This window comes from Rufibacter sp. JT3400010 (assembly GCF_054956755.1).
The window spans coordinates 1-42,913 of sequence record NZ_JBUDXA010000034.1; the positions used below are offsets into that span (position 1 = coordinate 1).

At 50.0% G+C, this 42,913-nt stretch carries 36 protein-coding genes; 15 read left to right on the forward strand and 21 right to left on the reverse strand.

What is annotated here, in order from left to right; translation table 11 throughout:
- The 3 genes from ACY0JR_RS20475 to yihA form a co-directional block, all read right to left on the reverse strand.
- Window positions 1-423: DUF5606 family protein (locus tag ACY0JR_RS20475; protein WP_462636031.1), on the reverse strand; the 423-nt coding region annotated here is incomplete at its 3' end.
- A gap of 27 nt (window positions 424-450) precedes the next feature.
- The gene (locus tag ACY0JR_RS20480) at window positions 451-825 is read right to left on the reverse strand and encodes an energy transducer TonB (protein ID WP_462636032.1); all 375 of its coding nucleotides are present in this window, start codon (window positions 823-825) and stop codon (window positions 451-453) included.
- Window positions 826-856: 31 nt separating this feature from the next.
- The gene (gene yihA, locus ACY0JR_RS20485; RefSeq protein WP_462636033.1) at window positions 857-1,471 is read right to left on the reverse strand and encodes a ribosome biogenesis GTP-binding protein YihA/YsxC; all 615 of its coding nucleotides are present in this window, start codon (window positions 1,469-1,471) and stop codon (window positions 857-859) included.
- A gap of 447 nt (window positions 1,472-1,918) precedes the next feature.
- Between yihA and ACY0JR_RS20490 the strand changes: the two genes are divergently transcribed.
- From ACY0JR_RS20490 to ACY0JR_RS20510, 5 genes are all read left to right on the forward strand, one after another.
- Window positions 1,919-3,802: an OmpA family protein gene (locus ACY0JR_RS20490; RefSeq protein ID WP_462636034.1), complete on the forward strand. Its 1,884-nt coding sequence runs from the start codon at window positions 1,919-1,921 to the stop codon at window positions 3,800-3,802.
- A gap of 158 nt (window positions 3,803-3,960) precedes the next feature.
- Entirely contained in the window at window positions 3,961-4,683 is a 723-nt protein-coding gene (gene ubiE / locus ACY0JR_RS20495; protein ID WP_462636035.1) for a bifunctional demethylmenaquinone methyltransferase/2-methoxy-6-polyprenyl-1,4-benzoquinol methylase UbiE, read from the forward strand.
- Window positions 4,632-5,390, forward strand: a complete 759-nt coding sequence (porT, locus tag ACY0JR_RS20500) for a type IX secretion/gliding motility protein PorT/SprT (RefSeq protein ID WP_462636036.1) — start codon at window positions 4,632-4,634, stop codon at window positions 5,388-5,390. The genes ubiE and porT overlap by 52 nt, the downstream gene beginning before the upstream one ends.
- Window positions 5,391-5,397: 7 nt before the next feature.
- On the forward strand, window positions 5,398-6,150 hold the full coding sequence (locus tag ACY0JR_RS20505) for an SDR family NAD(P)-dependent oxidoreductase (protein ID WP_462636037.1): 753 nt from the start codon (window positions 5,398-5,400) through the stop codon (window positions 6,148-6,150).
- 141 nt (window positions 6,151-6,291) lie between these two features.
- Window positions 6,292-6,684 carry a VOC family protein gene (locus ACY0JR_RS20510; protein WP_462636038.1) on the forward strand — a complete coding sequence of 131 codons (393 nt, stop codon included), beginning with the start codon at window positions 6,292-6,294 and terminating at the stop codon, window positions 6,682-6,684.
- Window positions 6,685-7,061: 377 nt separating this feature from the next.
- Here the strand turns inward: ACY0JR_RS20510 and ACY0JR_RS20515 are convergent, their stop codons facing one another.
- The gene (locus ACY0JR_RS20515) at window positions 7,062-7,721 is read right to left on the reverse strand and encodes an alpha/beta hydrolase (protein WP_462636039.1); all 660 of its coding nucleotides are present in this window, start codon (window positions 7,719-7,721) and stop codon (window positions 7,062-7,064) included.
- A 2-nt stretch (window positions 7,722-7,723) separates the two neighbouring features.
- The gene (gene cdd, locus ACY0JR_RS20520; protein ID WP_462636040.1) at window positions 7,724-8,209 is read right to left on the reverse strand and encodes a cytidine deaminase; all 486 of its coding nucleotides are present in this window, start codon (window positions 8,207-8,209) and stop codon (window positions 7,724-7,726) included.
- A gap of 123 nt (window positions 8,210-8,332) precedes the next feature.
- Here cdd and ACY0JR_RS20525 point away from each other — a divergent pair, with 123 nt between their 5' ends.
- On the forward strand, window positions 8,333-9,664 hold the full coding sequence (locus ACY0JR_RS20525; protein WP_462636041.1) for a saccharopine dehydrogenase family protein: 1,332 nt from the start codon (window positions 8,333-8,335) through the stop codon (window positions 9,662-9,664).
- A gap of 43 nt (window positions 9,665-9,707) precedes the next feature.
- Here the strand turns inward: ACY0JR_RS20525 and ACY0JR_RS20530 are convergent, their stop codons facing one another.
- Together ACY0JR_RS20530 and rnhA are read right to left on the reverse strand one after the other, a co-directional pair.
- Window positions 9,708-10,421 carry a tRNA1(Val) (adenine(37)-N6)-methyltransferase gene (locus tag ACY0JR_RS20530; RefSeq protein WP_462636042.1) on the reverse strand — a complete coding sequence of 238 codons (714 nt, stop codon included), beginning with the start codon at window positions 10,419-10,421 and terminating at the stop codon, window positions 9,708-9,710.
- A 189-nt stretch (window positions 10,422-10,610) separates the two neighbouring features.
- Complete coding sequence (gene rnhA, locus ACY0JR_RS20535) at window positions 10,611-11,072, reverse strand: ribonuclease HI (RefSeq protein ID WP_462636043.1); 462 nt, start codon at window positions 11,070-11,072, stop codon at window positions 10,611-10,613.
- Between the two features lie 320 nt (window positions 11,073-11,392).
- Here rnhA and ACY0JR_RS20540 point away from each other — a divergent pair, with 320 nt between their 5' ends.
- The gene (locus tag ACY0JR_RS20540) at window positions 11,393-14,206 is read left to right on the forward strand and encodes a S8 family serine peptidase (RefSeq protein WP_462636044.1); all 2,814 of its coding nucleotides are present in this window, start codon (window positions 11,393-11,395) and stop codon (window positions 14,204-14,206) included.
- Window positions 14,207-14,570: 364 nt separating this feature from the next.
- On the opposite strand, the gene ACY0JR_RS20545 is transcribed toward ACY0JR_RS20540, so the two are convergent.
- The 3 genes from ACY0JR_RS20545 to ACY0JR_RS20555 form a co-directional block, all read right to left on the reverse strand.
- Window positions 14,571-15,143, reverse strand: coding sequence for a MarC family protein (locus ACY0JR_RS20545; RefSeq protein WP_462636045.1), 573 nt, complete (start codon window positions 15,141-15,143; stop codon window positions 14,571-14,573).
- Window positions 15,144-15,182: 39 nt separating this feature from the next.
- Window positions 15,183-16,244: an aminotransferase class V-fold PLP-dependent enzyme gene (locus ACY0JR_RS20550; protein ID WP_462636046.1), complete on the reverse strand. Its 1,062-nt coding sequence runs from the start codon at window positions 16,242-16,244 to the stop codon at window positions 15,183-15,185.
- Between the two features lie 157 nt (window positions 16,245-16,401).
- The gene (locus ACY0JR_RS20555) at window positions 16,402-16,860 is read right to left on the reverse strand and encodes a type II 3-dehydroquinate dehydratase (protein ID WP_462636047.1); all 459 of its coding nucleotides are present in this window, start codon (window positions 16,858-16,860) and stop codon (window positions 16,402-16,404) included.
- 149 nt (window positions 16,861-17,009) lie between these two features.
- Between ACY0JR_RS20555 and xerD the strand changes: the two genes are divergently transcribed.
- Together xerD and ACY0JR_RS20565 are read left to right on the forward strand one after the other, a co-directional pair.
- Complete coding sequence (gene xerD, locus ACY0JR_RS20560) at window positions 17,010-17,909, forward strand: site-specific tyrosine recombinase XerD (protein ID WP_462636048.1); 900 nt, start codon at window positions 17,010-17,012, stop codon at window positions 17,907-17,909.
- Between the two features lie 443 nt (window positions 17,910-18,352).
- On the forward strand, window positions 18,353-20,881 hold the full coding sequence (locus tag ACY0JR_RS20565) for a DUF3857 domain-containing protein (RefSeq protein ID WP_462636049.1): 2,529 nt from the start codon (window positions 18,353-18,355) through the stop codon (window positions 20,879-20,881).
- 273 nt (window positions 20,882-21,154) lie between these two features.
- Here ACY0JR_RS20565 and meaB read toward each other — a convergent pair whose 3' ends face one another.
- The 9 genes from meaB to ACY0JR_RS20610 all read right to left on the reverse strand — a co-directional run bounded on the left by meaB (window position 21,155) and on the right by ACY0JR_RS20610 (window position 34,090).
- Window positions 21,155-22,135 (reverse strand): methylmalonyl Co-A mutase-associated GTPase MeaB, encoded by a 981-nt coding sequence (gene meaB / locus ACY0JR_RS20570; protein WP_462636050.1) that lies wholly within the window; start codon window positions 22,133-22,135, stop codon window positions 21,155-21,157.
- A gap of 306 nt (window positions 22,136-22,441) precedes the next feature.
- A complete protein-coding gene (locus ACY0JR_RS20575) occupies window positions 22,442-23,614 on the reverse strand; it encodes a YncE family protein (RefSeq protein ID WP_462636051.1) in 1,173 nt (390 codons plus the stop codon).
- An 89-nt stretch (window positions 23,615-23,703) separates the two neighbouring features.
- Window positions 23,704-23,886: a hypothetical protein gene (locus ACY0JR_RS20580; RefSeq protein WP_462636052.1), complete on the reverse strand. Its 183-nt coding sequence runs from the start codon at window positions 23,884-23,886 to the stop codon at window positions 23,704-23,706.
- A gap of 348 nt (window positions 23,887-24,234) precedes the next feature.
- On the reverse strand, window positions 24,235-26,811 hold the full coding sequence (locus tag ACY0JR_RS20585; RefSeq protein WP_462636053.1) for a zinc-dependent metalloprotease: 2,577 nt from the start codon (window positions 26,809-26,811) through the stop codon (window positions 24,235-24,237).
- Window positions 26,812-27,004: 193 nt separating this feature from the next.
- Window positions 27,005-27,901, reverse strand: coding sequence for a hypothetical protein (locus ACY0JR_RS20590; RefSeq protein ID WP_462636054.1), 897 nt, complete (start codon window positions 27,899-27,901; stop codon window positions 27,005-27,007).
- 209 nt (window positions 27,902-28,110) lie between these two features.
- A complete protein-coding gene (locus ACY0JR_RS20595; RefSeq protein WP_462636055.1) occupies window positions 28,111-28,455 on the reverse strand; it encodes a histidine kinase in 345 nt (114 codons plus the stop codon).
- Window positions 28,456-28,461: 6 nt separating this feature from the next.
- Window positions 28,462-29,760 carry a PAS domain-containing protein gene (locus ACY0JR_RS20600; protein ID WP_462636056.1) on the reverse strand — a complete coding sequence of 433 codons (1,299 nt, stop codon included), beginning with the start codon at window positions 29,758-29,760 and terminating at the stop codon, window positions 28,462-28,464.
- Between the two features lie 21 nt (window positions 29,761-29,781).
- Window positions 29,782-31,914 (reverse strand): methylmalonyl-CoA mutase, encoded by a 2,133-nt coding sequence (gene scpA, locus ACY0JR_RS20605; protein WP_462636057.1) that lies wholly within the window; start codon window positions 31,912-31,914, stop codon window positions 29,782-29,784.
- Window positions 31,915-32,254: 340 nt separating this feature from the next.
- Window positions 32,255-34,090 carry a methylmalonyl-CoA mutase family protein gene (locus ACY0JR_RS20610; protein ID WP_462636058.1) on the reverse strand — a complete coding sequence of 612 codons (1,836 nt, stop codon included), beginning with the start codon at window positions 34,088-34,090 and terminating at the stop codon, window positions 32,255-32,257.
- A 349-nt stretch (window positions 34,091-34,439) separates the two neighbouring features.
- Between ACY0JR_RS20610 and ACY0JR_RS20615 the strand changes: the two genes are divergently transcribed.
- Window positions 34,440-35,189, forward strand: a complete 750-nt coding sequence (locus tag ACY0JR_RS20615; protein ID WP_462636059.1) for a DUF72 domain-containing protein — start codon at window positions 34,440-34,442, stop codon at window positions 35,187-35,189.
- A gap of 331 nt (window positions 35,190-35,520) precedes the next feature.
- Here the strand turns inward: ACY0JR_RS20615 and ctlX are convergent, their stop codons facing one another.
- Window positions 35,521-36,474, reverse strand: a complete 954-nt coding sequence (gene ctlX / locus ACY0JR_RS20620; RefSeq protein WP_462636060.1) for a citrulline utilization hydrolase CtlX — start codon at window positions 36,472-36,474, stop codon at window positions 35,521-35,523.
- A gap of 1,065 nt (window positions 36,475-37,539) precedes the next feature.
- Between ctlX and ACY0JR_RS20625 the strand changes: the two genes are divergently transcribed.
- The 4 genes from ACY0JR_RS20625 to ACY0JR_RS20640 all read left to right on the forward strand — a co-directional run bounded on the left by ACY0JR_RS20625 (window position 37,540) and on the right by ACY0JR_RS20640 (window position 41,378).
- Window positions 37,540-38,310, forward strand: coding sequence for a 5'-nucleotidase C-terminal domain-containing protein (locus ACY0JR_RS20625; protein WP_462636061.1), 771 nt, complete (start codon window positions 37,540-37,542; stop codon window positions 38,308-38,310).
- Between the two features lie 139 nt (window positions 38,311-38,449).
- On the forward strand, window positions 38,450-39,385 hold the full coding sequence (locus tag ACY0JR_RS20630; protein WP_462636062.1) for a bifunctional metallophosphatase/5'-nucleotidase: 936 nt from the start codon (window positions 38,450-38,452) through the stop codon (window positions 39,383-39,385).
- Window positions 39,386-39,481: 96 nt separating this feature from the next.
- Window positions 39,482-40,906, forward strand: coding sequence for a chromosomal replication initiator protein DnaA (gene dnaA / locus ACY0JR_RS20635; RefSeq protein ID WP_462636063.1), 1,425 nt, complete (start codon window positions 39,482-39,484; stop codon window positions 40,904-40,906).
- 22 nt (window positions 40,907-40,928) lie between these two features.
- On the forward strand, window positions 40,929-41,378 hold the full coding sequence (locus tag ACY0JR_RS20640; protein ID WP_462636064.1) for an RrF2 family transcriptional regulator: 450 nt from the start codon (window positions 40,929-40,931) through the stop codon (window positions 41,376-41,378).
- On the opposite strand, the gene ACY0JR_RS20645 is transcribed toward ACY0JR_RS20640, so the two are convergent.
- Window positions 41,369-41,653, reverse strand: a complete 285-nt coding sequence (locus ACY0JR_RS20645; protein WP_462636065.1) for a hypothetical protein — start codon at window positions 41,651-41,653, stop codon at window positions 41,369-41,371. The genes ACY0JR_RS20640 and ACY0JR_RS20645 overlap by 10 nt on opposite strands.
- A 614-nt stretch (window positions 41,654-42,267) precedes the next feature.
- On the opposite strand from ACY0JR_RS20645, the gene ACY0JR_RS20650 reads away from it, so the two are divergent.
- Entirely contained in the window at window positions 42,268-42,906 is a 639-nt protein-coding gene (locus tag ACY0JR_RS20650; protein WP_462636066.1) for a peroxiredoxin, read from the forward strand.
- The last annotated feature ends 7 nt before the right edge of the window (window positions 42,907-42,913 follow it).

The following is a 42,913-nucleotide window of genomic DNA, read 5'->3' on the forward strand; positions in this document are numbered from 1 at the left end:
TTCCTGAGTTTCCTCAGTGGCAGAACCTTCTGTGTAAGGCACAAACTGGTTTACAATGGTGTACCACTGGGCCAGTTTCTTCATGTCTGAGGCATACACCCGCTCCTGATCATAGTCAGGCAGCACAGATTCCAGGAAGGAAGCCAGTTCTGTAGTGCTGGATTTGGTGGTGACCGGTATGTCAGCGCCGTACTGCTTTCTGATTCGGTCAAAGATCTCTGCCAAGGGAACTGTATGTTCCTCGTCATTGGTGTACATAGAGATTTCCTGCAAAATAGAAACCTTGTTCCGGGCCTGCGCAACACTGCGTACTGGTTTTTCGGAAAGGCTTTCTACAATAATTCCATTGCGGGTGGGCGCTACAATTCTGTAGAGGCCTGGCATACCAGAAATAGAAGCGATCTCTTTCAGGTCAAATGGCATAGAGCTAAGTTAGGTTATGATGAATGATTAAAGTTTGAAGTTGACGGGTACGCTGTATTGTTGGCTATACCCCGGGGCTTTGAATTTGAGCAGTTGCACCACGCGCAGGGCTTCCTGGCCGGTACCGCCGCCTACCTCTTTGAGAATTCTGGCGCTGCTGATAGCGCCGTCTTCCTTAAGGGTAAACCCGATGATGCAGGTGCCCATGACCCGGTTGCGTTTGGCCAGGGCCGGATATTGGATACTGCGTTGCAAATGGGCAACCAGTGAATCCTGTCCGCCGGGGTAGTGCTCAGCTACCGGTAATTTCCCGGTTTGGGCGGCTGGCTTGCTGGTCTGCGCCACGGCACCCGCCGCGAAGAACGCGAAAAGAGCGGCAATAAAAAGGTGTTTTACTTTCATTTGTACTAAGTTAAAAACTTTAAAAGACGCGTTAGCCCTTACGATCTTCCAGATACCGTTGGTTTACGTCACTTATGAATTGAAGGATCTCCTCGCGGCCTTCTTTAGAGGAAGAAGAACTCTTCATATACATAGGCAACTCTTCCCAAGTTTCGCGCAGCACCTTCATAAAGGCCGCAATGTTCATATCAGTTTTCGTGCCAGACTGCTTGTCTGTTTTGGTGAAGATAAGCACGAACGGAACCCCCATGGTTCCCAGCAGTTCCATGAATTCCAGGTCTGGTTTCTGCGGGGGCAGGCGGGAATCAATCAGCACGAAAACGCAGGCCAGGTTGGGCCGGTTCTTCATGTAATAGATAATCATCTTGCGCCAATCTTCCCGCGAGGTCTTGCTGACCTTCGCCCAGCCGTACCCCGGTAAATCTACCAGATACCAAGTGTCATTGATCAGGAAATGGTTAATCAGCTGGGTCTTACCCGGAAAGGAAGAAGTCTTCGCCAGTTTCAGCCGGTTGGTCAGCATGTTGATGAGCGAAGACTTGCCAACGTTAGAACGACCAATAAACGCATATTCCGGCAAGTCCGTCTGCGGGCACAGGTCCGCGCGGGTATTGCTGGTCACAAACTTTGCATCTTTAATGATCATGTTACTTCCTCCGTTTGGTATTGCCCACAAAGGTACCAAATAAACCGCTAACCCTTTCAATAACTAGCGGCAGGCCCTACTTAGGGCGTAATCTGGCGTAAATAGTAACCATTTAACCTAAATCACAGTATCGTAGGGCGTAGAAGGGTTGTAGATGTGATTATCAGTTACGATAGTTTTTCTATATTGCAGCACTTTATCAATAATTGAATTGAAACATTCTAAAAATAGAAATTAACTATCTTAAGAATTTTAGATATTATTGTGATGCTCTTAGAAGCCCCTAATTAGCGGAAAAGAAGCATTCTACACCCCGGGCCCACAGGTTCATTCATTTGTTTTGCGCCACTTAAATAGCTACTATCCCTAAACTTTTACCTTTACACTATGAATCACTTAGACAAGCGGTTGTTTAGAACTTCATTATTTTTTCTGACACTGTTTCTCATGGCTTCCACGGTCATGGCTCAGAGTACCCGTAAGCTTATCCGGAGCGGAGATAAAATGTTCAATCAGGCCAACTTCCGGGCGGCATTACCTTTCTATGAGCAGGCGCTGGAGCGTGATCCTAACAATGCAAAGGCGTTGTACCGGGCGGGTATCAGCTTAATTGCCTTTGACAAGGAGAAAGCCAGCGAGTATGTCTACAAAGCGTACAGAATGAAGCCCAACGTAGGAGATGATATTTTCTACTGGTTAGGCCGCGTTGACTTAGTAAACTACGAGTTTGACAACGCCATCAAAAATGCGCAAGCGTACCAGGCTTCTCTGGGCAAACGCGACACAGACGGAAAAGAGCAGGCGGCCCTGTTAATCCAGCACGCCCGTAACGCCAAAAAAGAGGTAGCTAACCCTAAGGATTTCTTCGTGAAAAACCTGGGGCCAACCATTAACACACCTTATTCTGAGCACAGCCCCGTTATTTCTTCTGACAACAACTACCTGTTGTTTACTTCCCGTAGCGCTGCCGTTACCGGCGGTAAAGAAGCCGAAGACGGTGAGTACTTTGAAGATATCTTTGAGAGCCGTCGTTTAGGGGTAGATTCATGGGAAACGCCTAAGTCTTTGAGCGGTCGTTTGAACGGTACTGGCCACGATGCCTCTATTCAGTTATTTGACAACGATAAAAAATTGTTGATGTACCGGCAAGACGAAGGTGGTGATATCTTTATGACCAGCCGCGACGGTGGTGACTGGGGCCAGCCGCAGAAACTGAACAAGAACATCAACTCCAAAGGCTTTGAAAGTGATGCTTTCATTACCAGAGATGGTTCTACCTTGTATTTCTCAACTACCCAGTTCTCACAGAACGGTGACCTGGATATTTACTATTCACAGCGTCAGCCAAACGGGGAGTGGGGTGCGCCAAAGAACTTCGGGAACGGAGTGAATACTCCTTTTGATGAAGACAGCCCTTACTTCACGCCAGATGGTTTAACCATGTACTTCAGCTCACGCGGTCATAACACTATGGGTGGCTACGATATCTTCACCATGAAATTTGACACCGTGGCGCGTCGCTGGAGCAGACCAGAGAACATGGGTTACCCGGTAAACACGCCAGATGATGACACGTACTACCGCTTAAGCCCAGACGGCACGTACGCTTACCTTTCTTCCTACCGCATGGGTGGTTACGGTGAGAAAGACATCTACACCATCAACTACATCCGGAACGCTACCGTGCGTGGCCACGTGTACAGCCTGCGTGACTCAACCATCATCCCGGGTGTTGAACTGGTATTCACCGGTACTACTGCCAGCAACGCTCCTTTGGAATACCGCGACGTAACCAAGCCAGATTCTGGAAACTACCAGGTATCTGTACTTTCTGCCCGCCCTTACCAAGTGACGTTGACTAGAGATGGCCAGACCTTAGCTACTGAGCGCTACGAAGTGCCTTTGTCTTTAAGTGACACTACCGTGTTTGAGAAGGATTTCTACATTGAGTTTGCAGACACCAGCGGCGTAGGAACCGGTGCTTATGCCTTCAAACGCATCTACTATGACACAGACAAATACAACCTGCGTCCTGAGTCTATCTCTGAGCTGGATAACATTGTACGCGTGATGAAAGCCAACCCAGCCCTGCGTATCTCTATTGACGGCCACACAGACTCCCGTGCGTCAGATGAGTACAACGTGACTTTGGGTGAGAACCGTGCTTTGGCTGCCTACAACTACCTGATCAAACAAGGTATCCCAAGCAACCGCATGATCACAGTTTCTTATGGTGAGCGTCGTCCGGCTGCGCCGAATAACTCTCCTGAGAACATGCAGTTGAACCGCCGTACAGAGTTCAACGTGATCAGAAACCAGGAACAGCAATAAGCACCTTCGTTTCTGCGTTCTTTTTCAGAAAACAGCGAGTAATCAAAGCCCCGGTCCTATGGCCGGGGCTTTGTTATTATAGAAGGGAAGAAGACAACATAATGCAGAAAATCTAGTTATTGCATAGTAGCTTTGCCCTCTCAAACTAAAAGTAGTACATGTCAGTAGTTCCGTACAAAGACCAGGAAGATGGAAAGAAAAAGCAGGTGGCCCAGATGTTTAACAGCATTGCCAAACGCTATGACTTTCTTAACCATTTCCTAAGCGCAGGGGTAGACATTTACTGGCGCAAGAAGGCGGTGAAACTGTTGGCACCGGTAAAGCCCCAGAAAGTGTTGGACATTGCCACCGGTACCGGTGATTTTGCCCTGGAGACCCTGCAACTGAACCCCAAACAGATCATAGGAATTGACATCTCAGAAGGCATGTTGCAGGTGGGGCGGGAGAAGATAGCCAAGCGTGGTCTGAGTCATCTGGTACAGTTGCAGCTAGGCGATTCTGAGAACATCCAGTTCCCAGACAACCACTTTGATGCGATTACGGTAGCCTTTGGGGTCCGTAATTTTGAGAATCTGGAGAAAGGGCTTTCAGAGATGTTTCGCGTGTTGAAACCGGGCGGCATGGCGGTTATTCTGGAGTTCTCTAAGCCGCAGGCGTTCCCCATGAAACAAGGCTATAATTTTTACTTCCAACATATTTTACCGGTTTTCGGGAAACTGATCTCGAAAGACAATGCCGCCTACACGTACCTGCCCGAGTCTGTGCAGGCGTTCCCAGATGGTACTAACTTCCTGTCTATATTTCAAAGAATCGGCTTTAAAAACACAAAATGGCATTCACTTACCTTCGGCATCAGTTCCATTTACACCGGCACAAAGTAGTCATCCTTTTCCTGATAGCCCTGTTTGGCACCAGCCAGTCGGCTTTAGCCCAAGGCAACCTCAAAGGCGAGAACCTGCCGGGGTATGAGTTCAAACGGCTGCGCTGGGGTTTCTCCCTGGGCGTGAATGGGTCTTGGTACCAACTGGAGCATTCCACTTTTTACGTAGATCAGGTGAGAAGCGGGGGTGGGTTAACGGTGAACGAGAAAACCGGAATCGGCTTTAACGTAAACTTTATCACCTCTTACCGGCTGAATCAGAATCTGGTACTGCGCGCGCAACCGGGCGTGGGTTACCACAGCCGGGCCATTGAATACAAAGGCATGCCGGCCAATGACCAGACTGGGTTTGAGGGCGGAGACAAAATCCAGGAAGTGAATACCTTTGCCGGCGAGCTTCCGCTGTTGGTAAAATACGAGTCTAAGCGACGCAAAAACACCCAGATGTACTTTATTGGGGGTATCAAACCTTCCTTGATAGTGGGTGGCCAGAAAAAGGGCGAGGAGTTCCTGCAAGTGAAAAATATGGATTTTGCCATTGAGTATGGTGTGGGGCTGGACATGTTCTACCCCTTCTTCAAGTTTGCGCCCGAAATACGGTATTCCAGAGGCATCACCAACGTGCATGAGCCGTACCCAACGGTGTACAACAACAGCATTCAGCAACTCAACACCAACACCATCACGCTTTACCTTAACTTTGAATAGGTCTGTTATGACGCAGAAGATTGCCTTGGTAACCGGAGCCACCTCCGGTATTGGCAGAGCAACCGCTATTGCATTAGCCCAGCAGGGCTTCAGAATCATTGCCACTGGCCGCCGTACCGAAAGATTACAGGAACTGGTGCAGCAGTTTGGGCCGGAGAATATTTATCCTTTGGAATTTGATGTGCGCGACAAAGAAGCCGTACATGCTGCTTTGGCAGGACTACCAGCCGAATGGCGATCTGTGGATGTTCTCATAAACAACGCCGGAAACGCCCACGGCCTGGCTTCTTTCCAGAACGGCGACATGGACGACTGGGAAGCCATGCTGGACATCAACGTGAAAGGCCTGCTGTACGTGACCAAAGAAGTGCTGCCTATCATGATTGAGCGCAAAACCGGGCACATCATCAACATTGGTTCCATTGCCGGGAAAGAGGTGTATGCCAACGGAAACGTGTACTGCGCCAGTAAATTCGCGGTAGATGCGCTCTCCAAAGCCATGCGCATTGATCTGGTACACGAAGGCATTAAAGTGTCTGAAGTAAACCCCGGAGCCGTAGAAACCGAGTTCTCAGAAGTACGCTTCAAAGGAGATACAGAGCGGGCTGCCAGCGTGTACAAAGGCTTCGAGCCGCTGAAAGCAGAAGACATTGCTGAACTCATCGCGTTTATGGTCACCCGCCCCAAGCACGTGAATTTAGCCGAAGTCCTGATTCTTCCCACCGCTCAGGCCTCGGCCACTATCATAAACAAGCAGTAATCACCGTCTTTTCAGAAAAGCGAGGCTCACCGGTATTTGTACCGGTGAGCCTTGTTGTTTTAGGGGTGTTTTGTCAAAAGCTGGCTGAAAAGGATACATCTTTCTGCCGCAAGGTTCGTTGCAGGAGAAAAGACTCTGCCTATGGAATTCACCAAGATAAAGGAAACGTGTTTGTACGTACAGGACTTGGCGCGTACCACTGCTTTTTATTCTGAAATGCTGAGCCTGCCCATCATAGGCCAGGTACCCGGGCGGCATGTGTTCTTCAGGGTAGGAGGGTCCGTATTGCTGTGTTTCAATGCGCAGAAAACCCGCGAAAGTAAAGATTTGCCGCCGCATTACGGGGAAGGACAATTGCATCTGGCCTTTGAGTGCGAAGCCGCGCAGTACGAAGGGTGGAAAGCGAAATTGCAGCAAGCTAATATTCCCATTGAGCACGAGCAGACCTGGCCCCACGCCCGTAAATCCTGCTACTTCCGTGACCCAGACCAGCATCTATTGGAGATTGTGATGCCGGGTATCTGGGAGAAGTAAACAGATGCGTTACACCGTAAGTATTATTGATTTCAGGTACACCTTGCTGTATTGCAGGTTTTCCATTTCCTTTTGGCACTACTCCCTCGCTTTGTCATCCTGAAAGGACCTTGTGGGCGAACTGTAGAAACAACTACTCCACCGGAACTGCCGCTTGCGACTAAGATCCTGCCAAGATGATAAAGTAGAATAGCTTTTCGCTCGCTTTTCTGAAAAATAAGCCTGAAATGGAATGAAGTGCCCTCTTGCACCTCGCTCGCCTCTGGCGAGTGTGAGTTACCTGCGGCGTCTCGCCGCTACATTGTATCTTTCAGATGTGTCCAAAGCAGCGGGACGCCGCAAGTAACCCACACTCGCCAGAGGCGAGCGAGTGGAATTTATTTTATCATACCTCCATTCTTCAACTGTAACAAGACCTCACGGTTAATTTCATGCTTTCCTTCAAAGGTAATGAGGTGGGGGTGCAGACCGGCGGCTTTGACGCGCGCGAGTTGCTCCTGTACTTTATCATCGGTGACGAAAGGATCTTGCAGGCCGTACACATACGTCAGGTGGGTTTGCCCCAAGGGTTGGCTACCCGGCGCTATTTCCATGTCTGGCGGGAACATGCCTGCCCAAAGCACTAATTCTGCCACCGGTCCTGGGACTTGCGCCAACCACCGGATAGCTGTCGCGCCTCCCTGGGAGAAACCCAGCACGTGCAATGTTGCCTGCGGAGCTTCCTGTAGCGCTAGTTCGCGCACCAGGTTCAGATACGTGATGTAATCAGCAATCTCATGCAGGCGTTCCTCTTTGGTCATCCAGGTGGCCCCCACACGTCCCGACACTTCCTTCAGGTAAAACCGGGAAAGAGCCTCTGGGGCTATCACCACGGTCTGCTCATCAACTAGCGGCTCAAAGTGCCGGATAAAGTAGCGGGCCAACTGGCCGTAGCCGTGCAGCACCACCCACAGGTGTTTGGTAGCGGTGGAGAGCGTACCTAGTTGATGGAGATGCGCCGTGCGCGGAACAGCAATGGTTCTATGGGTAGCGGCCACCTTTACAGTTGATCTTTGGTAAACATGAAGGGCAGTAAATCCTCTACTGATTTCAGGCGGGTGATCTTTCCGTCTTCGGCTTGCATGAGCAGCCGGATGGGGGCGTTCTGGCGATTCTGGTATTCGGCCATCACCTGACGGCAGGCCCCACAGGGGCAGGCTTTCAGGAAGTAGTTTTCATTCCTGCGCCTAACCGTGACCGCCATCATCTCTATCTTTTTATCTGGATGATTGGAACCCACGCCAAACAGCAAGGTGCGTTCGGCACAAAGCCCCGAGGGGTACGCCGCGTTTTCTTGGTTGGTGCCTTGGTGGGTACTACCGTCTGAAAGAAGCAAAGCGGCCCCTACCAGGTAATTGGAATAGGGAGCATAGGCGTTGTCTGTTGCTTGTTGGGCCAGGTGAAGCACCTGTCTTTCCTGATGGGTTAATTCTTCTATGGAAGACACTACCTCATAGGTAATGTTGAGCTGTACTTGTTCTGTCATAAAGTGCGTTTTCCGCACGGGAACGTACGGGAGCCAAAGTTAATAAGTTGGTGTTAAAAAGCAAGAAGGGTTGCCTGGCCCAAAGAAAATGTTCATTTTAAGGCCCCAATCTGACCCTGTACTATGAAGAAGATCTTGCTCCTGGGCGCTGGCCGTTCCGCTACCGTGCTCATTGACTATCTGTTGGCCAACGCCCCTGTTTATAACTGGCAGCTTTCCATTGGAGATGTCTCAGTAGATCACCTGGCGTCCAAACTTCAGCCATCTGCCCCGGTAAGAACCTTCACGTTTGATGTACAGAACGAAATCCAGCGGGAGGAAGAAATCGGCAGAGCAGATGTGGTCATTTCTATGCTGCCCGCCCTGTTTCACCCGTTGGTGGCGCAGGGATGCCTGGCAAAGGGAAAGCATTTGGTGACTGCTTCGTACGTACCTCCGCAAATCAAAGAGATGCACCAGGAGACCCAGGCCAAAGGGCTAACGTTTCTGATGGAATGCGGTTTAGACCCGGGTATTGATCACCTATCGGCCATGCGGCTCATTCACCAGATACAGGGGCAGGGCGGTAGCATTACCTCGTTTAAATCCTTCACCGGAGGGTTAATGGCCCCGGAGTCTGACAACAACCCTTGGCATTACAAATTCACCTGGAATCCCCGCAACGTGGTTCTGGCCGGGCAGGGCACCGCCAAATACATAGAGAACGGCACCTACAAATACATTCCATATCCTCAACTGTTCCGCCGCACCGAAACCTTTCAAATAGACGGTTTCGGCTCTTTTGACGGCTACGCCAACCGTGATTCGCTCATCTACCGCGAACCCTACGGCTTGCAGAATATCCCCACCATGCTGCGGGGCACCCTCCGCCGCCCGGGATATTGCCAGGCGTGGCAGGTGCTGGTTCAACTGGGCCTGACCGATGATACCTATGCCCTGGAAGACGCGGCGCACATGACGTACCGCGCGTTGGTAGAAAGCTTACTGCCGGCTTCTAGCCCGGGAACAAACCTCAAAGAGAAAGTGGCTACGTACGTTGGGCTTACGCCGGAGGCAGAGGAGTTGCGGCTGGTGGAATGGACGGGTTTGTTTGACGAAGTTCCCATTGGCTTGGAGAATGCTACCCCAGCCCAGGCCTTGGAGAAACTGCTGGTGCAGAAATGGAAACTCAACCCCGGCGATAAAGACATGATTGTGATGTTGCACCAGTTTGAATACGAATTGAAGGGCGCACGCAAGAAGCTCACTTCCTCTTTAGTGGTGCTGGGCGATGACGAGGTCCATACCGCTATGGCTAAAACTGTAGGTTTACCCGTGGGAATTGCCACCAAACTACTACTGGAAGGAAAGCTGCCCGCCAAAGGAGTAGTGGTGCCGCTGCAAGCAGAACTCTATGAGCCCATTCTGGCGGAACTGGAACAGTTTGGCGTACGCTTCACAGAGCAGGAGGGGTAGTCTGTTTTCTGCTTGTTTTGTGAGAAACAGGCCAAAAGCGCTCTTAGAAAATAAGGTAATACTCCTTCAGTAATTCCTGAAAGGCTTGGGTATACGTGTGGTCTTTCTCCCGTACAGCCAATACGCTTTCAGCAGGGATGGTGGCCTGGCGAGAATACGTGTGAATAGCGCGTAACAATTTTCCCGCCGGGGTTGCCTCCAGCCAGAGAATGGAGGTAGTGTTGAAGCCTGCCTGCTGTGCTTCCTGCGCAAAGAGGTTGGCTTCATGCGGCGGTAACAGAATGTGCAACTTGCCTTCAGGAGAAAGAAAGCGCTGGGCAAAGGAAATGATTTCTGAGAAAGATAGGGACCCCGTATGCTTGGCCCGGTTCTTTGCAACGTCTTCAGATTTCAACGAAGCCTGAAAGAACGGCGGATTGCTGATGATGGTATCAAAAGGGGAGGGCTGTGTCTCCGCAAATGCTTGCAGGGACACAGGCCACAACCGGATGCGGTCGGCCCAAGGACTGGCAGCTATGTTCTCCTGGGCTTGCTTTGCGGCATCGGCATCTATCTCCACGGCTTCTATCTGAGCTGCTGGCGACCGCTGCGCCATCATCAAACTTAACAGACCCGTTCCCGCCCCAATGTCCAAAATGCGTTTTGCGCCAGAAACATCCGCAGCAGCTCCTAGCACGCAGGAATCAGTGCAGACTTTCATCGCGCACTGGTCTTGCCTGATCAAGAATTGTTTAAACCGGAAATAGTCGTTGGCCACGGAGATAATGTGCTAATGGTTTAATGTGCTGATGTGCTAATTAGGCCAATGAGCTAATGTGTGAGGTCCTAATGAATTTAGAAGTGCTTCTTATAGGTTTAAGCGAATGCCCCATTCTGAGTAAATTCAAAGAATTGCTTCAATTGACTTCCAAAGAATAGCACATCAGCACATTAAACCATTAGCACATTATCCAGCGGTTGGATTTGCCTCAAAACCTTTGTCGGGGGGGAGGTTGGGTTGGAGGGCGGCGGCTACCGCCAGTTGGTCACAGCGTTCGTTTTCAGCGTGGCCGGCGTGACCGCGTACCCACACGAAGCGCACCTGGTGCTTGCGGTAAATCTTTAGGAAACGTTGCCAGAGATCGGGGTTGGCCTTGCCGGTGAAACCTTTCTTTTCCCAGCCGAACACCCATTTCTTCTCCACGGCATCTACCACGTATTTTGAATCTGAGTAAATGGTGACTGGCATGCCGGGCTTGGTAATGGCTTCCAGCGCGACAATCACCGCCAAAAGCTCCATGCGGTTGTTGGTGGTCTTCCGAAAACCCTCACTTATTTCTTTCACGTGCGGCCCATACCGGAGAATAACGCCATACCCGCCAGGGCCAGGATTGCCCCGCGAGGCGCCATCAGTAAATACTTCTATCAAAATGTAAGTGCTTAGTCTTCCGCAAAAATAACCTATAGCAGTCTTAGCGGCGTTGTGAAAGGCCCAGAATATTTTCAGCAAAAGAGCCTGGAGCCTGGGCCTCAAACTGAATTTCCCGTTTACGGCACTATTGGAGAAAACGAGGAAAAAACGCAAGAAGTCAGATTTTACTTATGGTTCTGCCCCAAGCCAGTGCCTCTCGTCTTCTTTATAAATGAAACATAGAAAAATTATTTTTTTGGATAGTGCAATCTTCAACTCTATTTACTAGATTAGAAAGGAATTGCTAAAATTTATTGAGAAACTAATACCAAGCTTTCATGAAGAAAAATTTACAGAGTGTCAGCAGGCTCTTGGTCTGCGCCGGATTCTTACTGTTCAACGCGAACCTGGCCCAAGGCCAGAACTTAAACAAAAGCAACTTTAAGGCAGACCAGGCCTTACGTTCCTTAACTACTAGTTCAGCTTCAGCCAGAAGTGCTAAAAGGGAAGTTTCTCCTCTGCAGGTGCTTCAGCCAGTGCAAACAATGGATGGCTACGTGGCCATTGATGCTTTCTCTAAAGAAGCTGATGGCAAAGCGTTGCTGGAACAGCTCCGGAAATTGGGCCTGAAAAACGGCTCCTCTTACAAAAGAGTAGTGTCTGGCTTTTTCCCGGTAGACAAAATTGAGAAACTGGAAGGCATCAGTAGCCTAAACCACGCGGCAGCGGCGTACACTCCTCAAAAGGGATTGGTGACCTCAGAAGGTGATGGTGCGCTTAGAGCAGATAGAGCGCGTCAGCAGTTTGGCGTAACGGGTTTGGGGTCCAAGATTGGGGTAATTTCTGATTCCTATGGCGTAATTCCCGGCGGCGCTGCGGCGGGAGTAGCTTCCGGCGACTTGCCTTCTGATGTACAGGTATTGGCCGATGCAGCTACCGGTACAGATGAAGGTCGTGCCATGGCCGAAATTGTGCATGACGTAGCCCCGGGCGCTAAAATCGCCTTTCATACCTCTGCCGGAGGACAGGCCAACTTTGCCAACGGTATTATGAAATTAGCTGATGCCGGCTGTAACATTGTGGTTGATGACGTGATTTACCTGGCTGAACCCATGTTCCAGGACGGCATCATTGCCCAGGCGGTAGATGAAGTAGTGAAGAAGAATGTTTCCTATTTCAGTGCGGCCGCTAACAACGCCAGACAATCTTATCAGGCTCCCTTTCGGAACTCTGGAGTAACAATCCCGGGTTGGGGTGAGGCCCACAATTTTAGCAATGGAGATGTAAGACAATCCATTAGAATTCCGGCTAGGGGCACTATCCAACTTATGTTTCAGTGGTCAGATGACTTCTATTCGGCTAGTGGCGGAGCAGGTGCTAAAACCGATTTAGACCTGTTGGTGTACTACAACAATGTGTTAATTTCGACCTCTGCTCAAGCTAACGAAGGCCGTGACCCTTATGAATACATTGGGTTAACCAACAATGGAGCCACGCCCGTTACGGTAGAGTTGGCAATCGTAAAATATAGCGGCCCAGACCCACAACTCATTAAGTGGGTTGATTTTGGTACAGGTGTTCCGTTGGAACATGTAACCAACGCTTCTACCGTGTATGGCCACGCTAATGCGCAGTCAGCTATTGCCGTGGGTGCTGCTGCCTGGTTCAACACGCCCCAATACAATGCTAACGTGTCAAGACCGGTAATCAATAGTTTCTCTTCCCTGGGCGGAACACCGGTGTTTATTTCTACAAGCGGGCAGGAATCTTCTTATACTTCCCAGCGGATACGCCTGAAACCAGACGTAGTGGGACCAGACGGAGGAAACAATACTTTCTTTGGTTCAGACACACCTGTAGATGCAGATACCTTGCCTAACTTCTTCGGAACGTCTGCGGCGGCCCCGCACGTAGCGGCCGTAGCGGCCTTGATGCAAGAAAAGCAAAGAGGCGAAATGTCGCCGGGTGCCATCTTAGACAAACTGAAGTCTACCGCTATTGACATGGATAATCCTTACCTTCCAGGTTTCTCCACGGGTTTTGACTTTATGACAGGCTATGGTTTCGTACAGGCAGACGCTGCCATTGCCGCCGCCGCTACCAAAGCAAACCAGTCTATTACGTTCATTGATATTCCAGACCGTAAGATCACAGATACGCTGTTGATTAAGTTAGAGGCATATAGTACTTCTAATTTACCAATTGAATTTACCGTGTTGGAAGGCCCGGCAACAGTAAACGGAGATCTTCTAACCATCTACGGCCGTGGAAAAATCAGAGTCAAAGCTGCACAGTGGGGTAACCCTGAGTTCAGACCAGCCATGGAAGTGATTCAGGAATTTGTAGTAGAAGGTGTAGCTCAAACTATTTCCTTTGCTCCGCTTTCAGATGTAACCTACGGCGTAGGACCCATTCCGCTGATGGCTACGTCTACCTCCGGCTTACCAGTGACCTTCAGAGTTGTGAACGGGGTGGCTCATATTGAGAACAACATGCTCTACATTGATGGGGTTGGTAAAGTTACCGTTATGGCCATGCAGGCCGGTAATTCCTTTTATGAAGCTGCATCTACCACGCAGACGTTCAACGTAAGCAAAATCAGCCAAACAATCAGCTTTGCTACTATCTCAGACAAGAATCTAGGCGATTCTCCTTTTATGGTAATGGCAACTGCTACTTCTGGCCTGCCAGTTGAGTTTGCTGTGTTGGGCGGACCAGCCACGGTGTCTGGGAACATGGTTACTTTATTTGGAACTGGTAAAGTGAGAATCAAAGCAACCCAATACGGAAACGGAGAGTTTGCACCTGCCACTGAGGTAATCCAGGAGTTCATGGTGTACCAAGCTGTTGCTACGCTCAGAAAGACAACGGTAGAAGGTTTGTCTTCTACCGGAGGAGCACAGTTGAGTGCTTATCCTAACCCATTCATAGCTAAAACTGCGATTGAGTTCTCTGCGCCAGAAAGTGGTGAGTTGGTGGTGGACATCTTGTCTCCGGCTGGCACCCTGGTGAAAAGCTTACACAAAGGTCAGGTAAGTGCCGGTACGTATCAGTATGAGTTTGACGCCTCAGGCCAAGCCAATGGGGTGTACATCTGCCGTATCAGCTACAACGGTAAAGTAGAGTTCAAACGTTTGGTGTTAGCCAGATAACAGACACTACTATCAGAAAAGGGCCAGAATCCAGCCACACGCTGGGGTTCTGGCCCTTTTTTAATTTGATAGATTCCGTTTTACTTCTGCTTTCTGAAAATCTCGCTTGAAACGGCGCAGTACGTAGGGAAGCTGTAGCTTAAGGCATTGGGCTTTCCTGATGCTTTAGCGGGAGGCAAGCAAATTGGTGTTACGCAAAGCTACTGGTGGTTTCCGGCGAGTCTGGAGACTCGCTTCATCCTATGGCACGAGTCTGAAGACTCGCGCCAGTACTCCAGTACTTTTATAGCCTGTGAGGTCTTGGAGACTTCTCAGGTTTTTGCGTTTAGAGCCTGCTTTCTCTAAAATGAGGCCTAAAACAGAATTAAATACTCACGTGCGTTTTAAACAGCTTGATAGAAATAGCCAGTAGAATGACGCCGAAGACCTTGCGGAGTACCTCTGTGCCGTTCTGCCCCAGTTTTTGCTCCAGCCAGGTGGAGCTTTTCAGGACGATGTACACGAATACTAGATTGAGCAAGATGCCCACCAGTACGTTGGGTAAGGCGTAGGCGGCCCGAAGGGAAAGCAGGGTGGTCATGGTACCGGCTCCCACAATCAGAGGGAAGGCGAGGGGGACAATTGAGCCGGTTTTTACTTCGGGGTTGGATTGGAACAAGTGAATGCCCAGCACCATCTCCATGCCCATCAGGAAAATGATAATAGCGCCCGCCAGGGCGAAAGAAGCAAAATCAATCCCGAAAAGCCGCAGAATACCGTCGCCTAGGAACAGGAACACAATCATGAGAGCCCCGGCTACCAGCGTTGCCTTCTCAGACTGGATAATTCCTTCGCGCTGGCGTAACTGAATGATGATAGGGATAGAGCCTACAATGTCAATGATGGCGAAAAGGATAAGGCTGACAGAAACAATCTCTTTAAGGTTGAAATGAGGCATGGTGGTGAGGGCGCGACTTGGGCATTAGTTTCCGCGAAATTAGTGATAATGACTGGAAATGAAATTGCGCAATACCTCATATTCCGCATCGGCGATAGCCGGGAAGTTGGCAATTCTAAAGGTGTTCTTCGCCCAGGCGCCGTACCCGTTGCCCAGGGCAATGCCTTCCGCGGCGGCTATTCGCTTGGCTTCCTGTACCCAGCGGTCAGTGCCTTTGACGGCAAGAACGGTGAGGGAACGTACCTCGGGGTTTTCTACCAGGAGCTGCATCTCGCTTAATTCCTCAAAGAACGAGTAGAGTTCCTGCGCCCGTTGCACCAGTTGCTGGTCAATGGTTTTGATGAGTGGCCGTTGCTCCATCACTTTCTTGAGCAGGAACAGGTTGAGCACGTTGGGTGTGTAGGCGGTCTGGTAATTGAGCATTTTTTCGTGCTGAAACACCAGGCTGTTGTAGTGCCGGCGGTCATTGAGGCCCTTGGCCCGCTGAATGGTGCGCGGGGAGCAAACCAGCAAGGCCATGCCCGCCGGTAACCCGAAGCATTTCTGCACCGAGGCAAACCAGATATCGGCGCGTATGTATTTCAGGTTGGCGCCGGCCATGCTGGAGGTGGCGTCAATGGCCAGCAGCGGGTCTTTGAACTGATTCTGAAGTTTCAGGAGCGTGTTCATGCTCACGTGTGTGCCGTTTGACGTTTCGGTCTGGGTTACGCAAATTAGGTCGGTGTCGTCTTCTACCGGAATGTTGGGCACGTCCAGCACGTCATTCAGCCCAAACGCTTGTCCATAGCTGTCTGGCCGCAGCCGCTTGGCGTACTGGTACCATTTCTCCCCGAACGCGCCGTTGTATAGGTGCAAGCTTTTGTGCGGGGTCAGGCTTTGGGCCAGAATCTCCCAGCACTCAGTAGCCGAGGAGGTGAAGAAAATGTAGTAATCCTGCGGAATGTTCAGTTTGCTCCGCAGTTGGCCTAACAGGTCCCGCATCATCTGCACAAAGCGTTCGCCGCGGTGCGGAATACTGAGCATTCCTTCGTCATAGGCCATGGTCAGGTATTCGCGTACTTCAGGATAAACTTTGGACGGACCCGGATAGAAATTAAGCATGGGCGGCAAGGATTGGGGTGGTGGAACGTAGCGTTTGGTAAACTGAGAAGACAGCGGCAAGGCAGCAGAGAAGACCTGATTTAGGCTTGTTTTAAAGAAAACCGGCTTAAATCAGGTACCCTGATGACTTGACCTACACGCAAAAAACGTACGCTGGTTACGCTTTGGTGTAGGTAAATCCTACCTTATTCGGCTTCTGCCGCTCAAAGTACTGCAAAGCAAGCCGATAGCTTTCCAACCCGAACCCGCCTATGGTGCCCACGCACCGCCCGCCAATGTAAGTTACGTGCCGGGTGGCTTCCCGCGCATAGACGTTGGAAATATGAATCTCAATCACGGGCGTCTCTATGGCGGCAATAGCATCTGCCAGCGCCAAACTAGAATGGGTGTAAGCCCCGGCGTTGAAGAGGATGCCTTGGTAATGGAAGCCCACCTCGTGCAGTTTGTCTATGAGCGCGCCTTCTATGTTAGACTGGAAATACTCAATCTCTATGTCCGGGAAAGAAGGAATCAGGTCTTTCTCCAGGTAATCTTCAAAGGAGCGGGAGCCATAGATAGATTTTTCGCGGCGGCCTAACAGGTTAAGGTTGGGGCCATTGAGAATGAGTATTTTCATAGCGGTAGGGGTTTGCAAAGCGCGTAAAAAATGCGCGTAAGATCAGGACCAAATGTACGGAATAACTACCTTTGAGCCGCTATATCTCTCCTTGGCATTTGCAATTCACGCACAGAATTGGCTATATTTCGTTTTTACCTCCCTCCCCCATGAACTGGTCTGCCCTTCTTACCCAATTTCAGGGATACCTCCAACTGGAGAAATCTTTGTCCTCCCACTCCGTTGAAGCCTATCTGCGCGACATCCGTAAACTAGTGCAGTATTTTGAGATCACGCATCAAAAAGTAAGCCCGTTGGAGGTTGAGCCCACTCATTTGCAGGGCTTTCTGGAATGGATCAACACGTTGGGTATGACTTCCCATTCGCAGGCGCGCACCCTCTCGGGGATCAGGGCGTTCTACAAGTTCCTGATCATGGAAGACATGCTGAACGCTGACCCCACCGAGACCATTGAAGCGCCCAAACTACAGCGCAAACTCCCAGATGTGTTGAGTTACGACGAAATTGTGGCCCTGTTTGATGTTATTGACGTGAGCACCCCCGAAGGCACCCGCAACAAAGCCATGCTGGAAACTCTTTATAGTTCTGGCCTGCGGGTGAGTGAATTGATAGAACTGAAAATAAGCAACCTGTATGAGGATTTGGGTTTCCTGCGTATTACGGGAAAAGGAAACAGAGAACGGTTGGTGCCCATTGGCCGCGATGCCCTCAAATACATCAGGCTGTACCTGGATGGCGTACGCCGCCACCAGACCATCAAGAAAGGCCACGAAGATTTTGTGTTCCTGAACCGCCGGGGCACCAGTTTAAGCCGCGTCATGATTTTTACCATTATTAAAGACCTGGCGGCCAAAGCCGGTCTGGAGAAAAGCATCAGTCCGCACACGTTCCGGCATTCCTTCGCCACCCACCTCATTGAAGGTGGCGCCGACCTGCGCGCGGTACAGGAAATGCTAGGCCATGAATCCATCACCACCACTGAAATCTACACCCACCTGGACCGGGACTACCTGAAACAGGTCATGCAGGAATTTCACCCCAGAAGTTGAAAGGAGTTTGCCAAAAGTCTGGTGCTTGTTTTATGATACAATTTTTTTCTCTTTTTCAAGGGAAATAAGGGTGTGTTTAGACAGCTTTTAGTGCAGTTTTATTGAAAATAGGCTAAAAGTAGTCTTTTAAGGGAATTAAGTGCAAATGGGTAGTTTGTTGGTAGACATGTGTTTGCTTGCCTAAGCAATCAGAATAAGACTTCTTGCAAGAATGCTGTAAAATAATAATTCAAGCTTTATCTATTTGAGTTAGAAAGTTTCTAATAAATTGTATTTTTACTGAATAGTATCTTCCCCTTAAATCTAACTATTCTTTATTCTATACTTTTACTAAACCTCTCATGAAGCGTTGGCTGTGTGGTGTACTCTTGTGCATTCTTTTTTCCTTTCAATTAATAGCAGCAAATAAAACGGTAGCTACTGGTCCAGAACCCGGCTGGATTGTGAAAACGCAGTTTAGGGACAAGGCAACCACATCTCGTAATGAAGGCTCTAATGGCTACCTGATCATTCTTAAGGATGACCAGGTGCATGTGGGCGAAGAGACCAGTTTCAGCCACTATACCCGTAAGATCACTACCAAGGCAGGCGTACAATATGGCTCAGAAATTTCGGTGAGCTATGACCCAGATTACCAGAAGTTGGTTTTTCACCGGGTTATGATTTACCGGGACGGCAAACCCCTGAACCGGCTGAACCCCTCAGAGTTCAAAGTGTTGCAAGAGGAAACCGAGCGCGAACGCTTTATCTACAATAACAACCGCACCGCCATCATCACCTTGGCCGATGTGCGGGTAGGAGATGTAATTGATTATTCCTTCTCAGTTACGGGGTTCAATCCCGTACAACCCAAATACGCAGAGTTCTTCCGGTTCAATTCCCCCGAGGCTTTGGACCAACTTCTGGTACGGGTGCTGGTACCAGCCAACCGGCCGTTGCAGCACAAAGTGTACAACACCAAACAGCCCATACAAGTGAAACAGATGGGCAATCTGTTGGAATACACCTGGAAAGCAGACCAGGTACCGGCCCATGCCTATGAAGACAACACGCCTTCTTGGTACGTACCTTATGCCTATGCCTGGCTTTCTGAATTTACTTCCTGGGGACAGGTAAATGAATGGGCCTTGACGCTGTATAATAAACCGGTAGGGAAAAGCGAAAAGCTGAAGGAGAAAATTGAGGCGATTAAAAGGGCAGATGGCTCTGATGAAGTACGTTTGGCGGCCGCCGTAAAGTTTGTGCAAAACGAGGTGAGGTACCTGGGGAACGAAGGTGGTATTTACGGCTACCAACCTAATGACCCCGCCAAAGTATTTGAGCAACGCTACGGAGACTGCAAAGACAAAGCCTGGCTTCTGTGCTACATGCTGGGTCAGATGAATATAAAAGCCTATCCAGTATTGGTGAACACCAACTTGCGCAAGCAGGTGAAAAACGAACTGCCCAGTCCTTATTCATTTGACCATTGCGTAGTAAAGGTAGACTTACTCATGAAAAGCCTCTGGTATGATGCCACCATTTCGCACCAGGAAGGAGCCTATGATAAAATCTACTTCCCCCGGTATGAAACCGGGTTGGTGATAAAACCGTGCACCAAGGGCTTTACAGATATTCCAACTTCTACCAATGCCGCCATCAAATCTGTAGAGGAATACACCTTGGGTGGGCTGAAAGACGAAGTGTTTTTTAATGTTGAAACCAATTATACAGGCTATGAAGCAGATTATGTACGGTCACAGTACGCGTCAACCAGCCATCAGGAAATAGAGAAAGGCTACCTTAACTTCTACGCCAGTGCTTTCCCGGGCATTACCACAGAGCAGGAACTGCTCGTGAATGATCAGGCCACGGCCAACCGGTTTACCACGTATGAAAATTACAAGATTGCTGATTTCTGGCAGGAGGGAACTGGTAAGAATGAGAACTTCTGGACCGCCAGTATTTATCCGCTGACGCTGTACTCCAAATTAGAGCTACCAAGTACCAGAATCAGAACCAGTCCGCTGGCTCTGGAGTACCCCTATGACTACGACCACACCATCAAGGTAAATGTGCCCACCCACTGGAGCGTCAAAGATTCGGAAACAGAGGTGAAAAGTGCGTCGTTCTACTACAAGCAAACCACCACCTTTGATGCCAAAAACAAGGTGATTGTCTTGCATTACACCTTTAAAACCCTCAAAGACCATGTTCCGGTAGCCGAAGTCAAATCGTATTTCACCGCCATTAAGAAGATTAAAGATGAAATGGGATTTGAGCTGACCAACTCGTCGCCGGTCGAAGGTCAGGAAACCGGATACGGGGCCGACTGGCTGTCTTTGGCGTTGATAATCCTCTGCTTGGGGGTAGCCGGCTATGGTGCTTACCGACTTTACCAGTATGACCCGGTTCCCGCGGAGGTCGCCCGCACCAATCCCCGCGAGATAGGCGGCTGGTTGGGCTTAGTGGCTTTCGGACTTTTGGTAACGCCGTTCCGGTTGCTTTATGATATCGCCACGGGCGAATTCATAAACCTGGCTCTGTTGGAGAAATTTTCTAACACAGAATCTGCCTTCTACAACCCGTTGGCCATTTGGGTAATGGTGTTCAGCCTGGTATATAACATTTTATTTTTCGGCTACTCCGTATTGATAGTAGTACTCTTCCTGAAGAAACGAAGCAGTCTGCCAAGGCTAATCACTATTTTTTACGGCGTTGCATTGGCGGGAGTAATTGTAGACACCTTGGCGGTAGAGGCGCTTGGGGCAGATGCTACCGCTGGCTACACCGCTATTATCCGCGCTTTTGTTACCGCAATTATCTGGATCCCTTATTTTAACAAGTCTACCAGAGTGCGTGAAACGTTCTTAGTTCGGTTAAATCCTACTCCAGAAGAACCAGAAAATGAGTTTGACTCTTCCTTCTGGAAGGAAGACGAAGCTCAGGAAAAGCAGACCAAAGAACAGGCGGTGGTTGCAGAAAACCTGTAAGGCGAAGCTGGCCTTATACTAAACTGAAATTCCCCTCTATAAGCTAGTTCAGCGTTTTAAGGCTGATTTTCTAAATCAGAGGTGAAAAAGGAGAACAGGTCTAGAGCCTCCTCCTTTTTTCACCTCTGTTTGCTTTTACTGGCTAAAGATGAAAGAGCTAAATGCTTCCTGTTAACGGCTACGGGCTGTGAACGGCATCTGTGCTAGTGGGACGCTTTTCTGCGAAGCGTTTTCTGAACTAATTTCAGAAAAGCAGGCTGAAATCAACCTCGCTTACAGCAGCCCGAACAATTCCGCCGCCGCCGCAAACGGTGATTTGTGCCCCTGCGTAACTTGCCCCGAGATGGTTTCCCATTGCGCTTTCACTGCCGGATGCTGGTAGAAACGTTCCTCTAGTTGGTGCCGGATGCTGTGCCGAAGCCAATGCAGGTTCTGTTCCTGTCTGCGCTTGTAGAAGTAGCCGTTTTGCTGGGTTAAAGCCACGTATTCCATAACAGAGTCCCAGATAGGAGCCAGGCCGGTTTTCTCATTCGCGGAGCAGACAGACACTTTGGGGCTCCATTGTGAAGCTCCCAGCGGGAAGAGGTGCAAAGCGCCCTGGTACTCGGCTTGGGCGCTGGTGGCAGGATGGAGGTTCGCGCCATCGGCTTTGGTGATGGCAATGGCATCGGCCATTTCCATGATGCCTTTCTTAATGCCCTGTAATTCATCGCCGGCACCGGCCAGCATCAGGAGCAGGAAAAAGTCTACCATTTCGTGCACCGCCGTCTCCGATTGGCCTACGCCCACGGTCTCAACAAAAATCACGTCAAAACCGGCGGCTTCGCATAACAGCATGCTTTCGCGGGTACTGCGGGCCACTCCACCTAAGGTTTTGCCTGCCGGCGAAGGCCTGATGTACGCGTTAGGATTAGCGGCCAAGGTTTCCATGCGGGTTTTATCGCCTAGAATGCTGCCGCCGGTGCGTTGGCTGGTGGGGTCAATGGCCAGCACCGCCAGTTTTTTGCCGTGTTGTTCCAGAAGGTAATTCCCGAAAGCCTCAATAAACGTGCTCTTGCCCACGCCCGGCACCCCCGTAATCCCCACCCTTACTGACTTCCCCGCGTGCGGCAACACCTGTTCCATGACCGCATGGGCCAGAACCTGGTCTGAAGGTAGGGTACTTTCTACAAGGGTGATGGCACGGCTCAAAAGCACCCGGTTCCCGGATAATACTCCGGCAGCGTACTCTTCTGGGGTAAATCGTTTCGGCACTCGTTTTTGGGGCTGTTTTCAGAAAAGTACGCGAAAAATAGGAATTCGTGCTGCCTTCTGCCGGAGAATCATTCCATTTTTCATGGCTTCCCATGGATCAAATTTTCAACTTGGACTCAAAATGACCTGAAGTTTGAAATTTTAGTGAGGCGAGAGCCTCAAAATGGTTTGTACTATTCCTCTATGGCGCGGAAGTTACTTCCGTGACTTTCATTCTAAGTTAATCGTAAGTCACGGAAGTAACTTCCGCGCCATAGAGGAATAGCTTCCTTAAGACCTAGTAACAGTTAATAAAAGCCAAAGCTGTTACTTACTTGGCAAAGCCGCACTAGTAGCGGGAGATAAGTTCTGGAAATAGAAGCCGGGGAAGTTGGGAAGCCCGAGGGCGCTTTTCTGGGTGCCCAGGTTAATACCGGCGTCTTTGTAGTCACAGTCTGGACCCAGAGCGTTGGGGTTGCGGATAACACCAAGCCAATTGCTGTTGTTGCGGGCCACGTAAATGCGACCGTCGGGGCCCAGTTGCAGAGCACCAATCTTGCGACTGACGCTTTTGGCCACTTGTTTGCCGGAGTGGATAATGGCGTCATTCGTACCCGCCGCCAGATCGAACTGGAAGATACGCGCCTCGCCCCCGGCAATGCCGTTTTTGCCGCCGTACAGTTTAGTACCATCTGGCGAGAATTCTACGCCGTACGCTTCGTCAAATTTACCTAGGTCTACCGCCAGCGACAATTTCCCGTTTTCATTGTTGAACCCAAAGACTTCTATCTTGTTCACGGCCGCCCAGGTGGCTACGGCTAGTTTATCGCCGGTAGGCGAGGCTTTCATGTAGCCTATGGTGGCACCGTTGTCACCGGCATGAATGCTGCCTAAATGACTCTCTACTGGTTTAAAGGTGATGCCTTCTGATGTGATAAGATAGGCGTAGAACGCCGAGCTGTTCCAGCGGTGGGTGATGAGCCAATAGTCGCGACCGTTGCGGTGCTTGATGGCGGTCAGTTTCTCCGTGGTAGGGGCGAAAATGAGGTTGTTTTTAGAGATTACTTCGCCTAGGCCGCCGTTCCGGCTTAAATCGATGAGGTGGTACTGCAAGCCGTGGTTCTGGCCCTGGAAATCGGTAGTGAAAAGGTAGTACAGGTGCGCGGCACCAGGTTTGGGCAAAATGACCGCGGATTGGGTAGAAGATTCGTGGCCTTTGAGGGAATCGCCGTTAGCCATAACCTGCTTGTTCCTATTCCAGACCTGCATGCCGTTGGTGTAGAACAAAAGGTTGCCCAGCGCGTCTGAGAGCACGGCGCAGCCTTCTTCACTGAACATGTTGCCGTCTTTGAGGGGCTCAGGCTTAGATGGGTCTGCAAAGGACAAGCCCGCATTATGCCCGAAATACCAGGTGATAGCTTCTTTTTGGGCCGATGCTGTGCTTGCCAGGAGGAGTCCAAGAGGAAGCAGGAGTAAAAGTTTCTTCAGTCTCTTCATCATCTAGAAAACGTGTAAGATGATGGAAGATTTCAAAGACTGGGCCAGATATTTTTATCTGCTTACAGGAGAAGTAATTAAATTGTGAACGGCTATTCTGGGTCTGGCACCGAAAAGCTCAAAGACGGCGGCACCAAGGTGGAGTCCTGACGGGCCATGGAATGGAACTGGGGAGAATAGAACGACAACCCTGGGGAGTTGTTTTCATCAGCCACGTACGTAATACAGCTCAAATAGAGCATCCCGGTTAAGAAAATTGCCACCAACTTTTTCATACATTCACATCCTTTCCATTGGATACTTCGAATGTCCCTCTCTTTATAGAAAATTAAAAGGAAGCAATTCTGTATTTAGTAACTTGTATTTATTTATAAATCTTATAATTATTTTGTTATTGTACTGGTGAAAATAGTTGGTTTGGGTGACTTGGTATAAAACTTTCTTGTGTAAAGTGGGTATAGGTAACATTCAGCAAGTTTTTGATATGGTTATAAGTAGGCAAGTTTTTATACTGATTTTGTTAAAATAAGCTGTATTCACACGCTTTTATTTGTTTATAAAACGCAAAAAAGCGGCCCCGGTAAAGGAGCCGCTTTTTTGCGTTTTATAAGAACTCAGGAAGATTAGCTTCTTGGGTCCAGGGCTTCGGTGATACGGTCAGAGAGATCCAGCAAGTGGTAGTTGCTGAGGGAGTCTGATTGGCCTGCCGCCGATGCTTTGATCAGGTTGTTGATATTGCGCAGTTCGGCTTTAGCTACTGAAACAACATCGCTCTGTCTGGCATCCAGGGTAGGGGCGGTGTTGCCACCTCTGCCACCTTGCTGGGCAGTTTGGGCACCGGTTTGAGCCGGAGCAGGCTTCACTATGTCAATCAACTCTTGCACGTACATCTTCTGCAGGTTACGGCGGTACACATCAATGGCTTGTTTGTTTTTCACCTCCTTGAAGATGGAACCATTCATGTCTTGGAAGAAGTCTGTTACCTTGTAGGCTTTGGCACCGTCCATGGCTTCGGCGGCAATCAGTTTGGTCAACGTGGCGTTGCTTACCAAGCGGTTCAACACGGCCTGCTGGCTACGGGAAACCACCACCATCGGGTTGGTACCTGTGTTGTTGAGCACGTTTGGCGCCAATAACCAGGTGGGCGTGGTGAACAATTGCTTGTCCAGGAAAGTCATGGCCTCTTTTTGCGTGGCGGCTGGCGTGCGCTCATACACAGAACCTTCCTGCTCTACCGTTTTCGGGTTTTCATAAACACCACCTATGTTCTTGGCTACGTGGCCCATGTACCGGTTGAACTGAGTAGTCAACTGACCATACATCGTCTCCAGGTTGTCATAGCCTTCGTTTTCTTCTTTGGTCCACTCAGGGAGTTTGGCCAGAATTCGCTGCAGGTTTTTGATGCCGTACTCACTTGATTTCATGGCATTGTCGCCAAGGTCTTCGTTCTGGGAGTGCGGGTCATCTGGGTTGGTTTCCGTTCCGAACCAGTTGCGGCGGTTCTTCAGTGCCTCCACCGTCATTTTGTTCAGGACAGGAATCTCAGCCTGGGCATTTTTGGCGTTCGGCAACAGCTTATAACCCCACTCAATGGCCCACAGGTCATAATCGCCAATTCTTGGGTATATGCCTTTGGATGTGATATTGTCTTCTGGCTGCGCTACGTAGTTGAAACGGGCGTAGTCCATGATAGACGGCGTGTGACCGTTGGCTTCCACCCATTTTTTGTTACGAAGGTTTTCTACCGGCACCGTGGAGCTAGAGCCGTAGTTATGGCGCAAGCCCAGCGTGTGGCCAACTTCGTGCGAAGACACAAAGCGGATCAGGTCACCCATGAGTTCATCTGAGAACTCCATTTTGCGGGCGCGTGGGTCAATGGCGGCTGTCTGGATGAAGTACCAGTCATGCACCAGTTTCATTACGTTGTGGTACCAGTTGATGTGGCTTTCCATGATCTCGCCGCTGCGTGGGTCAGAGATGCTGGGACCACTGGCGTTGGAAATCTCAGATGGTTTGTACACGATGGCGCTGTGACGGGCATCATCCAGGCTCCAGTTCGGATTCTCTTTGGCAGAAGGGGCTTCTTTCCCTATGATGGCGTTTTTGAAACCGGCTTTCTCAAACGCTTTCTGCCAGTCGTTCACACCCGCAATCAGGTACGGTACCCATTTCTTCGGCGTAGCCGGGTCAATGTAGAACACGATGGGCTCTTTAGGCTCTACCAATTCGCCGCGCTTGTATTTGGCCATGTCTTTCTCCTTAGGCTCCAGTCTCCAGCGTTTTATCATCTGGATTTCCTTTACACCCTGCGGATTGGCATCAAAGTCTGTGTAACCAACCGTGAAGAAACCAACGCGCGGGTCAAAATAACGCGGCTGCATGGGTTTTTTAGGCAGCACCACCATAGACGTGTTCACTTCAATAGTAGAGGAACCGTTTAGGGTAGAAGCACCGCCTGCGCCCCCAGCGGGAGCTGCGCCGAAGCCGGTGGTAGGAGGCGTGAGTACGTAGGTTTTCACCGTAGTTACTTCCACGTTTTGCGGGAAGCTGCGCACGTTCTGGATGTAGCTGCGGTCTGGAATGAAGTTACCTAACCGGATACGGGACTTGGCACCCGCTGAGCTGAACGAGAAAATCTCGTTTTCGCCTTTGATATAGTCCGTGACATCAATCACGCTGCCTTTGTTGCCGGGACTGTAGGCGGCCACGTTGAAGGCGGCTACAATGGCCTGCACGTTAGAGCGCTGCACACTCTGGAACATAGACTTGGTGCTATCTGGGCTGTAAGTGGCGTAAGAGATCTTCCGCATGAAAATACGGTCATCCGGACCTTTTTCAAACATGATCACTGCTTGGCCAATCTGGTCCCCGGCGTAGCCAGAGGCGGCACGCACTTCGGCACCGGCTTTGGAGATACGGTTTACCACCAGTAATTCACGACCCAGTACTGAGTCTGCTAACTCAAAGAAGTACTTGTCTTCTACTTTGTGGACTTTGAAAAAACCAGCTTTGGATTGGGCTTTGTCGGTGATTACCTCGGCATACGGCTTGGGTTTGGTGTTTCTGGCGGCGTTTCCGGCCATACCAGCGGCACCAGCCACCCGGCGCGTAGAATCGGCGGGTTGGGTAGGGCGCGTCTGGGACATGGCAACTCCGGCAAAGGAGGAAACCAGCCCCAGCGTCAATAAGAATTTCTTCATAAAGGTGTAGGCTTGCTTGTTATAAGGGTTTAGGGAATGTGTTATTCACGTGTCTTAGATACCTGTAAGGTAAGAAGGTTTAATGGCATGTGAAGAAATGTGAGAAAATATTGCAGAAGCGTTTTAGGGCTGTTTTTGGGAAAGTAGGCGGAAAAGGGGGATTAATGAACTGATGTGGTTTTCTTATGCAGTTCTATGGGTTTATATATGATTCCCAATTAAACTTACCAGCAGGAGCGGGGCTTTCACAGTAAAGTTTTTTAGTAACTTCAATTTCTGTACCTCTTACATAAACATCTTCAGTAATGACTTCTTTTAATTCTAAAATAGAAACAGACCTAGGAACTAAAGCAAGGTTTAATATGGTTCCTTCCTCTTTTACGCTTGGATATAAAAGACCTTGATTGTTTATACTTTCGCCTTCTGGTCTTGAATCATAAATAAATTGAGCTATAGAGGCTGAGATTAGATAAGAGGAATTGTCTTCACGTGAGAATTCATCCGCAATAAATGTCTGAATTTCTAAAATATCCTCAAAGTTAGGATCAGATAAGATCCTACTTTTGTAATCTTCAAACCATTTTCCTAGTATGAAGTTTGTTTGTTGAAATTCATGTTTCCCACATATAAGCGGTACTGTCAATGGTTTATTGAAAACCCATAAGCCAGTTGTTGCAATTTCTTTTCCTACCTCCTCCTTTCCAATTATTTTAGAGCTTTCTTTTATCGTAGCATTTCTGGCTAGAGTTATATTCTCAATATTCAAATTTTGAATCTCCTTCTTATCTGATAAATAAAAGATAGGCACAGCTCCATAGAAAATAGGTTTGGTAGGTAGGTTTGCTCTTCCAATTTTTACTTTTTCTGGTTCTTTTATATAAGAGATTTGATGTTCATAATTAATTTCAGTTGTTTGAATTTCACATCTTGTCCTAAGAATTGGCACTCCTCTAGATATAGTAATTATGGGAAAATCAGCTTTAGGTAATAGATAATTTAATCCTTGTTCAATAGCTTCTAAAGGCAAATATTCTCTATTTGTGTTTCTTAATCGGTTTATTGCCTTTGTAACACCTTTTGAAACAGCCATTCTCTTATTACTTCAATGATTTCTATTAGATATCGCGCGTGATTACGCTAATTACTTTTGCTGACATTTAGATTTAAAAAACTCCACTATTATTCAAAGAATTAGTAATCTATAGGCAGGATTACGCCGCCTTCATTAACCTTAATATTTTCCTCTACTAACTCCTCCCTTCATTGGAATAGTAGGGGAATCACTCTCAATCCCTCAAACTATTCTCCAACTGGGAAAGCTGAGAGATAAACTTGGCCGATTTTTTTTTCAATGGTGCTTAGGCCTTGCTGGGCCAGGTCAATTTTGCCTGATTGGTAGAGGCTGAACAGGTGGCGGGCGGTACGTTGTATGTCCTCTTGCAGTTCATACAACGTGACCATGGTGGTGTGGTGGCGGTATTTCTTGAGACCTATGGAGTTGAACCATTCGGTGACCGGGTTTGCCGAGGAGAAATAGGCAGCGTCATACACGCCACTACTTACATAAAGCACCGAGCGTACTTTAGACTTGTAGAGGATGTGCTTGATCCTAAGCTGCTGAAAATCCAGTTCGGCTACGTTCATGCGGGGCTATGAAGCGGTTTCTGGTGCGTTTGTACCATTTTCCTGGTAACCCAATTTTTTTAATTTCTGGGCGTATTTCACCTGTTCGGTGACTTCATAGCCAAACACCAGAATGCCTTCAATTTCCTGCGTTTCGGTATAGAGGGCCTGGTAGGTAAAATTGATGTAAATCTGTTCCAGGGCTTGAGCATCGGTGCGGCCAATCATGACGGGCACTTCTTTGGCCACAAAATCCTCACCGGTTTGGTACACGTTGTCCAAAATCTCAATAAAACCCTGTTCGGCAATTTCTGGAAGCGCCTCGGCCACGGTTTTATGAAGCAGGTCGCGGCCGGGGAAGAGCTTCTGGTATTCTGGGTTGATGAGTTCGTAACGGTGGCCAGGGCTTTTAAGAATGCAGAAGAAAGCGGGCGCTTTCATGATGAGGCGCTCCAATGTACCACGCTCGGCCTCGGCTCTCTGAAACGCCAGTTGGATCTGGTCAGACAGGTGAGACATTTGCTCGTTGCTTTCCAGTAATTCTTGCACCATCAGTTTGGTGTCATGGATGTCTGAATTGCTGCCCACCCGCATGGTTACGTTTCCTTCCAGGTTCACGAGGGGCAAACTTCTGGTTACATGCCAACGGTAATTGCCGTCTTTGTTCTTGATGCGCACCTCGGCCTGAAACTCCTGATTGCCGGGCAGCGCCTCCTGCATCTTTTTCTGAATTGCCGCCAAATCATCGGGGTGAAAGGTGTTACGCCAGCCGGTTCCCAGCAGTTCTTCCGTGGAAAGCCCCGTGTAAGTAAGCCAGCGTTGGTTCACGTAGGTCACGTTACCCTGCGTATCTGCCGTATGGATAAGCTGCGGCACGGCATCTGTCATGAACTTGAACTTGTTCTCAGATTCTAGCTGCGCCTGCCGGGCCAGTTCGCGGGCCGTCACATTGGCAGTACGCCGAATAATATATTTTACGTTGCCGCTTTGGTCCAGCACCGGCGTGTGCGACGCTTCCCAGTAGCGGGTTTCAAAACCACCGCCTTCGGCCTCTGGCCGAGCGATGTCATAGCGCAGCACCTCAAAGTAGGTAACGGTTTTCTCCCGAAAAGTCCGGTCAATAGATTGTCGCAGCAGCGATTCATTTTTGGAATCTGCATCACTGGGGCTATCTGGGAAAGATTCCAGCAGGTTTTTCCCGATCAGTTGTTCACGGGTGCGCAGGACCAGGCCTAAGTACTTATCAGTGGCTTCCAGCACCGTATAGTCTGGGGCAATGGCTACCAGAGCTTCGGGAATGTGAACAAACAGTTCGTGTAAATCCATGTTGCGGTAAGGTTAGGATGCTTATCCTTTCAATAACTTCTCTAAAATATCCTGCGCGGCCACGCTAATCACCGTACCCGGACCAAACACGCCCGCTACGCCCGCGTCATACAAGAACTGGTAATCCTGGGCGGGAATCACGCCTCCGGCGATGACCATGATGTCTTCCCTACCCAACTTTTTCAGTTCAGAGATCAGCGCTGGAATGAGGGTTTTGTGTCCCGCGGCCAGACTGCTTACGCCAACCACGTGCACATCGTTTTCAGCGGCTTGCAAGGCTACTTCCTCCGGAGTTTGGAACAATGGCCCTAAGTCCACGTCAAAGCCGAGGTCAGCAAAGGAGGTGGCGATTACTTTGGAGCCGCGGTCATGGCCGTCCTGGCCCATTTTGGCGACCATGATTCTGGGGCGGCGGCCTTCCTGCTCCGCAAATTGGTCGGCAAGCGCCTGGGCTTTGCCGAAGTTCTCGTCGTCTGAAATCTCTGAACTGTACACGCCGGATATGGATCTGATGGTGGCCCTGTGGCGGCCGAATACTTTTTCTAAGGCATACGAGATCTCTCCCAAACTGCACCGCACGCGGGCAGCATTTACCGCTAGTTCCAGCAGGTTACCCTCGCCCGTTTCAGCGGCATTGGTGAGCGCATCCATAGCCGCGAACACAGCGGCATCATCACGGTTCTCACGTAGTTGCGCTAGTCGGGCTAGTTGGGATTCCCGTACGGCGGTGTTGTCAATGTCCAGAATCTCCAGCTTTTCTTCCGTGTCCGGACGGAATTTGTTCACGCCCACAATCACGTCTTTGCCTGCGTCAATGCGCGCCTGTTTGCGGGCGGCAGCTTCCTCAATGCGCATTTTGGGCAAACCGGTTTCAATGGCTTTGGCCATACCGCCCAGCCGTTCTACTTCCTGAATCAAGTCCCAGGCGCGGTGCGCGAGTTGGTGGGTGAGGGCTTCCACATAATAAGAGCCACCCCAAGGATCTACGGTTTTAGTGATATGGGTTTCCTGCTGCAGGTAAATCTGGGTGTTACGGGCAATACGCGCCGAGAAATCGGTAGGCAATGCAATGGCCTCATCCAAGGCGTTGGTGTGCAAACTTTGGGTTCCGCCCAGCGCGGCAGCCAAGGCCTCTACAGTGGTGCGGGCCACGTTGTTGAAGGGGTCCTGCTCGGTTAAACTCCAGCCCGAGGTTTGGCAGTGCGTGCGCAAGGCCAGTGATTTGTCGCTCTTCGGGTTGAACTGCTTGATGAGTTTGGCCCACAGCATACGAGCGGCGCGCATCTTGGCAATTTCCATGAAGTGGTTCATACCAATGGCCCAGAAAAACGATAGGCGCGGGGCGAAGGTGTCAATGTCCATACCCGCCGCCAAACCGGTCCGCACGTATTCCAGGCCATCGGCCAACGTATAAGCCAACTCCAGATCTGCCGTGGCCCCAGCTTCCTGCATGTGGTAGCCCGAGATGGAGATGGAGTTGAACTTGGGCATGTGCCGGGAGGTGTAGGCAAAGATATCGGCGATAATCTTCATACTGGGCTCCGGCGGATAGATGTAGGTGTTGCGCACCATGAACTCCTTCAGGATATCATTCTGGATGGTGCCGCTTAGTTGCTCGGGTCTCACCCCTTGTTCCTCAGCGGCCACAATGTAGAAGGCCAGAATAGGCAACACGGCCCCGTTCATGGTCATAGACACGCTCATCTGGTCCAGCGGAATCTGGTCAAACAGGATCTTCATGTCCAGAATGGAATCGATGGCCACGCCGGCTTTGCCCACATCACCCACCACGCGCGGGTGATCAGAATCATAGCCCCGGTGCGTAGCCAAATCAAACGCCACCGACAAGCCTTTTTGACCAGCTGCCAGATTGCGGCGGTAAAACGCATTGGATTCCTCGGCGGTGCTGAAGCCCGCGTACTGGCGTATGGTCCATGGGTTCTTTACGTACATGGTGCTGTAGGGCCCGCGCAAATACGGCGGCAGCCCGGCGGCAAAGTCCAGGTGTTCAAAGGCGGCCGTGTCTTCTTTGGTGTAGAAGTTCTGCAAAGGCAGACGCTCGGCGGTTTTCCAGGTCTTCGGGGTCGTTTTTGGCTTCTTCTGGCCATTCGAGCCCGAAAACGTGAAGGGTATCTTGGTGAAATCTGGTTTCATAGTTTGGTATTGTCTAACTCACCCACTTTTGTCATCCTGAAAGGATCTTGTGAGCAAGCGGTAATTCAGTCAGCTAAGTGGGAATGCCCATCTTGGGTTTGCTCAATTGCCTTCTTCTTTTATAAACGAGGTTCTAGGTCATTGGGCACTCCATCATAGAAAGCTTTTAGGTTGTTTCATTGCTACTGTGCCTGACTAGTTCGCCCACAAGATCCTTTCAGGATGACAAAGTGGGGGAGTGAGTCTGCAAAGAGGAAGAAAGAGCCTTCCCAAAACGATATTCTAAAACCCAAGACTCAGAACTCAAAACTCAGGACTCAGAACTGACGCACATCGCGCGTCACGCGCCTAGCCTTTCCTGGATTCTGGTAATGATTTCCTTGGTGTCACAGCCCTGGAACAGAAACTCGTCAAAGCCGTGGGCGCGGAGCTCGTCTTTCAGGTGCAGGGGGTCATCGGCGAGAATCAAGGCGGGTCCCTGCTTCTGCTGGGCGCGCATGCCTTGAGCGAAGGTCTGGGCGAACTCCTGAAACTGCTTTTCGGGGGCGGCCATCACAATCACCTGCACGTCCAGGTTCTTCACCTGGGCCAAGGCCGAAGAGACACTGTCAAACTTAAGGATCTGCGTCGTAAAGCCGGAGCAGGTAAAGAACTCGCGGGCGAAGGAAGCGTGAATATGCTCCTGTAGCGCTTGGCCCATGTGCACCACCAACGCATGCGGACGACGGTTCTTCTTGCGGTAGTGCAGTTCGGTGGCCAGGCGCATCACCTCGTAAGAATACGCGGCGCGCGTATTGTCAAACTGTTTGCTCTGGATCAGTTTTTCGGGGTCATATTCGTGCTGCTCCGTGGTGTTGGGGAACTTGTTGGTGCCCACAATCACCTCTTTGCCGCTGGCAATGTCTTTGAACTTCTGGGTGCTCGTTTCCTTGAGCATTTCCTGAATATAGCCCGCATTGGAGGCAGGAATAAAGCCACCCTGGGCTTCAATATCCTGGAACAGCGCCCAGGCTTTCTCCGCAATCTGCTGCGTGAGGTACTCCAGGTAATAAGAACCCGCCGCCGGATCAATGGCCTCGTGCAAATAGGCTTCCTCTTTCAGAATAATGGGAATGTTGCGCGCAATGCGCTCACTAAACTCATTGGGCTGCCGGAAAATGCTGTCAAAGGGCTCTACTTCTACGGAGTCAACGCCCCCAATAATGGCGCTCATCATCTGAGTGGTGTGGCGCAGCAGGTTAGTGTGCGGGTCCAGCGTAGTTTGGTGCCACCGCGAGGTAGAGGCATGGATGCGCAAGTCGCCGGCGGTTTCAACGGGTGCCCCGAAGGCTTCCACAATCTTAGCCCACAGCAACCGCACCGCCCTGAACTTGGCAATCTCAAAGAAATAGTTGGTGCCCGCCGTCAGGTGGAACTGCATGTTCTGGAAGATGCGCTGCACCGGCGTAATCTCAGTATTAAGACCATTGGTGTAGCAAACGGCTATAGCCAGCGTAATGGCTATCTCCTGCACCAACGTTGCGCCCTTGTTGCTGAAGTGTGCTCCGTTAATGGTGAGGGCGTAAAAGTTAGGGGCATCCAGCGTTTGCTCCAGCAAGTGCAGGGCATGCTCCATGTCTAACTGCTTGTAACTTTCAGAGGACAGAATGGGCGCGCATTTCAGGAACCCGTTCAACTGGTTTAAGCTGATTTTCTTGCGGTACAACCCTGTAATTAGGTGGTGGAGAAAATTAGCGGCCTCGGTAGAAACGGTGTAAGAGACCGGAACCTTAGTTAAGTCAATCTCCTGAATCAGGTAATCGGTGTCAAACTCGTAGCCTTTTTCAATGATGAAGTGAATACCATCTGCCCCGCGGGAAAGCGCCGTCACAGCCTTGTCAATGGCATCGCGGCCTTTCTCTTTGGAATGGACAGGCTGCAGGTTTAGCCAATTGTTTTTATCGGTCTTGGCGGTGCGCAGGAACGGGTACTGACCCGGCAAGGTGTTCAGGGACGGGTTCTGCGGTAAGTGTTCTCTCGTGTAAAAAGGAGCCACCTCAATGCCTTCGTAACTCTGCCAATTTAGGTCGGCGGGGTTGGTGCCTTTCAGGTCTTGTTCTATTTTGGCGGCCCATTGTTCAGCCGATACTGGCTCAAACTCGGGGAATAATGCCTCAGAAGAGGAAGTGTCAGTCATAAAAAGAGCAGGCGTGTAAGTGGTAAAGATAGCTTTTTGCCCGAACTGTTCTACGGCATCCGCGGCAAATACGATGAGCGTTTTATTGGTGTTTTATGTAAAATAAGCCACAAACAGGCTCTTACAAGCAAAAGCAACAGGATTGGTTTTTAGCAGCAGCGGCATGTTCGCGCTCTTTCATTCTCTTCTGGTTCCAAGCAGTAAAACAGAATGAGTATCTTCTTATAGACAGCCTTGGGCAGTTTGTTTCTTCTACGAACGCAGCTTATGCTTCTGTTTGACCCCTCTTTTCTGAAACGAGGCTGAAAATGAGTAAAACCCAGCGGCAATTTATTCGTCTGTATGCAGCATGGAAAGCGCCCAGGAGAATTTGTACATTGGCACCTCTGGTTTTAGCTACGCCTGGAAAGGCATCTTTTACCCGGAAGACATTAAATCGGCGGAGATGTTGCCGTTCTACGCGCAGCACTTCAATTGCACCGAGGTCAACAGCAGTTTCTACCATTTCACCATGGAGAAGACCATCTTGAAATGGCTGGAACAAACGCCGGCTCATTTCAAATTCGCGCCCAAACTGCACCGGTCCATCACCCACGAAAACCGCTTGCAGAACATTGAAGACCCATTGCGCAAGTGGATGGACCGCTTTCTGGTCATGGGCGAGCGGCTAGGTCCAGTGTTAGTGCAGTTGCCGGGTTCTTTCCATTTCAATGAGTTAATAGCGAAGCACTTTTTCAAGTTGTTGCGTACTCTGTACCCCACTACCGTCTTTGCCCTGGAAGTTCGGCACGCGTCTTGGCACACCGAAAAGGTGCTGGAGCTGCTGGAGGAATACAACATCTCCCTGGTGGTGATAAGTGCGGGCAAGCGTTGGCCTGGCTTAGCGGCCGCCACTACTGACACCGTGTACCTGCGCCTGCACGGCCACGAGCAACTTTACCGCGGCGCCTACCCCGACGAGGAACTGGAACGCTTCGCCTACATGGCCCAGGATTGGCTTCTGGACGAGAAAACGGTCTGGTGCTTTTTCAACAACACCATTGGCGGTAACGCCACCTCAGATGCCCAGAAGTTGCGGCAGGTTATTCAGAATCTGTAGGAGTTGATGAATGCAGTGCGTAGAGTTAGCGCCAGCGCTCTACGCACCATTGGACAGCCAATCTCCTGATTGGTGAGGAGGGAAAGGTCTTGGCACAGACGCTCGCAGGTCTGAAAGACGCTGCGAGGTCTTTTGAGTAAGCGGTATAGCGGTGAAAGCCAGAAACTCCCCTCCTAGTTTAGGAGGGGTGCCCGGAGGGCGGGGTGGTGAACTCTGCAATGCGTGTGTTTCGCTGCGTTGCAGCGAGGCTAGTCAGAGACTAGCCATCATCCGTAGGCACGAGTCAGAGACTCGCGCCAGCTTTTGGTTATAAGATCCCCAACCAACAACCTTATTTATAAATCTCCGCTAGCATACAGCGGGCACTGCCGCCGCCGTGGAGTTCAATGGTTCTCAGGTCTGAGCGCATGATTTTGGTGCGGCGGTTGAGTTCTTCAAATTGGTCTTTGCGAAGAGCTTTGTAGCCTTTATCAGACATCACCAGCACGGGCTCGCCGGCTTTGTTGCGCACCTGCAGCATGTTTCCGGCCATTTTCTTCACCTGGGCCAAACTTAAATCCAAGATTTCTTTGCCAGTGTCTACCAAGGCTTCCAGCAACAGGCCTTGTTCCTCTTCGTCTGGGATGGCTTCCAGGCACACCAGCGCGAAATCGGCGCCAATGCTGAGGATGACGTTCGTGTGGTAAATGGGCAGGCCATTGCCGTCAACCGCATGGAATACAATAGGCCGGTACCCCAGTTGTTCGCAGAAGGCTTGCAGCGGTTCTGGGTGGGTGCGTTCTGAAAGGCAGGCGTAGGCGATTTTATGTTGGCGGTCCAGCACCAGACTGCCGGTGCCTTCCAGAAACTTGCCCTCGTTCTCAAAGTGCGTGAGATCAATGACCTGGGTGAAGGGCAGGTCGTGCTCTTCCTGTAGTTGGGCTAACAAGGCTGGGTGACGTTCCAACCGGCGGGTAGGGGAGAACAAGGGGTAGAGCACCACTTTGCCGCCTTCATGGAAGGAAATCCAGTTGTTGGGGAAAACGGCATCGGGCGTGGCGGGGTCTTCCACATCATCCAGCACCACGGCATCTATGCGGGAGGCCCACAGTTTTAGCAGAAACTGGTTGAACTCGTCCAGCGCTTTCTGCTGCACCTGGTTTTCGGCGCCCGCCGGAACTTCCTGCTGGAAACTGTTGGTGGCTGCGGTCTCTGGGTTAGCGCCGAAGCGGGCCGGACGGACCAGTAAAACCTGGGTGGCAAGCGGAAAGTTGGGGTGCGTGGGTAGTTTGTTTTCAGATTCCATGGCGGTGCCTTGTTGGTGGGCTCTGCAAGATACGCCAAAACCCGAAATGGTACACCTCTGGTGAAGTAGGACCACGCCTGGCCGGAAAGAGTTAGGAGAACCTAAGCTGATTTCAGGCTATTTTTCGGGAAACGCGCTTAAAACAGAATCCCCGTTCGCGGTCTTGTTAAGACCAGGAACGGGGATGAAGTAAGTTAGAGAGGAAAACTCCCCTTTGAGATAGAGTTAATTATTGAGCGATTCCTACTTTCTGTGGAGCAGCCGCAGAAGTATTGTTCCGCCAGAAATACCGGAAGCACCGACCCATAATGCCTCTGAAATTTTTAGGAAAAGTAGCCCGACACCAGCGCTTCAATTCTCTTATTTCATGAGTCAGCAATAGGCGCAGGCATTTCCGAAACTCTTTCTCGAACAAAACGGCGTCAAAACTAACTTTTAAAAGAATGAATTTACTGTACTGTAAATAGGAGGTGTTCATGGTTGTGTTGGTTTTGGATATTAGGTGATAAGTAAACTGTCTGAAAACACAAGCCATCCTTTTTGCAAAGGAAAATCTGGGAATCAGAGCATCACTTCTGGGTTTGCAGGCTACTTTGTAAAAGCAGCATAACAAACGTTCAGAAGGATATTAGTATACGTTTAAAAAGGGTTTCTGTTCAGCCGGGAGGCCTTGCCATGGCCAGGAATGAACAGTAAGCGGGCGGTGCACCAGAGTGCGAAAACAAAGCGATAAAAACAGGCGGAAGCGTACTATCTTCCTTGCTGGCAAGCGGGTACATGGGGCATAGCGGCTGTAACCGCGTTAACTGCCGTAGGTTTACCTGTAGAGAAAAGAACCGGTTGATTTGAAGCATCATGGGTCTCTGCGCTTGTAATCCTGTCCAGATACCTTTTGCTCTGGAGGGTAACAAGTATAGAAATAAACTATTTAAAAGTCAAGGGGTTAAGGAAGATCCTGGTATGTCAACTGGAACTGTTTTTGCGTTAAAATGGCGAAAGCACCCCAGATACGCCGTTGGGTTTTCAGGCCCCGCCTAGTACCTTTGATAAAATCCGTATTTAAACATGTCTATTTCCACATATTTCCGTACTCGCCACCTCGCTTTTAGCCTGACTCTGACCTTGCTGCTGGCCGGGTGCCAGAAGGAGTTGGTTCCTGCCGTTAGTCTCTCACCCACCACCGATATTCAGGTTAACACCCAGATCTCTGCAGACCCAACCGCTGAGAGCACCATTACCCCTTACCGTACCCGCGTGGACCAAACCATGAACGAGGTGATAGGGCAGGCCCCCCAAGCCATTGACCGGGGAGTTATTGAGTCGCCGCTCGGGAATTTTGTGGCAGATTTGAGTCGCAGCCAAACCATGCAAGTCTACCACAAACCCATTGACATGGGCGCCATGACCAACGGCGGACTGCGTAACCCAATAGACAAAGGCCCCATCACCGTGGGCGATGTATTTGAGCTGATGCCCTTTGAAAACGAGATGCTGGTGCTCACCCTTTCGGGGGCAACCGTGAAAGAGATGTTTGATTTCGCGGCCCGCACCAAAATCCTGTTTGTGGCAAACGCGACCTACACCATGCGCAACAGCCAGGTAGAAAGCATCTTCATTGGCGGCAAACCCTTTGATGTAAACAAAACCTACACCCTGGCTATCTCAGATTACCTGGCCAACGGCGGCGATAACATGGGTTTCCTGAAAAACGCCCTTAAAGTAGAGCAAACCGGCTTGCTGGCTCGGGACGCTATCATGCAGGAAATAAAACAGCGCACCGCTCAGGGGAAACCCATTGTAGCCGAGAAAGACGGGCGTGTGAAAGTCTTAAACTAGTATCAAGTAGTTCGTATCAAGTAGCACGACAAAATTGAACCAATTTGATTGCCTGTGCGGCGAAATACGAGCTACAACCAACTCATCAATTTTAAACAATAGTCGTGTTACTTGCTACACGATACTTGCTACTAAAACAATGAATCGTCGCGATTTTATAAAGAATACCGTGGCCGGAACGGCGGGTTTGGCGATGCTGGGACTTCCCAGCCTGGCAGATGCCGCTACGGCTCCTATTAAACTGACTATTTTACACACCAATGACATGCATTCCCGCATTGACCCGTTCCCCAACGATGGGCGCAAATACGGGGGCATGGGCGGCATGGCCCGCCGGGCTACGTTGGTGAAACAGATTAGGGCGCAGGTACCAAATGTGCTGTTGCTGGATGCTGGTGATATCTGGCAGGGTACGCCGTATTTCAACTTCTTCGGCGGAGAGCTGGAGTACAAACTCATGACCCAGATGGCCTATGACGCCGCTACGTTGGGCAACCATGACTTTGACAACGGGCTGGAGGGGCTGCAAAAACAATTGCCGCATGCCGGTTTTCCGTTCATTGTGGCCAATTATGACTTCTCAGACACTATCCTGAAAGGCAAGTTCCAGCCGTATAAAGTCTTTGTGAAGGAAGGCGTGCGCATCGGCGTGTTCGGGCTGGGCATTCAACTGGCCGGTCTGGTGGCCGATAATAACTATGCCGGCACCAAATACCTGGATCCCGTGGCTACGGCCAATAACATGGTGAAAACGCTGAAAGAGCAGGAAAACGTGGATTTGGTCATTTGCTTGTCGCACCTGGGGTATTCGTATGAGTACGAGAAGATAGATGACCGCAAACTGGCCCAGCAGGTAAGCGGCATTGACCTCATTATTGGCGGACACACCCATACGTTCCTGGATGAGCCCGAGAAAATCACGCATGCCACCGGGCACGTGACGTTGGTGAACCAGGTGGGCTGGTCGGGCATCAACCTGGGCCGCATAGATTACTCCTTTAACAGAAAAAATAAATCAAAAACAAGCACCACGGCCTCCGTTCTGCCTTTAAATAATAGTGTCAGAATTTCATAAGGTTCAAGTTTTTTGTTCAAGAGTTTTTTTCCATTTTTGTAACCCCCTCAAGAAAACGACACTCATTTAAACGCGGGATTGGAAGAAGCGATGTTAATGGTAAAAGACTGTACAACCGTCTGGCATAACTGTTTACAGGTTATCAAAGACAATATTGGCGAGCAGAGCTACAAGACGTGGTTCGAGCCTATTACGCCATTGTCTTTGGCTAATAACGTATTGACCATCCAGGTCCCCAGCCAATTTTTTTATGAATGGCTGGAGGAACATTACGTGGGCCTGCTCAAGAAAGTGGTGTTCCAGGAACTGGGCAGCGAAGGCCGCCTGGAGTATTCTATTATAGTAGACCAAGGCAACGACCACAGCAAACCGCAGACCGTTAGCATCCCTACCAAAAAAGTACCTGCCGCTGTTTCTAACTCCTATAGCCCAGAGCGCAGCTTCCTGAAGAACCCGTTTGAGTCAAAATCCATTGACCGGCACTTCTTCAACTCGCAGCTGAACCAGAGTTATACCTTTGAGAACTACATTGAGGGCGACTGCAACCGCCTTGCCCGTTCGGCTGGTTACGCCGTAGCCAATAAACCGGGTACCACGTCCTTCAACCCCTTAATGGTGTACGGCGGCGTAGGGTTGGGCAAGACCCACCTGGTACAGGCCATAGGCAACCACATCAAGAGCAACAACCCAGACAAGTTCGTGCTGTACGTGTCTTCTGAGAAGTTCGTGAACCAGTTCATTGAGTCTTTGAAGACGAACAACGTGCAGGATTTCGCCAATTTTTACCTGTTGGTAGACATCCTCATCATTGATGACGTGCAGTTCCTGAGCGGCAAGGAGAAAACCCAGGAGATGTTCTTCCACATCTTCAACCACCTGCACCAAAGCGGAAAGCAGATTGTGATGACCTCAGACTGTCCGCCGCGCGATTTGAAAGGCTTGGAAGAGCGTTTGTTGTCCCGTTTTAAGTGGGGCCTCACAGCCGATTTGCAGAGCCCGGATTTTGAGACCCGTATGGCTATCATCTACAAAAAGATGCAGAGCGACGGTATTCTCATCCCAGATAACGTGATTGAGTACCTGGCGTACAGCGTGGATACCAACGTGCGGGAACTGGAAGGTGTGCTTATTTCGTTGATAGCACAGTCCTCCTTGAACCGCAAAGAGATTGACCTGGAATTGGCGAAAGCGGCCCTGAAACACATCATTGAAGATGTGGAAACCGAAGTAAACCTGGATTTTATCCAGAAAACCGTAGCCGAGTATTTCCAGGTAAGTCTGGATTCTTTGAAAGCCAAAACCCGCAAGAAAGAGATTGTGACGGCGCGCCAGGTGGCCATGTATTTCGCGAAGGAATACACCAGCCACTCGCTCAAGTCCATTGGGTACCATTTTGGCGGCCGAGACCATTCTACGGTTATTCACTCAGTACAGACCGTGTCTGACCTGATTGACACCGACAAAAAATTCAAGGCTTCTATTCAGGAGTTGCAGAAGAAGTTCAAGGTGAAGGCGGTTTAATCACGCTTTTCTCTCCCTAATTATGATTTCAAAAAAAGCCAAGTACGCCCTCAAAGCGCTTCTTTATTTGGCGAAGCAGCATGACCGCGGTTTAGTGCTTATCTCTGAGATTGCCGCCGCTGAGCGCATTCCGCGCAAGTTCTTGGAAGCCATTCTGGTAGATTTGAAGGTGCAGCAAATTGTGCAAAGCACCCGTGGCAAAAACGGCGGCTATACCCTGGTGAAGGACCCCGCGCAGATTTCGGTGGGGAATGTCATCAGAATGGTAGACGGACCGTTGGCTCCCGTGCATTGCGTTAGTCACCTGTATTACCGTAAATGCGAAGAATGCGTAGACGAGGCTACCTGTGAGATTCGCCTGCTCATGAAACGAGTGCGGGACGCCACCTGTGATATTCTGGACACTACTTATCTCGCTGATTTCTCCAAAGTCACAGCGTTGGTGATAGAAGAAGAGGCGAATCAGATATAGTTTTTATGTTTTTGTTTTAGGGCTGTTTTGACTGAAAGAAGGTCGAAACAGCCTTTTCTTTTTTGCAAGGTAATCTGAGGTTGGGCATCTTTTGGGACATGCCGTTTGCCTGTTGCTGGCGTGGTGATGCGGTGCGCTGCTTTCGCCGTTGTTGGTGTTATCACCAACAACCTGAAGGACTGCCATTCTAGAAGGAAGATGCTTTGTGCACGCATTTTGCCTGTTACTGGCGTGGCGGTGGGTTGATGCGGAGCCCTAATGCTTTGTTGTTGCATGGTTTCCCTCCGTGCGCTCACGGCCGCGAGGCCCCGTCTTCCCCTCGCGCACTGCCCTTTCGGCCTGCCTTTTCCTCTGCGCTTAGCTTGTGTCTGTCTATGGCCAAAAGCGAGGCGCGCTCGGGAAAGACTGGAAAGGGGAAAGTAGGTTTGGTATAAAATACAAAGTATTATGGTTCAAGTCTGTGACTTGGACCTACCATGACCGGAAGTTTGCAACTTCCGTGAGGAGGCAGCCTCAAATGAATATTTCCGAATCACTACCAGCAATCATCGCGCAAGAGCAGCAATACCGTCCACTCAAAAGACCTCGTAGTGCGCGCAGCTCCTACGAGTGTCTACCGCTATACCGTATACAAGCCCTTTTTCTGGAAAACAGCACCAAAGAGAAGCCACACCACAGGAAAAGGAACTTGGCGGTGAAAGCTCACTTCCTTTGTTAACTTAATAATTTTATTTCTGATTAGTTGGATTTCCAGTAATTGGTGTCTTAATTTGTCTACTTCTTCTATAGAGATTCTAAAGCAGTTTTCGGTTTATAACCTGTGTAGATGAATGATAGGAGGAGTAACAAGAATAGAACTCATTTACTTACCCATAGAACAGACAAAACCATGGCATTACGATTAGGCGACATTGCTCCAGATTTTACCGCAGAAAGTTCAGAAGGCACTATCCATTTCCATGAGTGGATTGGCGATGGCTGGGCAGTTTTGTTTTCGCACCCGCGTGACTATACCCCGGTTTGTACCACCGAACTGGGTGCCGTAGCCCGTATCAAAGACGAGTTTGACCGCAGAGGCGTGAAAGTGGCCGCTTTGAGTGTAGACCCCCTTGACTCGCACCACGGCTGGATTCAGGACATCAACGAGACGCAGAACACCACGGTGAATTTCCCTATCATCGCAGATGCAGACCGTAAAGTGTCTGACCTGTATGACATGATTCACCCTAACGCCAGCGATACGTTCACGGTACGTTCTGTGTTTATTGTAGGACCAGACAAGAAAGTGAAACTGATCTTCACGTACCCAGCCTCTACCGGCCGTAACTTCGCTGAGATTTTGCGCGTGATTGATTCTTTGCAATTAACGGCCAACCACAGCGTAGCCACGCCGGCTAACTGGGAAAACGGGCAGGATTGCGTGATTCTGCCGTTCGTAAAACAGGAAGAAGTAGAAGCGAAATTCCCGAAAGGGCACGTGGTGGTGAAACCTTATCTTCGTCTTACGCCTCAGCCTAACCTAAACTAAAGGGGCT

Bases quoted from the DNA above. Each gene is read 5' to 3' on its own strand.
- ACY0JR_RS20480 (WP_462636032.1), bottom strand. From the start codon at position 825: ATGAAAGTAAAACACCTTTTTATTGCCGCTCTTTTCGCGTTCTTCGCG.
- yihA (WP_462636033.1), bottom strand. From the start codon at position 1,471: ATGATCATTAAAGATGCAAAGTTTGTGACCAGCAATACCCGCGCGGAC.
- ACY0JR_RS20490 (WP_462636034.1), top strand. From the start codon at position 1,919: ATGGCTTCCACGGTCATGGCTCAGAGTACCCGTAAGCTTATCCGGAGC.
- ubiE (WP_462636035.1), top strand. From the start codon at position 3,961: ATGTCAGTAGTTCCGTACAAAGACCAGGAAGATGGAAAGAAAAAGCAG.
- porT (WP_462636036.1), top strand. From the start codon at position 4,632: ATGGCATTCACTTACCTTCGGCATCAGTTCCATTTACACCGGCACAAA.
- ACY0JR_RS20505 (WP_462636037.1), top strand. From the start codon at position 5,398: ATGACGCAGAAGATTGCCTTGGTAACCGGAGCCACCTCCGGTATTGGC.
- ACY0JR_RS20510 (WP_462636038.1), top strand. From the start codon at position 6,292: ATGGAATTCACCAAGATAAAGGAAACGTGTTTGTACGTACAGGACTTG.
- cdd (WP_462636040.1), bottom strand. From the start codon at position 8,209: ATGACAGAACAAGTACAGCTCAACATTACCTATGAGGTAGTGTCTTCC.
- ACY0JR_RS20525 (WP_462636041.1), top strand. From the start codon at position 8,333: ATGAAGAAGATCTTGCTCCTGGGCGCTGGCCGTTCCGCTACCGTGCTC.
- ACY0JR_RS20540 (WP_462636044.1), top strand. From the start codon at position 11,393: ATGAAGAAAAATTTACAGAGTGTCAGCAGGCTCTTGGTCTGCGCCGGA.
- ACY0JR_RS20545 (WP_462636045.1), bottom strand. From the start codon at position 15,143: ATGCCTCATTTCAACCTTAAAGAGATTGTTTCTGTCAGCCTTATCCTT.
- ACY0JR_RS20550 (WP_462636046.1), bottom strand. From the start codon at position 16,244: ATGCTTAATTTCTATCCGGGTCCGTCCAAAGTTTATCCTGAAGTACGC.
- ACY0JR_RS20555 (WP_462636047.1), bottom strand. From the start codon at position 16,860: ATGAAAATACTCATTCTCAATGGCCCCAACCTTAACCTGTTAGGCCGC.
- xerD (WP_462636048.1), top strand. From the start codon at position 17,010: ATGAACTGGTCTGCCCTTCTTACCCAATTTCAGGGATACCTCCAACTG.
- ACY0JR_RS20575 (WP_462636051.1), bottom strand. From the start codon at position 23,614: ATGATGAAGAGACTGAAGAAACTTTTACTCCTGCTTCCTCTTGGACTC.
- ACY0JR_RS20580 (WP_462636052.1), bottom strand. From the start codon at position 23,886: ATGAAAAAGTTGGTGGCAATTTTCTTAACCGGGATGCTCTATTTGAGC.
- ACY0JR_RS20585 (WP_462636053.1), bottom strand. From the start codon at position 26,811: ATGAAGAAATTCTTATTGACGCTGGGGCTGGTTTCCTCCTTTGCCGGA.
- ACY0JR_RS20590 (WP_462636054.1), bottom strand. From the start codon at position 27,901: ATGGCTGTTTCAAAAGGTGTTACAAAGGCAATAAACCGATTAAGAAAC.
- ACY0JR_RS20595 (WP_462636055.1), bottom strand. From the start codon at position 28,455: ATGAACGTAGCCGAACTGGATTTTCAGCAGCTTAGGATCAAGCACATC.
- ACY0JR_RS20600 (WP_462636056.1), bottom strand. From the start codon at position 29,760: ATGGATTTACACGAACTGTTTGTTCACATTCCCGAAGCTCTGGTAGCC.
- scpA (WP_462636057.1), bottom strand. From the start codon at position 31,914: ATGAAACCAGATTTCACCAAGATACCCTTCACGTTTTCGGGCTCGAAT.
- ACY0JR_RS20610 (WP_462636058.1), bottom strand. From the start codon at position 34,090: ATGACTGACACTTCCTCTTCTGAGGCATTATTCCCCGAGTTTGAGCCA.
- ACY0JR_RS20615 (WP_462636059.1), top strand. From the start codon at position 34,440: ATGGAAAGCGCCCAGGAGAATTTGTACATTGGCACCTCTGGTTTTAGC.
- ctlX (WP_462636060.1), bottom strand. From the start codon at position 36,474: ATGGAATCTGAAAACAAACTACCCACGCACCCCAACTTTCCGCTTGCC.
- ACY0JR_RS20625 (WP_462636061.1), top strand. From the start codon at position 37,540: ATGTCTATTTCCACATATTTCCGTACTCGCCACCTCGCTTTTAGCCTG.
- ACY0JR_RS20630 (WP_462636062.1), top strand. From the start codon at position 38,450: ATGAATCGTCGCGATTTTATAAAGAATACCGTGGCCGGAACGGCGGGT.
- dnaA (WP_462636063.1), top strand. From the start codon at position 39,482: ATGGTAAAAGACTGTACAACCGTCTGGCATAACTGTTTACAGGTTATC.
- ACY0JR_RS20640 (WP_462636064.1), top strand. From the start codon at position 40,929: ATGATTTCAAAAAAAGCCAAGTACGCCCTCAAAGCGCTTCTTTATTTG.
- ACY0JR_RS20645 (WP_462636065.1), bottom strand. From the start codon at position 41,653: ATGCAACAACAAAGCATTAGGGCTCCGCATCAACCCACCGCCACGCCA.
- ACY0JR_RS20650 (WP_462636066.1), top strand. From the start codon at position 42,268: ATGGCATTACGATTAGGCGACATTGCTCCAGATTTTACCGCAGAAAGT.